Below are 54639 nucleotides of genomic sequence, written 5' to 3' on the forward strand. Positions count from 1 at the left end.
CTCAACAGGGGACCGATGGACCGGGACGGATTCACCATCCGGATGTGCCAGCTACGGCCCGAGAGCCGCGGCCGGGTGACCCTGCGGTCGGACGACCCGGCCGACCGGGTGCGGATCTTCGCCAACTACTATTCGACGGAGAACGACCGCCGCAGCTTCCGCGACGGCCTGCGCATGGCCCGCGAGCTGGTGGCGCAGAGCGCGTTCGACGGATGGCACGGCGAGGAACTCAGCCCCGGTGCCGATGTCCGCTCCGACGCCGACATCGACGCCTATGTCCGGCGCATCGCCGAGACCATCTACCACCCGGTCGGGACCTGCCGGATGGGCAGCGACGACGGCGCGGTGGTCGACCGGGAGCTGCGGGTACGCGGGATCGACGGCCTGCGGGTGGTCGACGCCTCGATCATGCCGCGGCTGATCGGCGGCAACACCAACGCCCCCACCATGATGATCGCCGAGAAGGCGGCCGACATGATCCGCGGCCGGGCGGCGCTCGGTCAGGAGCGGGCGGCGGCGTAGCGGGCTACAGCCACCGCCGCACCCGCTTCTTAAAAGCCAGGTATTCGTCGCCGAACTTGGCCGTCAGGTAGCGCTCCTCGCGGTCGATGACGCCGACGTTCATGATCACCAGGGTCGGGAGCAGCAGGCCGAGCATCCACCAGCTGTTGACCCACAGTGCGATGCCGACCGACAGGGCGGTGAGCGCCACGTAGATCGGGTTGCGGCTGAACCGGTACGGGCCGTCGGTGACCACCGTGGTCGCCGGCCGGTTGGTCGGCACGTTGGTGCCGGCGCGCCGGAACAGGCCGAAGCACCAGAACGCCAGTGCGAGCGCGAGGACGATAAGGGCGATGCCGGGCACCAGGCCGGCCCCGGCGGCCAGCACCGGCAGCGGGATCAGCCAGTCGAGCGCCGCGCCGGCCGCCAGCGCCCCGGCGTACAGGAACGGCGGGTGGGTGATGACACCCGGGTTGTCGGGCCGGCCGTCGTTCGATTCGGTCATGCGTCCCGCCCTTTCGCCCGTTTCGTCAGGCTGCAGATGGGCGGCGCACCGCGGTCCCGCAAGCGTGTTCGCAGCTGCGGAACATCGGTGCATGACAGCCACCGCCCGCATGGTTAAGACTCGCGGCCGAACCTTTCTCGATTCCGCCATCCGGGGGCCTTCCATGCTTCGTATCCTGACCACCGCCGCCGTGCTGTCGCTCGTCGCGGCACCCGCCTTCGCCCACACCGGCGCCGGCGCCGCCGGGGGCCTCGCGGCCGGCTTCGCGCACCCGCTGCTCGGCCTTGACCACCTGCTGGCGATGGTGGCGGTCGGCGCCTGGGGCGCGCTGCTCGGCGGCCGCGCGCTGTGGCTGGTGCCGGCGGCCTTCGTCGCGGCGATGGTGGCGGGCGGCACGCTCGCCGTGTCCGGCGTGGCGCTGCCGATGGTCGAGGCGGCGATCGCCCTGTCGGTGGTGGCCCTGGGGGTCATGGTGGCAGCCAACGTCCGCCTGACGGTTGGCGCCGGCATGGCGGTGGTCGCGGCCTTCGCGGTGTTCCACGGCCACGCGCACGGCAGCGAGATGGCGGCCGGCCTGTCCGCCTTCGGCTACACCGCCGGCTTCGCCCTGGCGACCGCGCTGCTGCACGCCGTCGGTGCCGCCGCCACCCTGGCGGTCGTCGGTTTCGCGTCGACCCGCGCGGTGCGCTGGATGGGTGCCGCCGCGGCGTTCACCGGCGCCGGCATCGCCGCCGGGCTCTGACGAGCGGGAGAGCGCTCTCTCCCCCGTCGTCATCCCGGGGCGGACCGCCGCGAGGCGGAACGCATCCGGGACCCACGGCGCGACGGGAAGCTCGAGCTGCCGGCGTTGCGGCGGCGGGTGGGTCCCGGGTCGAGCTGTGCTCGCCCGGGATGACGACTTGGAGGCGGGGGCGGCGCTATCCCAGCGCCGCGACCACCCGCTTGGCGAAGCCGTCGAGATGCGGCTTGTCGATCCAGCGCACCACCGCCACCAGGTCGAGGGTCGGCTCGATCCAGATCACGTTCGAGCCGACGCCCATGGCGAACACGCTGGTCCTCGGCGCGCTCGGGCAGTGCCGGCCGTCGCCGTTCAGCCACCACAGATAGCCGTAGCTCGGGTTCAGCGCGCATGGCGTCGTGCAGGCGTCGACCCAGGCCTCCGACAGGATGCGCTTGTCGCCCCACTGCCCGCGGCGCTGCATCAGCAGGCCGACCCGGGCGTGGTCGCGGGCCGAGATGAACAGCCCGCCGCCCCAGTGCGCGCCACCGGACACCGAGCACATCGGCTGGCCGCCGACGTCGACCCAGGAATTGATGTAACCGTTCCAGCTCCAGGAATCGGACGCGCCGATCGGGTCCATGACCCGCTGCTTCAGAAGCTGGGGCAGGGGTTTGCCGAAGACCCGGAGGAGCGACAGCGACAGCCGGTTCACCCGGACGTCGTTGTACTCCCAGTACGCGCCCGGGGCCTGCAGGTCGCGGTGGGTGCCCTTCTTCGACGGTACGCCCGGCGGCAGCGACAGCTCGCGGTTGCGGTCGATCAGGTCGGGCTTGCCGAACAGCGTGCCTTCCCACTCGCTGGTGTTGGTCAGGAAGTGCTCCCAGGTGGCCGAGCGGTTCTGCGGCGCGTCGAAGCCGCCGTCGTCGACCAACTCGCCGACCGGCCGGCGGATGTCCGGGATCAGGCGATCGTCCACCGCCAGCCCGGCCATGATCGAAAGATAGGACTTGGTGACCGAGAAGGTCATGTCGGCGCGGCCGGTCGGCCCCCACTCGGCCAGGATCCGGCCACCGCGGACGATCAACCCGCTCGGGTCGGCGCGCGGCGCGGTCGGGCCGATGATGTCGCCGAGCGGCGGCGGCTCGGAGAAGTGCCCGCCGGCCAGGGCCGCCGCGATGTCCCGGTCCATCGGCGACTCGTGGGCGATCGCATAGTCGACTGCGGCCTGGATGCCGGCCGGGTCGGCGCCGGCGGCGGCCGGAGCCACGCGCTCCCAGGCGTCGCCGGGGCCGGGCACGTAGTCGGTCATGGGGAACTCCTCGGATGGGTCTGGCCGGAGACTAGCCGGGTCCGGCCGATCGCGCCAAGCTGCGTGCTTTGCCGCCCGCCCCTGGAGAAGAGCCGATGACCGACCCGATGACCCGCCCGCGCTATGTCGGCCTGCCGACCTTCATGCGTGCGCCCTGGGCCGAGGACGACTGGTCGGCGGTCGACATCGGCCTGGTGGGCGTGCCGTACGACGGCGGCGTCACCAACCGGCCGGGCGCCCGGCATGGCCCGCGCGAGATCCGCAACCAGTCCAGCCTGATGCGCCGGATCAACCAGGCGACCGGGGTCTGCCCCTACGAGCTGGCGCGGGTCGCCGACATCGGCGACGCGGTGGTCGAGCGGCCGTTCGAGCTGACCGGCGCGCACGACCAGATCCAGGCGTTCTTCGAGCGCGTAGTGGCCGCCGGGGTGGTGCCGCTCAGCGTCGGCGGCGACCATTCGGTCAGCCTGCCGATCCTGCGGGTGCTGGGCCGCGACCGGCCGGTCGGCATGGTCCACATCGACGCTCATTGCGACACCGGCGACGACTATCTCGGCTCGCGATTCCACCACGGCGCGCCGTTCCGCCGGGCGGTCGAGGAGGGCGTGCTTGATCCGGGGCGCACCATCCAGATCGGCATCCGCGGCGGCATCAACGAGCGCGATGTCTGGGGCTTCAGCCATTCGTCCGGGATGCGCGTGGTCTACATGCACGAGATTCCCGCCCTTGGCCTGGAGGCGGTCATCGCCGAAGCCCGGCGCGTCGTCGGCGACGGCCCGACATACCTGTCCTTCGATATCGACAGCATCGACCCGGCCTTCGCGCCCGGCACCGGCACTCCGGAGATCGGCGGCCTCACGTCGTTCGAGGCCCAGCGGCTGGTGCGCGGGCTGTCCGGGGTCGACGTGATCGGCGGGGACCTGGTCGAGGTGTCGCCGCCCTTCGACATCGGCGGCGGCACCGCGCTGGTCGGCGCCGGCATCCTGTTCGAGATGCTGTGCGTGACCGCCGAGGCGGCGGCCCGGCGCCGGGCCGCACGACCGTGAGACTCCGCCACGGCGTTCCATAGCCGGCCGGAACCGGTAGTATGGCTGCCGGCTCGGAACTCGACGGCGGGAGAGCGGCATGCGGCTGCTCGCGGCGATCTGGCTGACCACCATTCTGATCGGCGCCTGGGGCGAGGCCCGGGCCCAGTCGGCGGGGACCGGTGCGCCTGCGGCGACCGAGCGGAACCGGGACGCCATCGCCGTCGTGATCGGCAACCGGCGCTACGGCCACGGCATCCCCGAGGTCCGCTACGCCGCCAACGACGCCGCCGAGATGAAGCGCTTCCTGATCGAGGTGCTGGGCTATCGCGACGGCAATGTGATCGAGCTGGTCGATGCCAGCCAGGCCGAGATGTTCACGGCGTTCGGCAACGGCCGGGACCACCGCGGCAAGCTGTGGTCGTGGGTGCGGCCCGGCCGCTCCGACGTGGTGGTGTTCTACTCCGGCCACGGCATGCCCGGCCTGCGCGACGGGCGCGGCTACCTGATGCCGGTCGATGCCGACCCGGCGACCCCGGAGATCAACGGCTATCCGCTCGACCTCCTGCTCGAGAACCTGTCGACCCTCGACGCCCGCTCGACCACGGTGCTGCTGGACGCCTGCTTCTCCGGCAACTCGGCCGCCGGTTGGCTGATCCGCGCGGCCTCGCCGGTCTATGTGAGGACCGCGCCGCCGGAGCCGCCGAGCGGCCTGACCCTGATCACCGCGGCGCAGGGCGACCAGGTGGCCAGCTGGGACGAGCAGGCGCGGCTCGGGCTGTTCACCCGCCATTTGCTGGACGCGTTGCGCGGCGCCGCCGACCGGGGGCGCGACGGCAACGGCGACGGGGCGGTGACCCTGGGCGAGGTCCGGCGCTATCTCGACGACGAGATGAGCTATGCCGCGCGCCGGCAGTACCAGCGCGTGCAGCAGGCCAGCGTGACCGGCGACCCGAAGACCGTGCTGGTGGCGGCGCTGCCGCCGCCGGGCCCGGTGGCCGCCCGGCCGGCCGTGCAGCCTGCCGTGGTCACGCCGCCGCCCCGGAAATCTTCTACCGGGCCGTTCGAACCGCCGGGGCGCGACATCGCCGCGGCCAACGCCTTCCTGGAGCGCTACCAGGGGCCGGTCGAGCGGGCGATCCGCGCCTACTACCGCGAGCAGGGCAGCGCCTGGGACCACAAGCCGATCGCCGCCTCCCTCGACTTCGCCGAGCGCATCATGTGGTTCCGTCGGATAGCCGTCGTGGCGGTGCGCGACGACGGCATGGACCTGCGGGCTTCCTACGCCTGGGAAGGCAATGGCCGCGACGGCGACGCCGAGGCGCTGTTCCGCCTGCAGATCGCGCCGGACGCCCTGTCCGTCGTGAAGATGTGGCGCTGACCATGGCCGGTCCGCGACCGTTTCCGGCGCTGCTTCTGGTCCTGCTGCTGTGTCCGATCGCCGCCTGGGCCGACGACACATCGGCCGACGACACATGGGCCGGGCGGCTGTCCGGCATGGCGACCGCCCTGTGGGACGGCGCCGGTCCGGGGCGCCGCATGGCTGCCCGGCCGGTGGCGGCCGAGGTCACCGGGTTGCCGGCGGAGGTGGCGGCCGAGATCGACCGGGCCCTGGTCGGGGCGCTGCTGCGGACCGCCCCGGCGGCCGGCCGGCTCGTCGACCGCTCCGGCCTGCCGGCCACCTGGGAGGAGGCGATGAGCTTCCGCGGCGCCTCGTCCGAGGCGCTGCTGCGCGAGGCCGCGGTCGACGTGCTGGTGATCCCGTCGGCGCATGCCACGGTCGGCGGGATCGCGGTGTCGGCGACCCTGGTGTCGGTCGGCGGCGGCGATACCGGCCGGGTGCTGGCGGCGGTGCCGGCGGTGACCTTGCCGGGGGCGGTCGACCGGCTGGCCGCCCGGCCGCCGGCGGTCGCGGCCAAGGCCGCCGGGGTGGCGCTGGCCGACGCACTGCGCTCGGGCCTCGATCCCGGCGCACGGTTCCGGGCCTCGGTCCGGCTGAGCGGCGAGCGCAGCCCGTTCGGCGACTGGTTCCTCGGCCAGGTCGCCGAGCACCTGGCCGGCCGGATGGCCGAGCGGCCGCTCTATGTCAGCCGGCCGCTGCGTCGCGCCGATGCCGGGGGGCGGTCGCTGGACCTGCGCCTGGAGGCCGAGGTCTGGGACCACGGCCGCCATGTCGAGGTGCATGTCCGCGGGGTCGCCGGCGCCGACGAGGCCAGGACGACCGCGCGGCTGGACGCCGCCGCGCTGCCGGCGCACTTTCTGCCGCTTACGCCGGATGGCGGGCGGCTCGGCACCGGCTACCGGATCGCCGACGGCGCCGCCGCGGTCGGCCCCGAGCTGCGGCGCGACGAACTGGGGGTCGCGGCCGAGGCGGTGGCCAGGGCCCTGCTGGTCGACGAGGCGCTCGACCGGCGCGACGAGACCCCGGCGGTGGCCCGCAGCCGCGACGCGATCGCCGAGGCCTGGCGCCGGCTGGCCGACGCCGTTCCCCATGACGAGACCTGGTCGGGCGTGGCCTCCGGGCCCGACGCCTCGGCCCGCCGGCTGCAGGCCCGAGTGGCCCGGCTCGGCGGCCGCGACGCGCCCGCTCTGTCGGCCACGCTGGATCGCGCGGTCTACCGTCCCGGCGATCCCCTGCGGGTGCAGGCGGCGGTGACCGGCGGGCGCGCGTTCCTGGCCCTGTACGCCTGGCAGGCGGACGGCAGCGTGGTGCGGGTGGCGCCATCGAGCGGCGGGGCGGCGATCGCCGCCGAGGCCGGGCAGACGATCGAACTGCCGGGACCGCGGGACGCCGAGGTGACGGCAGCGCCGATGGCCGGGGTGGCCGAGAGCCTCGAGGCGCTGGTGGTGGTGGCGAGCGCCGTCCCGTTCGTCCCGGAGCGCCTGGCGCCGGCGCTCGGAGACACGCCCGATGCCAGCCGCGCCGCGGCGGTATCGGCCGGCGGCTTCCTCGACGGGCTGGCGGCGCTCGACCGCAGCCGGCTGCGGCTGGCGATCCTGCCGTACCGCGCCCGGCAGGCCGACTGAGCGACTCCCGGTCATCTGCCATCATCGGTTGCGACCGCCGCACCTCCACCGCAGAATGCCTCTGCCCGTTCCATATCCCGCGCAGGGGCACCGCCCCCGCCACCGTGGGAGATGGACGATGCCGTTGGGACGCGTGACCGCAATGGCCAGCCGCAGCCTGCTCTCGGCGCTCGCCGCCGCCCTGCTGATCTCCTGCGCCTCCGCCGCGACCGTCGGGCGGGCTGCCGACCGCAGCGGCGACCGGGGCCATGGCAGCCGGGAGGGGCCGATCCCGGTCCTGGTGCTCGGCGAGGACCGCGACCCCGACACCGTGCCGCGCCACGACCCGGCGTTCCGGCGGGTGGTCGCCGAACTGCAGTCGGCGATGGACCGGCAGGGCTTCCGGGTGGTCGACGAGGATGCGGTCGCCGCCGGCCTGGGGTGGAGCCGGCCGGGCGGGCGTGGCCGCATCGACCTGCTGGAGGTGGCCAAGCTTGCGAACGCCTCGGAGCGCGGCACCGACCGGGTGCGGGCGGTGGTGCTGTTCCGGATCGAGGGCAGCGTCACCGACCTGTCCTACACAACGCGGGTCGACCTGCACCTGTCGGGCGAGATCGTCGACGCGGTCGGCAACCGCTATCTCGGCGGATTCGACCTGCCGGCCGAGACCGTGTCCACCGCGGGCCGCTGCCCGGCCTATGCCTGCGCGTCGCAGGCGGTGGCGGCCCGCGCGCAGGACCTGGCGACCGAACTCGGGGCCGTGCTGGCCGCCAGGCTGGCCTATCTGGCGTCGCCGGCCGGCGGCCGGGACGTGGCGCAGCTCGACGGCGTCTACACCGTCACGGTGCGCCATCTGAGCCCGGAGGACGCCATGGCGATCTTCGACGTCATGACCGGCGAGTTCCCGGGCTATCGCAGCCACGCCCTGATCCGGCGCGGGCGCGCCCTGCGCCGCTACGAATACGTCACCACCGCCGATCCGGCGACGCTGGAGCGCTGGCTGACCCTGCTGCTGGTCGACATGGGGCTGGACCCGGGCGGGCCGGTGGCGCTGTCGGTCCGGCCGGGCGAGATCCGTATCGAGCGGGTGCTGCCGGCGGACCCCGAGAGGGCCGCCGGCGGCGGCTGAGGAAAACCGCGCCTCGGCCTGCCATAGCCGTCCCGGACGGATCGGCGCGGGAGGCGGCGATGGACGACGGACCGGCGGGCCATGCGATGACCGAGATCGCGCTGGCCCTGGCGATGGGCTTCTTCTGCCTAATGGTGCTGGCGCTGGTGTCGACCGGGACTCCGGAAGGGGACGGTCAGGCTCCGGGCTCCCGGACGGGGACGGCGGCCCGGGCGGTCGAGGCGTTGGCGACGGCGCCGGCCGGAACCGCCGCCGAGGCGATGCGGCCCTCGGACCGGCTGGTGGTGTTCCACGGCGGTCGATTCCTGGGGGCCGACCGGCGGCCCCTGGAGCCGGCGATCCTCGACGCTCCCGCGCCGGACGGCGGCCGGCTGGTGCTGGCGGTCGACCCGGCGCAGCCGATGGCGGAGGTCCTGGCGGCTCGCCGTCGGCTCGCCGCCGACGAACTGGTGGTGACGCCGCTCGACGCGGCCTGGCTGGCGGTCCTCGAGGGCGGGGGCTTGCCGTGATCCGGCCGTCGCGCATCCTTCTCCTCGCGCTGGCCTCGCTGGTCGCACTGGCGGCCGGGTCGGCACCGGCGCCGGCGGGGACCGACCGCGAGGCGATCCGCCGGATCGTGGTGCAGGAGGCGCTGCGCAGCGAGCGGGTGCCGCCGTCGCTCGCCCTGGCGGTCGCCGAGGCGGAGTCGGATTTCGATCCGGCGGCCGAGAGCCCGGCCGGCGCCCGCGGCGTGATGCAGATCATGCCGGCGACCGGGCGCGGCGAGTTCGGGGTCGAGCCCGATGCGCTGTGGCGGCCGCGCCTGAACGTGCGACTGGGGATCGCCTTCCTGGACCGGCTGATCGCGACCTATGGCGAGCGCTGGGATCTGGCGCTGTCGCACTACAACGGCGGCTCCAGGGTCGGGCGGGGGGCCGCTGCCCGGGTGATCCCGGCGACCCGCGGCTACGTCGACAAGGTGCTGCGGCTGCAGCGTCGCTACGCACGCGACGAGACGGTCCGCCTGATGGTGGCTGCCGCCGAGCGGACGTCGCCGGTTGCGGAGGAGTGGCCGGCATCCGTCCCGGCACCCGTCCCGGCCGCCGACCGGTCGCCCGACCGGGCGATTGCGGCCGCAGAACTGGCGGCGGTCGACCGTCGGACCGCGGACCCGCGCCCGGCCGAGCGGCGACGCCGGTTGCTGGCGCTGGCCGAGCGGGCCCTGGCCATGCGGGCTCCGGCCGAGCAGGCTCCGGCCGAGCGGCCTCCGGATGGATGGGCCCCGGCCGGGTCGGGCGGGCTGTTGGCCGGAATCGAGGCCCAGCGCCGGCGCTTCAGGGCGCTGCTGGAGGCGCTGCGCGACGGCTGACGGCCCGGGGTGGACGTGTTCGCAACCATCTGTAGTATTCGCGGGGGGGATATCGGCGTCATGCGGACAGTCGGTGCGGCTTCGGCCGAGCAGATGGCAATTCACGGCGGGCGCAGCGCCGCGCTCGAACAGGCGCTCCGGACGGTCGCCGAGATCGACCTGGGTGCCGGGCCGAAATACCCTGCACCGGTGGTCCGGGACCTGACGCGCACGATCTCGGCGCGGGCCTACGGCCGGCCGCTGCTGGAACTGATGCACCTGGTCCGCATCGCCGAGGTCGCCGGCGCCCGGCACGGCTGGCCGGCAGTTCTTTTCGCGGTTCCGGTCGCGCGCGCGGCCGCGTTCCGGGGGGTGATCCAGGAGGCCGCCCATTCCTGCCGGGCGTTCGGCTCGGACTTCGAGCTGGTCGAGGACGGGGTCGAGATCGTCTACCCCGACGGCCGGTTCCGGGTCACCTACGGGCGGATGGGGTTTCTGGCGGCGCTCGTCGAGTTCGCGATCACGGCGCTCGGCTGGCGCGCGGTCGACGGCGTGCTGCGGGGCTGGTTGGATGACCGGTTCGCACTGCGGGCGGCCGGACCGCATGCCAACGCCCTGTCGCGGCTGCTGTACGACCATCTGCGGGACCACCTGCCGACGGTCCAGACGCTGCGCAGCTATCGCCGGCTGACCCGTTTCCTGACGGCGACCCGCGGCGCGGGCTTCGGCCTCGACGACATGGACGACACCGCGGTCCTGGCGTTCTGGTGCGGCGAGGGCCTCGAAGAGGGGAGCGGCCGGGGACCGGCCGAGGAGACCGGGGACGCCCGCACCTTCCGGGGCGCGCTCGAGCAGATGGCCCGGCTGCGCAGCGCCTTTCAGGCCGGGGCCGAGCGCCGGGCGGTCGACCGCTCGGTCCCGATCGGCGGCGACCGTGGCGCCGGCGAGATCGATCCCGAATTCCTGCTCGACGTGCTGGAGGCCCACGACCGGCCCGGCGACCCGCTGCGCCTGCTGGCGTCGCCGCCGGCCGCCGCGATCAAATTCCTGAACGGCCGCGAGACCGAGGCCCTCGACCTGATAGCCGCCCTCGGCCCGCAGGCGTCGGCCCTGCCGCTCTCGATCCTGCGGGCCGAGACCTTCGGGGCCGGGCAGGCGCGGCTGACCCAGGCGATCCGGCGGCGTGCCGGCGAGGCCGAGAGGGCGGCGATGGCGGCGCTGCTGGACTGCGAGGACTACGACCAGCGGCTGCTGTACTGGCTCCGGCTGGACGGCCAGTTGCGCCGCCTGTCGCTGGCGACCATGGCGGTGCTGCTGGAGGCCGGCCGGGCCGAGACCGTCGAGGAACTGCTGGCGCACGCGCCGGATGCCGATCTGTCCGGGCTGCGCGACCTGGCGGCGGCGCGCTCCGGGAGCGTCGACGGAGCCGCACGGTTCCCGGGCCGGCGCCGGCCCGCGGAAGCCGGCGTGGACCGGTTGGTGGCGGCACTTGCCGACCCGGCGCTGGCCGGGGTGCGCGCCGCCGGGGTGGTCGCCGAGGCACGCGCCGCGCTGCGGGCGATCAGCCGGCGCGGCTTCCGGCCGGAGGAGCGCCGGGGGCCGGCCGTCGCCGACGGCTTCGTGGCGGGCGCGCCGGCGCTGCGGGCGGTCCGCGGGCTGCTGCTGCGGGTCCGGGCCGCCGCCGAGTCCGCGGTCCCGCCGGACGGCCGGGGCGTGCGGTTCGAGGCCGACCGCCTGGTGTTCGCCGGCCGTCTGCGGCAGCTCTACGGGGTACCGGCATGACCGTGCGCTGGGACGAGCTCGGGCCGGACGGGCAGGCGACGGTCGAGGCCGCCTTCGTGGCGCTGGAGACGGCGGCGCGTCTCGACCGGACAACCGGGGCGGATCCGGTCCGGTTGTCGCCGTCGGCGGCCTGGGCCCATGTCACCGGTTCCGTCCCGCTGCCCCGGGCCGTGCTGGCGGCGGCGTGGCTGGCCGAGCCGGCGGGGCGCGAACTCCTGGCCGGGATGCTGCAACGGGCGGCGCTCGCCACCGGCCCGCGGGTGGCGGCGGCGGCAAGCGGCGGAGCCCTGGCCGAGCGGACCGGCGACGGCTTCCGGCTCCGGCTCTTGCCGGCACGCGGCGCGCTGGACCAGACTTGGATCATGATCGCGCTCGACCGGCCGGATCCGGCCCCGACCCGACTGACCGTCCTGCCCGCCGCCGGCCCGCCGGAGTCGACGGCGCTGACCGCGCCGGTCGAGGGCACCGTGCAGCTGCTGGCGGAGACCGGGTCAGGCCTGGTGCGGGCGCTCGGCGATCCGGCCGCCACCGTCTTCCTGCATTGACCGGCATCCTGCATTGACCGGCCGGGTCAAGGTCGTCGTCCCCACCACCGAAGGCCCGTCCACGGTCCTGCGCGTGACCTCGGAGGATCGGTCGCTGCGCTCGGTCGTCTGCCTGGGCCGCAGCACCACGGTGCTGCCGGTCAGCCCTGCCTACGACGCCTTCGTGCGCAAGCCATCCGGGGTGGTCGAGCGCGCCGTCGGACACCCGGCGTTCCGGGTCGACGTCTCGGCACCGATCGACGACGGCCAGAGCTGGCAGCTCGGCCTGTACGTCGCCCACCGCCTGCAGGCCGTCGGTCGGCTGGTCGAGGACGACGGCCCGGCCGACCTGGTGCTGTGGGCGACCGGCGCGGTCGACGGCGACCTGGCGGTCCGGCCGGTCGAGGCGATCGCCGAGAAGCTGCGCCGGTCCGCTGCCCTGATCGACGGCGCCGGGGACCGCCTGCTGGTGGTGGTGCCGGCCGGGCAGGCCGACGCCCTGGGCGGGCTGCCGGAGCAGGTATCGACCATGGCGGTCGACACGGTGGCGGCCCTGCTTCGGCATCTCGGGGTCGAGCGGCCGGCGGCGCAGCGGCGCTGGCTGCCGTGGTCCGGCGCCGCGCTGGGGCTTGCGGCCGCAGCCCTGGCGGCCGCCCTGGTGCTGCGGCCGGAGCCGGCCGGGATCGCGCCCGGCGTCGCATCGAAGCCGCCACCCGAGGTATCGGCGTCCGCCCCTGCCGCCGGCCCCGCCGCCGGCTTCGATCCTGCCGCCCTGACGCTGTCCGTGCTCGAGCTGCGCCCGGCCGAGGGAGAGCCCTGCGGTGGCCACGAACGGCCGGTCGCCGTCGACCCGGGGCAGGAGACGCCGCCGGGGGTATGCGCCGTGGTAGCCCGCGTCTCGAACGACGGCCCGGCGGCGGGCTTCATCTGGCTGGTCGTGCTGGCCGAGGGTACGTTTCGCGAATATGCCGGCAACACCCGCATGGTCGAGGCGGCGGTCGGGGCGCTGGCGCCTGGTGATGCCGCCGAGGCACGGGTGACGGCGCCGGGCTGGATGCGGCGCCCGGTGGTGTTCCGCATCCTGCTGGTGGCGGGGCCGCGCGAGGCCGAACAGGCCTCGCGGGCGCTGGCGGCGATCGACACCCTCTCGACCGGGGATCTCGACCGGCTTGCCGGCCAGTTCCTCGAACTCGGCCTCGAGGTCCGCAGCCTGCGCCACCGGGTTCAACCGCGGCCGTGAGCCGCCGCCCGATTTTCCGCCTCGCCCGTCCATAGCCCCTGCGAGGGCAACCGGACGGGAGGCATTCCATGATTCGACGACGGATGATCCGCTCCGCCTTCGCGGTCGCCCTGCTGCCGTGCGGCCTCGGCGGATGCCTGGCGCCGCCGCCCGATCTGGAGGGCATCGGCTTTCGCGACGCCCGCTACCGCGAGGCGCAGGCGATGCGGGACTGGCGTGACTGCCGGGACGAGGGGCTGGCGCTCGAGCGCGAGGCCGGCCGGGCCGCCGCGCCGGCGCGGCATCTGGTGGCCGCCCGGGTGCTGGAGGGCTGCGAGAGCGGGCTCGGGCCGGAAGCCTCGGCGCTGGCCGCCGAGGAGCGCATGCGGGCCTATGCGGTGGCCATCCAGGCCCGGCTGAAGGGGGGCGACCCGGCCGGTGCCCGTGCCGGGCTTCAGCGTTTCCGGACGGCGTTCCCGGACCGCGACCTGTATTTCGACGACGGCACCTCGTTCCTGGACACCCTGGAGAGCGTGCTGGATGCCGGCGCCGGCGCCGGCGCCCGCGGGCCGGATGGCGGCGCCAATGTCGGCGGCGGGCTGACCGGCGAGCTCCGGCGCCTGGTGCGCTGGCGGCGCGGCTGACGGAGGCGGCGATGCGGGTGCTCCGGCTTGCGGTCCGGGTCGCGCTGCTGACGGCCCTGGCGGGCACGCCGCCGGTCGCCGCCCAGGAGGCCGGGCTCGCCGACCCGGTCTGGCGCCCGGTCGCCGGCGAGCGGTTGATGCGGTTGCCGGCCGGCTATCTGGACCGGGCGATCGATCGGGACTTTCGGGATTCGCCGCTGGCCGCGGCACTGGAGGAAGCCGGCCGGGCGCTGACCGACCGCAGCGCCGGGCTCGCCGAGCTGCAGGCGGCGGTCGAGGCCGCCTCCGGCGACGAGCGCGACGCCCTGCGCCAACGGTTCCTGGAGGAGAAGCAGGCCTACCTGCAGCTCATGGGCCGCCGCCACGACCTGGAGCGCCGCCGCCTGGAGACCCGGCGGGCGCTCTACGGGAAGCTGCTGTCCAGGCTGCAGCGCGAGGATGCCGGCGCCGAGGACCCGGCGATGGTCCGGCTGGCCGAGGACCGGCAGGCGGCGCAGCACCGCTTCCAGGCGTCGGTCGACAAGGTCGATGCGGCACTGTTCGCGCGCGGGGCGGCGGCCGAGAGCCGGTACGGCGCCGAATACCGCCGGCATGCGCAGGCGGTCGACCGCCTGGTCGCGGCGATCGCCGGGCATCCGATGAACCGGGCACCGGAGGTCGACGGACGCGCGCTCGACAGGCACGGCCTGCTGCGTCACCTGGCCGCCGAGGCGGAGGCCGAGACGGCGCTGCTCGACCAGCAGGACCTGGTGCTCGCCTACATGGCGAAGCTGGTGGCGCTGGACGCCATGGCGATGGCCGACGAGTTGGCGGCGCGCGAGCCGGAGGGCGGTGAGCGGCCCGAGGTCCGGGACGCCAGCGCCGCCGTCGGCTTCTTCGTCGACCCGAACTGACGGGCCGAACCGGACCGAGAGGAGGATCGTCATGCACATGCCGGCCGGTATCTTCCCGATGCCCGCGCTTGTCGCGGCGCTGCTTCTGGCGCTCGCGGCCGGCCCGGCGGCGGCCGGCCCGCTGGAGACCCTGGAGCGCGAGCGCGCCGCCCTGCTGTCGACCCTGCTCGACCCGGCGCTGGACCCGGGCGACCGCCAGGCCCGGGCGGACGCTTCGGTGCGCAGGCTGGTCGACCTCGAGCGCATGGTGCTGCGCGATCCGCCGGCCGCCGGCTCCGGGGCCGTCGCCAACCGCGCCTTCGCCGACTACGACCTGACCTTCCTCGCCCACGCCTCCGTCGAACGCGCGATGGCCCCGCTCGACCTCTGGCTCGACCGGCTCGGAGTCTCGGCCGACCGCCTGCTGGCGGCCCGGGTCGGGCGGCGGTGACCGTCGTGACCGGTGCCGGACCCTCCGCGACCGCCGGGCTGGTGGCCGACCTCGCCCAGGCGCTGGGGCTGCTGCTGGGAGCGACGGTCCTGGTGCTGGCCGGCTGCCGGGGGCTGTCCGATCTGTCGCCTGTCGAGGCGGCAGGGCGGGCGCTGGCGCTGTTCGGCGGCATATTTCCGGTGCCGTTCGCGGCCCTGGTCGTGCTGGCGGGTACCGCCGCGATCCGCCTGGGGCGGGACCCGGGCGACCGGCGATGGCGGCAGCTCGGCCTGCAGGCGGCGTCCGGCATCGCCACGCTGGCGCTGACCTTCACCCTGCTGGGGATCAGCCTGGGCATCGGCGGTCTCGCCGGCCGGCCGCTGACGCCGGACAACGTGCAGGCGGTGATCGGCGAGCTGACCGGCCGGTTCGCCCTGGCCTTCGCGACCACGGTGGTCGGCCTGCCGGTCGCCGCCGGGTTCCGGGCCCTGGTGCTGGTGCTGTCGGCCGAAGCGGTGCCGGCCCAAGCGGTGCCGGCCCAAGCGGTGCCGGCCCAAGCGGTGCCGGCCCAAGCGGTGCCGGACCGGGCGGTGGTGCCGTGACGGTGGCGGCGAAGCGATGGCTGCTGTTCGACCTGGTCGTCGGTGCGGCCCTGGTCTGGCTGGTGTGGGCGCCGGGACCGCCGGATCGGCCGCCGGTCGCGCGACCCGCCGCAGTCCCGCCGGTCGCGGAGACGCCGGACCCAGCGGATCGCCTGTCGCCGCCGTTCCCGAGGGTGCAGCCGGACGATGCCGCGACGCCCATGCCAGGCGAACCGGCAGACCCGAACGACGCCCGAGTCGACTCTGCGCCCACCGCGCCGGCAACGGACCGCGGTCGCCGCCTGCGGGCACTGGCGCGCGACGCCGAGGCGCTGTTCCTGCGCGGCCGGGAGTAGGCGATGCGCCGCGGCCTGCACGCGCTGCTGTCGCCGCTGGGGCTGCTCGTCGCCGTGACCGTTGCGGCGGTGCTGCCCGTCCCCGATCCGTCGCCGGCGCCGCCGGTCGCCGAACCGGCGACCGGGCCCGGCCGGCCGGCGGCGCTCCGGCCGGTCGCCCTGCCGCCGCCGACCGTCCGTGCGACGGCGGTTCCCTCGGCGGCACGGCCGCCGGTCGGAGTCCGGAACCCGCCGGATGCCGACCCGGCCGGCCCGGCGCTGCGGCCGTCGGCGGCGGATGCCGGCCGCGGGCTGCTGCTGCTCGACCGGGTCCGGCAGGGCGACGGGCCTTCGGTCGAGATCGCGTGGCCGGACGACCGGGCGGCCCGCGAAACCTTGCGTCGGCACCTGCGGCATTGCGCGGGCTGGCAGGCCCTGCTGCTGGCGGACGGCCGGCTGTGGCGGGCCGCGGATCCGCCCGGGACTCCCTGGCGGTCGCCGGTCGGTTCGGTGTCGGGCCTGCTGCGGCGCCTCGACGGCCCGGCCGCCGACCCGGCGGCGGCGGCGGCGATCCGGGCCCGGCACGGCCTGGCCGGCGGGCGCCCGGTGGCGGCCGTCGCGCGCCGCTGGGACGCGCGGCTGCTGGGCGGGCTCGCCCGGCTGCTCGGTCCGGGCGCGACGGGCGCCCGGGTGCAGGCCCGCTATGCGCTCGACGGCGGCCGGCTGACGGTGGTCGAGATCCGGGCGGCGGGCCGGCCGGTGCCGGGGACGGTCGATCTCGGTCCGGTGTCGGAATGCCGGGGCTGAACCCCGCGGCGGCGACAGGCCTGCTGGTGCTGGCCGGCTGCGTCCCGGTTGCCGGGCCGGCCGTGCGGCCGGCGACCGGGTGGGCCGACCCCGACGGCTGGGACGATCCGCCCGGCTGCGTCGTGGTCCTGCCGGCCGTCGTACCGCCTGAGATCGGGCTGACTGCGGCCCGGCTCGAGGAGGCCGTCGCGGGCCGGCTGTCCGGACGGATCGACCTGGTGCTCGGCCCCGGCCGCCGCGACGCCCTGAGCCGGCGGCTCGGCCTGGACCTCGGGCACCCGGTCGACCGCCGCCGGTTCGCCGCGCTCAGCGGCTGCCGGCATGCGGCCGCGACCCGCGCCTGGGGTGGCCGGGCCTGGGCGGTGGTGTGGTCGGAGACCCGGGTCGGACTGGATCTCGCGATCCTGCGGCTGACCGACGGCCGGCGGCTGTGGCAGGCGCGCGGAGAGGGGCGGCGCGGCGACGGCGGGGTGCCGGTGACGCCGTTGTCGGCGGCGGTCGCGGCCGGCCTGGCCGCCCGCGCCGCGCTCGACGACACGGCGATGGCGTCGGCTCTCGACGATGCGCTCCGGTCGGCGCTGCGGGGCCTGCCGGACTTCCGCGATCCTCAGGCCTTCGCCTCCAGGAACTCCAGGGTCAGGCCGTTGTCGTCGCGGAAATAGGCGACCCGTCGGCCGGCGTTCGGGCCCTGGTCGATGACGTAGACCTGGCCGAGCAGGCCGAGCCGGTGCTCGGCGGCGACCGCCAGGGCGGCGTCCATGTCGGCGACGTCCAGGGCCAGATGCGCGAAGCCGGCGTCGCACGGCCGGGGCGCGCTGGCGCCGCGGTCGGCCGGGGCCTGGTACTCGATGAGCTCGACCCGGTGCGCAGGCCCCTGCAGGAAGGCGATGGTGACGTCGCCGCCGGCCACCCCGGTGATCGCCGCGATCGCCGCCGGGTCGCGCGGCGCCTTCGACAGCAGTTCGAAGCCGAGACCGTCGCGGAACAGGGCGATGGCCCGGTCGAGGTCGCGCACCGTGAAGCTGGTGTGGTTGGTGCCGGTCACCTGCACGCTCGCCATGGCCTTCTCCTGCCGCTCTTGCACCCGGGAAACGAAGCCCGGATCATATCGACCGGTCGCTCCGGGAGCGAGCCGCCTTGGCCCGGACCGGCCGGCGGGACCGGGGGCGCAGGTGAGTCGGGGTCGCAGGTGAACTGGGACGATCTTCGGTATTTCCTGGCGGTGGCGGGCGAGGGCAGCCTGTCCGGGGCGGCGCGCGCGCTGCGGGTCAACCCGGCGACCGTCAGCCGGCATGTCGACGCGCTCGAGGAACGGTTCGCGGTCCGGCTGTTCGACCGCCGCCAGGACGGCTACGGCCTGACCCCGGCCGGCGAGAAGCTGCTGGGGCGGGCCCGCGGCATCGAGTCCGAGATGTTCGCGCTCGGCCGGTCGTTCGACGCCGAGGACCGCGGTCTCGCCGGCACCGTGACGGTCACCTCCACCGAGTCGCTGACCGTGCCGTTCCTGATCCGCAACCTGCCGCTGCTGGAGCAGCGGCATCCGGGGATCCGCCTGCACCTGGTCAACGAGTACCGAATGCTGAACCTGTCGCGCCGCGAGGCCGACGTCGCGATCCGGCTGGCGCGGCCCGACCAGGGCGACCTGTCGATCCGCAAGATCGGGGTCATGGGCTTCGGCCTGTACGCCTCGCCGGCCTATCTGGCGGCCCATGGGGCGCCGCAGTCGGTCGCCGACCTGCGGAACCATCGGGTGGTCGACTGGCTCGACGGCTTTCCCGAGAACGCCACCGTGCTGTGGCTGCGCAAGCAGCTCGGCGATGTCGCGCCGATCTTCTCGACCAACCCGGCCAGCGCGCGGCTGGCGGCGGCCCGGGTCGGCATGGGCATCGCGCTGGTACCCTGCATGATCGCCGAGGGTATCGACGACGTCGTGCGCCTGCTGCCGGACGAGCCGATCCCGGGCGTCGACCTCTGGCTGCTGGTGCACCGTGACCTTGCACGCCTGGCCAAGGTGCGGGCGGTGCTGGACTTCATCTACGACCGCGCCCAGGCCGAGGCCGACCGTATCGCCGGTCTGTGCGGCTGACCGTGCCGTCCGGGCCTCGGCACCGGGTCGAATTGATCGTCGGATGTCACGATTCCAACAGAAATTCGACCGGCGCCGGCCGCATCGGAAACAGTGGCGGCGAGTCCGGATTCCGGGTGCCGCGGTTGCGGCCGGCGGCGGCCGCTTGCTAGATTGATGGCCCGGGTGGATGCCATGCCGAGCGGGATACCTATCGAGGGTTGTGCATATTGTGTGGACAAGCCGCTACCTTTCGAGCAGGAACCATTTCGTTCCTATCCGGCGCTGGTTAAGCCAATTCCTGGATCTCACTTTCCGATCTGTAATCGTGAGTGACGGTTGGGTTGTCGGCGCCCGGCACGCCGGATTCCGGTTTTCCACAGGCCTCCTCGGGATCCTGGCCGTCTGGAGCCTCGGTGTTTCAGGCGTTCGAGCCGAGACCGTCGACCTCGAACTGGTGTTTGCGGCCGACGGCTCGGGCTCGATCGACGACGACGAACTGCGGCTGCAGCGCGACGGCTACGCTGCCGCGCTTTCGGATCCGAAAGTCCTGAACGCGATCGCGAGCGGAAGCCATGGCCGGATCGCCGTCGCCTACGTCGAATGGGGCAGCCCGGCGAGCCAGCACACCATCGTCGACTGGCGGGTGATTGCCGGCGCCGACGACGCCCGGGCGTTCGGCGAGGCCCTGCGGGCGGCACCGCGTGCGGCCTGGGGCTACAACTCGATCAGCGAGGCGATCGCCTACTCGGCCGACCTGATCCGCGGCAACGCTTTCGACAGCGACCGCAAGGTGATCGACGTCTCGGGCGACGGCCCGCAGATCGGCGGCCGCCCCCTGGACCTGATCCGCGACATGGTGGTCGCCGAGGGTGTGACCATCAACGCGCTGGTGGTCGCCAATCGCGGAGTCCGCAGCGGCCCGCGCGGCGAGCCCCTGGACGAGCACTACCGTAACGACGTGATCGGCGGGATCGGCGCCTTCGTGGTGGTGGCGGACGACGAGCGCGGCTTCACCCAGACCTTGCTCGGCAAGATGATCCGCGAGATCGTCGACGCCAATCCGACCGGCGCCCCTGCCCGCCGGCTTGCCGAACGGACCGGACGATGACCGACGCTTCCGCCCCTGCGCCCACCCCGGCGAAGACCCTGGACGTGCGTGGCCTGAAATGCCCGCTGCCGGTGCTGAAGGCCCGCAAGGCGATCGGCGGCATCCCGGTCGGCGGGCTGCTGGAGGTGCTGGCCACCGATCCGGCCGCAATGCTCGACTTCCGGCACTACGCCCGGCAGTCCGGCCACACCCTGGTCGAGGCCGAGGACGGCGAGGTGCTGCGCTTCGTTCTGCGGCGGGAAAGCTAGCCGCCGTTTCCGGACTCGGCCAGCGCCAGGAACCCCCGCACCGGCGGATGGTCCCGGCGCTCCGTGAGGCAGGCCACCACCAGCCTTACGTCGCTTCGGCAGGCGAGCGGTCGGTCGGTCAGGCGCGGGTCGTTGCCGGCCTCGCCGTCGAGCACCGCCGCGACGCCGAGCCCGGCCGCCACCGCTTCGCGCACCGCCTCGCGGCTGCCCAGCGACAGCCGCACTACCGGGCGGACCGCGGCGGCGGCGCAGGCCCGGTCGAGGGCGCGCCGGGTCGCCGAGCCTTCCTCGCGACCGACCATCAGGGCGCCGTCCAGGTCGGCCGGCGACAGCGACCGTCGCCTGGCCCAGGGATGGCCGCGCGGCATCAGGATTCGGAGCCCCTGGTCCCGCAGCCGGTGGACGTGCAGGCCCGGCCGGGGAGTGGCGGAAAGCGACAGCACCGCGACGTCGACCCGGGAATCCTCGAGCGCCGCCATGGTCTCCGGCGCGTTGCCCATGCGCGCCTCGATCCGCACCCCCGGATAGCGGTCGGCGAACCCGGCCAGGATCGGGATCGCGGCGAACGGGCCGTCGGCGCCGATCCGCAGCGTGCCGAAGGTCAGGTCGGCCGCCCCCTGCAGGGTATCGGCGGCGTCCTGGTACAGCCGCTGCAGCCGGCTGGTGATCCGATGCAGGGCGCTGCCGGCCTCGGTCGGCGTCAGCCCGTCGGGCCCGCGCTCGAACAGCCGGACCCCGCGGTCGCGTTCCAGGGCGCGGACCTGCACGGTCACCGCGGGCTGGGTGAGGCCCAGGCGGCGGGCCGCCTCGGTCACGCTGCCGGTCTCGGCGACGGCGTGAAAGGCGCGCAACTGCTTGTCGGTGGGGGGCGGGATCATGCGGCCGGGACCGGCCCGGTCCGTCCCATGGAGGACCAGTCGCCGGTTTCTCCGGTTCTCCACACGATCGCCTGTTGGGGACCGAGGTCGCTGGTCCGCCCGACCTCGCCGGTATCCAAGCACCGCGAGTTTAACAAAGTCTCTGCATACACGGTTAACTCGCCACAAGAAAATTTATGATACGAGAAAAAATATCAATTCGATTTATGAAATGGAAGCGGCTATCCCAGTGCTGTCCTCGACAACGCCCAGGCGGAGGCCCGACATGACGGCGCGCGACCCCTATCTGCTGACCCCCGGCCCGGCCACCACCGCGGCCGCCACCAAGACCGCGATGCTGCGCGACTGGGGGTCCTGGGACGGCGACTTCAAGGCGATCACCGCCCGGGTTCGGGACCGGCTGCTGGCGGTCGCCGAGGCCGACGACGACTACACCTGCGTGCCGATCCAGGGCAGCGGCACCTTCGCGGTCGAGGCGGCACTGGGGACCCTGGTGCCGGCCGGCGGCAAGGCCCTGGTGCTGGCCAACGGCGCCTACGGCAAGCGGGCCGCCGAGACCATGGCGCGGATCGGCCGAGACTTCGAGCTGTACGCCACCGCCGAGGACACGCCGCCGGATCCGGCCGAGGTCGACCGCATCCTGGCCGCCGATCCGGCGATCGGCCATGTGTTGCTGATCCACTGCGAGACCACGTCGGGCATCCTCAATCCGCTGGAGGCGATCGCCCGGGTGGTGTCGGCGCGCGGCCGGGCGCTGATCCTGGACGCCATGAGCACCTTCGGGGCGCTGCCGATCGCGACCGCCGCGCTCGGCATTGCCGCGGTGATCTCGTCGGCCAACAAATGCCTGGAGGGCGTGCCCGGCATGGGCTTCGTGATCGCCCGCAAGGCCGACCTGAAGGCGGCCGCCGGCAACGCGCACTCGCTGTCGCTCGACCTCGCCGACCAGTGGAGCTACATGGAGAAGAGCGGGCAGTGGCGGTTCACGCCGCCGACCCATGTGGTGGCGGCGCTCGACGTCGCCCTCGACCTGCACGCCGCCGAGGGCGGGACCGCGGCGCGCGGCGCCCGCTATGCCGCCAACCATCGCGCGGTGGTCGACGGGCTGCGCGCGCTCGGCATCGAGCCGCATATCCCGGACGCCCTGCAGTCGCCGATCATCGTGACGTTCCGCTGTCCGGAGGATCCGGCCTTCGCCTTCCAGCCGTTCTACGACCGCCTGAAGGCCGAGGGCTTCATCATCTATCCGGGTAAGATGACCGCCGCCGAGACCTTCCGGATCGGCTGCATCGGCACCCTGACCCCGGCGGTCATGGACGAGGTGGTGGCGGCAGTGGGCCGGGTGCTGGACGCGCTCGGCGTCGCCCGCCGCAACGCCGCCTGAGAGGGGACACGACGATGGGCACGAACGGGCAGGCCGTGGACGCGGTGATCTTCGACTGGGCCGGCACGGTGGTCGACTTCGGCAGCCGGGCCCCGGCCGGCGCCTTCGTCGAGGTGTTCCGGCGGCACGGCGTCGACATCTCGGTCGCCGAGGCGCGCGGCCCGATGGGCGCCGAGAAGCGCACCCATGTCGCCGAGCTGCTGGCGGTCCCGGCGATCGCCGCGCGCTTCGAGAAGGCCCACGGCCACGCTCCCGGCGAGGCCGACATCGACGCCATCTACAAGGACTTCATCCCGCTGCAGATCGGCGTGCTGGAGGACTTCGCGGCGCTGATCCCGGGCACCGCCGAGACCGCGGCCTGGCTGCGCGGGCGCGGCGTCAGGATCGCCGGCAACACCGGCTACAACGCCGAGATGAGCGCGGTGAACGAGAAGCTGGCGGCCGGCCAGGGCTATGCCCCCGACGTCTGCGTCGCCGCCAGCGACGTGCCGCGCGGCCGCCCGGCGCCGGACATGGCGCTGAAATGCGCCCTCGACCTCGGGGTCTCCTCGGTCCGGCGCTGCGTCAAGGTCGACGATACCGTGCCGGGCATCCTGGAAGGCCTGAACGCCGGCATGTGGACGGTCGGGGTGACTGTCAGCGGCAACGAGGTCGGCCTGTCGCAGGCCGAGTGGGAAGCCCTTCCGGCGGCCGAGCAGGACCGGATGCGCCGGGCCGCGACCAGGCGGCTGGCCGCGGCCGGCGCCCACTACGTCATCGACTCGGTGGCCGATCTGCCGGGCGTGATCGAGACCATCGAGCGGCGCCTGGCGGCCGGCGACCGGCCCTGAGGCGCCGCACCGAGGCTCACTTCACGACGATCCAGTAGCTCTCGTCGCCGGTCGCCGTCAGCGAATTGCTGCAGTACGACCAGACGTCGGTCCGGGACTTCGCCCCGGCCGGCGAGACCGCCGAGCCGCAGTAGCGCACGAACGACCGGGCACCGGCCGGCCGGGTCTTCGCCGTGGGATCCAGAACCAGCGCCACCTCGGTGAAGCCCGGGCAGCCGGTGTACACCGTCATCGGGACCGCCGGGCCGGAGCGGGCGCCCTCGGCCGGCTTCAGGAAGCTGGTCTCGGCCTTGCCGCAGGTCAGCGAGGTGGTGCCGGCGGTCGCCGGCAGCGCGGCGAGCGTGGCGGAGGCGAGCAGGCCGCCGGCTGCGGCGATCAGGATGCGTCGGATCATGGTGCGTTACCCCCGGGATGTCGATCCGCGCACCATGCCGGAGGACGATGACAGGGGCGTGACGGATCGGTTACGCACCGGCTCAGGCGGCGCTCGATCCGTCGGCGGTGGCTTCGACCGGCGCAAACACGACCAGCCGCAGGTCGGGCTCGTCGTCCACGGTGTAGGTGGTGTGCTCGAAGGTCACCGGCGGCGCGCCGTCGATCTGCACCGTCTTGACGCCCTCCGAACAGCCGTTCACATCGTGCCGCTGCCACAAGTCCTTGAATTCCGGCGACACCGGTTGCAGCGAGGTCACCAGGTCGACCATCACCGGGTCTTCGGGAGCCTTGGCGTAGTCGCGCCGGAACTTCGCAAGCATCAGCGCGCGCGCTCCTCCCATTGCACGAGTTTCCGCCGGAAGCCCGGGTCGGCGAAGGTCAGCCAAAGGACGTTGCGGCGATCCTCAGGCAGGACGCCGATCTCGCGCCCGATCGGGCGTTGCGCTCGCTCAACCACCCCTGAAGCGGCGGGCGACTTGCAGGGCATGGGCCACGTGCGGGCCTGCGCGCTCGAACTCGTGCAAGAGAGAGTCCGGTTCGGAAATGACCTCGTCGATCCACGGCCGGTGTTGCGGATCCACCAGGATACCGGCCGCGATCTCGGGGAGTTGGCCGCCGTAGTGGGCGTCGAGCGTCTCGCCGATCTGAAGCCCGAGGCGGCGGACCTTCGCCGCCAACGCCACGCCGCGGTCACCGAGGCCGGCCAGGACCAGGTCCAATTCTCCGACATAACTGCCGCGGTGGGTGACCGTGGCCAAATCACCAGCTTCCGACACCCGGGCGTAACTGCGTACCGGAGTCCAACGGTCCCTACTGTCCTTGGCAGCGTGGACGAAGATGTCGAACGCCCGGCCGTCGCCGGCGCGGGAGACGATCATCTTCTGAACGGTCCAGGGCCGCGTCCCGACAAGCCCGGCGAGTTCCTCCAGCCCCTTCTTCCGGGGCAGGCGCCAGCGATGGTCGCCGTGACGCACGACGATGTCCTCGCCGTCGCAGGCGACAAAAGCGACTGTCTGCTCTGAAGATGCGCTCGCGGGCTTGAGGACGACGCGCCGGTGCTCGTCGAGGAAGGACTCGATCACCACCGCCGCATCGGGCGCGACCACCCGGCGGTACGGGATGACGTGGGGGGCCAATGCCGTCGATTGCAGGGCTGCGGATACCGACGGCGTGTCGGGCAGAGCCCAACTCACGAAAGGAACCAGGGCTCGGAGGCGGGCGGCAGTCGGGCAATCGGATTCGCTCCGTACCCCGTCCCCGCGCAGGACCACGTCCGGCATCGGCCCGCGCGAGGCAACCCAGCCCTGCGGTGTCATCCGCATGTATCGGACGGTTGCCGACTCGAAATCAATGTCGGTGGTCCCGAACAGCCCGAGGCTCGCGCCTTGCAGAGCCGCCTCCGCCGCGAGCGCCCGGGCTCGTCTGCTCTCCATGGCCCACAGGCGACAGGCCGAGGCGTGAAACAGGCCGAGGACCGGGGGGGACGTCGTCGGGACGTCCTTGGATGTGGTGCGAGCCCGCAAGCGGCCCGGTGTGTCCCGCCGTGCCTCGGCCCTGAAGCGGCCGGCCAGGTGCAGGGCATAGGAGATGTGCCAGCGGGCGCGGTCGAACTCATGGAAACGTGTCCCCGGTCCGAAGTTCACCTCGGCGATCCACGGCCGGTGTTGCGGATCGACCAGGATGTCGACCCCGACCTCCTTGAGCCCGCCGTGGAACCGGTCGTCGAGCGTTTCGCCGATCCGGAGGGCGAGGCGCCTGATCCTCGTCGCCAGCGCCACGCCGCGATCGCCTAGGCCGGCGAGGACCATCTCCGGGCTTCCCTGAAATCCTCCCCCGCTCGAGTTCGACACCAACGTACCGGCTCCGGAGAACCTGACGTAGCTGCGGACCAGCGCCCATCGGCCATTGCCGTCCTTGTGCGCATCGACCCGGACGTCGAACACCCGGCCGTCACGAACGCGGGAGATGATCATCGCCTGAACGAGCCAGCGCCGGCTTCCGACCAGGCTGACGAGTTGGGCCAGTGCCTTCTCACGGGGCAAGCGCCAGCGCAGATCGTTCTGACGCACGACGATATCGTCGCCGTCGGAGGCGACGAAGGTGACGCCGCGGCCCCGGTGTTCGGATGCGGGTTTCAGGACGACGCGCCGGTGCTCGTCGAGAAAGGACGAAATCACCTCTCCCGCGTCGAGCGCGACGACCTCGCGGTACGGAATGACGTGCGGCGCCAATGCGGTCGACTGCAGGATCTCCGATATTTCCGACTTGTCCGGCAGTGGCAGGCTCAGGAAGGGGGCCAGGGCTCTGAGGCGCGCGACGGCCGGACAGTCGGCGTCGCTCGGGAACGGCGCGCCGCGCAGGACCATGTCCGGCATCGGCCCGCGCCATGGGGCCCACCCGTCCGGGGTCATCCGTACGTAGCGAATGGTCCCGGACTCGAAATCGATGTCGGTCGTCCCGAACACCCCGAAGCTCGCGCCTTGGAGAGCGGCCTCCCCCGCGAGCGCCCGGACCCGTCCCCTCTCCATAGACCGGACGCGACACGCCGCGGCATGAAAGAGGCCGAGGAGCAGGGGCGGTGTCATCGGGACGTCATGGAGAACACGCCGGCGTCACCTGAGGCCGCTCGATCGCCGGTGACGCTCTCCGTATTCGGATCGCCTTGCGGTGCAAGAACCGCTCGACATTTACACCCCTCGCAACGCCGGCGGTCGACTTGCACCGCGGCGGTCCAGATTTTCTTATACTGCCGCGCCGGGCTCGACGATAGCGTGCCGGGCTTCCGCGCCGGCCTCCGAAACCCAGGCCGTCTTCACGGCCTCGAAACCGACGTCGACGGGATCGAGCCCGCGGATGGTTCGACTGCGAACTCGGATCGGATTCTGTCAAGTATTGTCATACTTGTTCCGTTGACAGAACGAATAACCTACAGGAATAATCCTGTAGGTGGGTTTGCATGCGGTCGTAGTTCAAGTGCCCGCGCAAGCATCGGATGGGGGCGATCCAGATCATGGTCGTCGCTTTGGATGGTTGCTCTGCCAGATCGGGATTCGTGTGTATCGGGCGAGCGCGCGGCGCTCGGTTCCTGGCGCGAGCGTTGGGGGACGTCGATGGCTAGAGTTGCGCTCGACCACGACCGGCCTTCGCCGCCGTCCGGTTGCTTGGGCGGTGCGCGCAAAGCTATGACAACCGAAGAAGTTCCGGAGTTTGACGAAATCGCTCATCGGCCGCGACTGTCGAGTTCACGTTGCATTTATTGATGATCAAGGAAGATTTTGTTCAGCGTCAATGGTCTGTAATTGCTTGAAGACGTGATGGGAAGGGAGGTGTCAGTTGTCAGATACTGAAGAGGAAGACGACGTCCTCCCGCCCCCAATACCTGAGGAAGACGATTCCGTCACGCTCGATTCCAACAGTAACTCATTCACCGGAACCGCCGGCGCCGACACAGTCTACGGCGGAGACGGCGACGACACCCTGTTCGGGGGGCTCAGCGGCGACCACCTGTTCGGGCAGGCCGGCAACGACCAGTTGTTCGGGCAGGGGGGAGACGATTCGCTGTTCGGTGGCGCGGGCGCCGATACGCTGAGCGGCGGCGCAGGCAACGACTTGCTCAGTGGCGGTAGTGATAACGACGTCCTTTTCGGCGGCGACGGAGACGACCGCCTATACGGTGCCGACGGCAATGACACGCTCAGTGGCGGTGCCGGCAATGATTCGCACACGGGTGGTGCTGGCAACGATCTCCTGGTCGGGGGAAACGGCAACGACATACTGACCGGCGGAGACGGCAACGACCAGTTGCTTGGCGGCAACGGCAACGACGGCCTCACCGGCGGGAATGGCAGCGACACCCTGTCAGGCGGAAGCGGCGATGATGATTTTCGCGGCGGGGGCGGCGGTGACCTGATCGTCGGCGGCGCGGGGAACGACAGCCTGACGGGTGGCCAAGGCAATGACACGCTTTCCGGCGGCGCCGGCAACGACCTTGTCACCGCCGGATTCGGAGACGACACGGCCTACGGCGGTGACGGTGATGACACCGTCGTTGCCTGGGCCGGCCAGGATCTGTTGTACGGCGGCGCCGGCAACGACCTCTTCACCATCACGACCGCCACGAACGAGACGGACACCATCGCCGATTTCGCAGTCGGCGACACCCTCGTCATCACCGGCCAGGACGCCAGCTCGCTCGACGGCCAGGCGGCGTCCGCCACGATCAGCTTCGGAACCAATCACGGGATCGCGTTCACCGGCATAAGCGCGGCCAGTGGAACTTGGACCGCCACTTTTGCAGGCGGCAACACCACGATCACGCTGACGGCGCCGCCCAGCGGCGGGGGCGGCAGCGGCGGCGGCGACCCCGGCCCGTTGATCGTCGCCGACGCCGCGCCGGGCAACGACACCGGCGGCGCGCGCACCATCACCAACAACAGCGGCGGCTCCGGCAGTGCCGCGATCGTCCAGAACACCGGCAACAACAGCAACATCGTCACCGCAATCCTGCCGCCGTCTGTCAGCATCTCGTCGGCGGGGCCTGCCGCTGCGCAGTCCGGCCAGGGCGCGGTCACAACCCTCATCACCGCGATCCAGTCCCGCGGCTCGACCGGCGAGACCGACCTCGTCGGCGGCGCCCAGACCTTTCTGAACAACCTCGCCTCGACCACCAGTCTAGACATCCGTACGATCGTGCCGACGGTGGGTACGGGGATCACCACGGACGACCCGATCGTCATCACCGGCACCAGCGGCGGCGGCCAGTCCGAGGCCTTCGTGATCGACATGCGGTCGATCAGCGGCAAGGTCCTGCAACTCGACAACATCGAGTTCACCTCGATCATCGGCAACGCCACGGTCACGGGCGGGTCGGGCGACAACTACGCGACCGGAGACGACAACGCGCAGTTCATCTCGCTGGGCGAGGGCGACGACACGCTCTACGGCGGCGATGGCGCCGACACCATCGGCTCCGGCGGCGGCAACGACAGCCTGTTCGGCGACGGCGGCACCGACATCGTGTTCGGCGGCACCGGCCTGGACTCGCTGTGGGGCGGCACCGAGAGCGACGTCGTCTACGGCAACCAGCAGGACGACGTGCTGTACGGCAACCAGCAGGACGACACCCTGTACGGCGGCCAGGACGCCGACACGGTGTACGGCGGACAGGATTCCGACATGCTGTACGGCAACCTCGCCGACGACGTGCTGTATGGCAACATGGGGTCGGACACCTTGTACGGCGGCCAGGGCAACGACGTGCTCTCCGGCGGCCAGGGCGACGATCTCCTGGTCGGCGGGATGGGCGACGATCTGATCGCGTCCGGCAGCGGTTCGGACACGATCGCCATCGGCGCCGACAGCGGGATCGACACGCTGGCGGATTTTTCCGGGACCGCGGGCGATCGAATCCAGCTCGTCTCGAACATCAACGGCACCGGGATCGGCTCGTTCGCGGAAGTCGCGGCTGCCGCGACCGACACCGCCGACGGCGTCCGGATCGACCTCGGCAACGGCAACAGCATGACGCTCGCCGGCGCGAAGACGACCGACCTGCAGTCGGACTGGTTCGTGTTCACGTAGCCGGCGATCACACCGATCCCGGCCGATGTCAGCTCTGCCGCCCCCGCGACGGGAGCGCGCTGGCATTTCGCTCCCGGAAGGTCTGAAATGCCCGGAAGGACGGCCGTGCACGGCCGTCGCCCGGAACCGAGCAAGAGGGAGGACCATCATGAGCAGCGCGCCTTCGCCCCGCGCCCTGACCCCCGAGCAGATCGCCGCCTTCGAGCGCGACGGCTACCTGATCCTGCGCGGCCTGTTCGACCCCGAGGAGGTCGGGCTGCTGCGGACCGCCATGGAGCAGGACCCATCGGTGCGCGACCACATGCTGGTGCGCGCCGACGGCGAGGGCGGCGGCACCCGGATCGCGCTGTGGAACCGGGCCGGCGACAGCGTCTACGGCCTGGCTGCCCGCTCGGCCCGCATGGTCGACGCCGCCGAGGCCCTGCTGGGCGGGCCGGTCTATCACTTCCAGTCCAAGCTGACCGCCAAGGACGCCGGCGGCGGCGGCGCCTGGGAATGGCACCAGGACTACGGCTACTGGTACCACAACGGCTGCCTCTGGCCGCGGCTGCTGAGCTGCATGATCGCGCTCGACCGCACCGACCGCGAGAACGGCTGCCTGCAGTTCATCATGGGCTCGCACCATCTGGGCCGGGTCGAGCACGTGCAGATCTCCAAGGAACAGAACGGCATCGACCCCGCCCGGGTGGCGGCCGCCGAGGCACGCCTCGAGAGGGTCTACGCCGAGCTCGACCCCGGCGACACCGTGATCTTCCACTGCAACATGTTCCACCGCTCCGACCAGAACCGCTCGGACCGCCGGCGCTGGACCCTGATCGTCTGCTACAACCGGGTCGACAACGATACCATCACCCGCGACGACGACCGCTACTACGTGCCGCTGGAGCGGGTGCCGGACGACGCCATCAGGGCGGCCGGCCTGAAGTTCGCCGCCCCCGGCAACGACGAGCACTTCACCAGCACGCCCTACGTCCCGCAAGTCGGGGCGGCGGAGTAAGGGCGCGGGCCGCTACCGATAGGCTACTGCGCGATCTCGGGCTCGACCAGCCTCGCCAGGTTTCGCAGCGACTCCTGCCATCCCAGGTAGCAGGCCTCGGCCGGAATGGCGTCGGGCACACCGGCCTGCTCGATCTGCAGGTCGGTGCCGACCGATACCTTCGTCAGGGTCACGGTCACCTGCATCTCGCCCGGCAGCCCGGGATCGTCGAACACGTCGGTGTAGCGCAGGCGCTCACCCGGAACGAGCTCGACATACTCGCCGCCGAAGGCGTGGCTGTGGCCGGTCGTGAAGTTCCGGAAGGACATCCTGAAGGTGCCGCCGACCGTCGCCTCCAGATGATGCACGGTGCAGGCGAAACCGTCGGGCGGCAGCCACTTCGCGAGCGCGTCCGCCTCGATGAAGGCGCGATAGACCTTCTCCGGGCTGGTCGCGAGGACGCGGTGCAGGCGAATGGTGCTGGGCATGTCGGTTATCCTCCTGATCTGACGGAGAGGACGTCGGCGCCGGTCGGGCGCGAGGCACCCCGGGAACCGGACGCGGCGGTCCATGCCCCGAGGACGAACGGGGCCGGGCCGGTCCTACACGGGGTCGCGGAATTCTTCCGAGCACCCCGCGCCGCTATTCCAGCCCGTCGGTCCCCGCGCCGCAGACCAGCGCGCAGACCGTCGAGCCCGGCCGTACGGTCACCGAGCCGGTCATCAGGGCGGCGACCGCGGCGGCGCCGCTCAACTCGGCCGCGAGTCCGCACTCGAACCAAAGCCAGCGCGCCGCCTCGACCATCGCCTGGTCGGACACCAGCACCAGGTCGTCGACGTTGGCCGAAACCAGCTCGAAGTTCAGCGCCTCGGTGCGGCGCGGCGCCAGGGTGCCGGCGGCGGTGGTGATGGCGTCCAGGGTGACCATCCTCCCCGCGGCCCGGCTGGCGTGGTGGGTCGGCGCGCCCTCGGGCTCGATGCCGACGATGCGCACGCCCGGGCGAAGCGCCTTGATGGCGGTCGCCACGCCGGCGATCAGGCCGCCGCCGCCGATCGCCACCAGCACGGTGTCGACCTCGGGGATCTGCTCGACGATCTCCAGCCCCATGGTGCCCTGGCCGGCGACCACCGCCGGCGCCGAGAACGGGTGCAGGAACGTCATGCCCTCGGCCTCGGCGCGCGCCGTCGCGGCTACTGCCGCCTCGTCGAACACCGCGCCCTCGACCACCACCTCGGCACCCCAGGCCTTCAGCTTCTCGGCCTTGGCGGCGGGGGCGCTGGTCGGCAGGTAGACCACGGCGCGGGTGCCGGCGGTGTGGGCAGCGTAGGCGACCGCCAGGCCGTGGTTGCCGCCGGACGCGGTGATCAGGCCGCGCGCCACCTGCTCCTCGGGCAGAGACAGCAGGGCGTTCGTCGCGCCGCGCACCTTGAAGCTGCCGGTCGGCTGCAGGCAGTCGAGCTTCAGCACCAGCCGCGAGTCCGGGATCACCGGGCTGCGGGCCGGGCCGACCTCCAGCACCGGCGACAGCCGGACCTTGCCGGCGATCCGGCGGCGAGCGGCCTGGATGTCGGCGAGCGTGACGGTGTCGGTCGCCATCAGCCGGCGATCCCGCCGTCGACGATGAAGTGCTGGCCGGTGGTGTAGGCGCTCTCGTCGCCGGCCAGGTACAGCGCCATCGCCGCGATCTCCTCGGCGGTGCCGAGCCGGCCGAGCGGCTGGCGGGCGATGAAGTCCTTGCGGGCCTGGACCGGGTCGTCGAAGGCGGCGATGCGGTCGTCCAGCGACGGCGACTGCACGGTGCCCGGGCAGATGCAGTTGCAGCGGATGCCCTGGCGCAGGAAGTCGGCCGACACCGACTTGGTCAGGCCGATCACGGCGGCCTTGCTGGTGCCGTAGACGAAGCGCAGCGGGATGCCCTTCACGCTGCCCGACACCGACGACATGTTGATGATCGAGCCGCCGCCGTTCGCCAGCATCGCCGGCAGGAATGCCCGGATCATCCGGTACATCGCACGCACGTTCAGGTTCATCGAGAACTCGAAGGCGTCCTCGTCGCAGTCCAGGATGCTGCCGTGGTGCACGTAGCCGGCGCAGTTGAACAGCACGTCGACGGCGCCGATCTCATGAGCGGCCGCCTTGATGGCGTCCGGGTTCAGCACGTCGAGCACCCGGGTGGTGATGCCGGGGATGCCCTCCATCTCCGCGAGCCTGGCGGGATTGATATCGGTCGCGATCACCGACGCGCCCTCGCGGGCGTACGCCTCGACGGTGGCCCGCCCGATGCCCTGCGCCGCCGCGGTGACGAGCGCCTTCTTCCCCTGCAGCCGACCGGCCATGGGTGTCCTCCCGGATTTTTCGTCGGATCCGGCGCGTCGCCGGCCATTCAACGCGGGAGACTAGCCGATCCGCCGTCGCTGTCCACGGCTGCGAATGGGGCCGGCGCGGAGGACGCCGGTGCCGGGCCGTGATGGTCGTGACAGCTAACGCAGCGCCACGCCCAGCCCCGTCACCACCAGCACCAGCCCGGCGACCGCGCCGGCGGTCAGCGGTTCGCCCAGGACCAGCGTGCCGAGCAGGGCGGCGGTGACCGGGCTGAGACCCAGGAACATGGTCACCCGGGTCGGCGGCGCGTGGCGGAGCGCGAACAGCCACCACAGATAGCCGACGGCGCTCGACAGGCCGATGAACAGGATCGCCGCCCAGCCGGCAAGGTCGACCTGCGGCCAGCCGTCGAACAGGCCCTCGCCTGCCGCGACCAGGGCCAGGAAGCCGACCGACGCCGCCATCGCCGCGAAGCCTACCGACAGGGTCGGATAGCGCTCCAGATACGGCCGGTACAGCACCGAGCACACCGCGCCGGTCAGTGCCGCGCCGAGCGCGGCGGCGGCTCCCAGCCACTCGCCGGGCCCGCCGACCCCGGCGACCGCGCCCTCGCCGAGGGTCAGGCCGACGCCCAGGACCGAGACCGCGACCCCGAGCGCCACCCGGGCCGACGGCGGCTCGCGCCGGGTGGCGGCGCCGAGCACCAGGGTCAGCAGCGGGAAGGTCGCGAACAGCAGGCCGGCGCGGGCTGCCGGGATGTACTGCAGGGACAGGTTCAGCAGCGCCACCAGCACCCCGAACTGCAGGATGCCGAGGATCGCGACCGGTGCCACGTCGCGCGCCCGGAACCGCGGCAGGCCCGACGCCAGCACCAGCGGCGCCAGGCACAGGCAGCCGACCGCATAGCGCAGCAGCGCCAGCGAGCCCGGCCCGACCTGGCCGACCGCGAAGCGGGTGGCGACGATGGCGCCGCCGACCTGGATCCCGGTGCCGACGGCCGCGAGGATCGCCAGCCGGTAGGGCGTCACGGATGGCTACTCACAGATCCAGGGTCCAGGTCTCGCCGACCATGTCCTGGCCGAAGCTGTGGTGCGGCTCGCTCTCGACCAGGGTGAAGCCGCCGGTCTCGTAGATCCTGCGGGCGGCGATCAGGATGTCGTTGGTCCACAGCACCATGCGCTGGTAGCCGGTGGCGCGGGCATAGGCGACCGCCTCGTCGACCAGCCGGCGGCCGATGCCGAGGCCGCGGGCCGACGGCTCGACATACAGCAGCCGCAGCTTCGCCGTCGTGTCGTCCTGGCGGACGACGAACACCGAGCCGACCGGTTCGCCGTCGCGCTCGGCCACCCAGCAGCGCTCGCGCGCCGGGTCGAAGTTGCGGATGAAGCCGGCGGCGACCTCGGCCACCAGCGCCTCGAAGTCGGTGTCGAATCCGTACTCCTGGGCGTACAGCGCGGCGTGGCGGTGGATGATCCAGCCCATGTCGCCCGGCCGGTGCGGCCGCAGCACCACGGTCGGGGCGGGTTTGCGGCGATCGCCAATCAGGGTCTCGATGGTCCGCATGGCGTCGACCAGCCGCGCCTGGTCGGCCTCGGACAGCGGCGCCAGCACCGTGGCGACCTCGGCGCGCGAGCGCTCGTTCAGCGGTGCGAAGGCGGCGGCCCCGGTTTCGGTCAGCGAGAGTTGCTGGCGGCGGGCGTCGCCTTCGGCGGTGCTCGTGGTCAGCAGCCCGCGCTCCCGGAAGCCGCGCAGGGTGCGGCTCAGATAGCCGGGATCCAGGCCGAGGTCGCGGCCGAGCTCGCTGGCGGTCACGCCGGGGCGGTGCGCCAGCTCGTAGAGGATTCGGCACTCGGTCAGCGAGAACGAGCTTTCCAGCAGGCCTTCGTTCAGCGCGCCGATCTGGCGGGTGATGAAGCGGTTGAAGGCGCGGACCGCTTCGATGCGGGAGTCGTTGTCGGTCATGACGGTCGCCCGATTGTCTCTTGTCAATGTCAATGATAAAGTTGCCAAAGTCAAATAAATATCAGATGTCAGCGGTGCGATTCCGGATCCGGACTCATTGCGGCCGATGCGCCGCGCGCTATGATCCGGCCGCAATGATTCCGACATCGAATCCATCCCAGGAGTGACCGCCATGGCCGACGCCGATCCCGTGCGGCTGACCATCCGCCTGAACGCCGCCGACAACGTGATCACGGCCCGCGCCGAGCTGCTGCCCGGCACCGAGATCCCGGGCGAGGGCCTCACGGTCGCCCAGCCGATCCCGTCCGGCCACAAGGTCGCGACCCGGGCGATCGCGGCCGGCGAGCCGATCCGCAAATACGACCAGATCATCGGCTTCGCGACCGACGCGATCGCGGTCGGCGAGCACGTCCATGTGCACAACGTCGAGATGCACGACTTCGAGCGCGACTACGCCTTCGGGGTCGACGCCAGGCCGACCGCCTATTTCAACGACTCGGAACTGGCGACCTTCCAGGGCTTCCGGCGCGACAGCGGCCGCATCGGCACCCGCAACTACATCGGCGTGCTGACCAGCGTGAACTGCTCGGCGACTGCCGCGAAGTACATCGCCGAGGCGATCACCCCGGAGGTCCTGGCCAAGTACCCGAACGTCGACGGCGTGGTCGCCCTGACCCACTCGACCGGCTGCGGCATGGCCGGCGACGGCGAGGGCTACGCCAACCTGCAGCGGGTGCTGTGGGGCATGGCGCGGCACCCGAACTTCGCCGGCGTTCTGATGGTCGGCCTCGGCTGCGAGGTCAACCAGATCGACTTCCTGCTGGAGGCCTACGGCGTCAAGCGGGGCGCGGGCTTCCAGACCATGAACATCCAGGACGCCGGCGGCCTCCGGAAGACCGTCGAATGGGGGTCCGGGGTCATCAAGGAAATGCTGCCCGAGGCGAACAAGGCCGAACGCGGGACGTGCCCGGCGAGCGAGCTGACCCTGGCCCTGCAGTGCGGCGGCTCGGACGCCTATTCCGGCATCACCGCCAATCCGGCGCTCGGCGAGGCCGCCAACCTGCTGGTCCGGCACGGCGGCACCGCGGTGCTGGCCGAGACCCCGGAGATCTACGGGGCCGAGCACCTGCTGACCCGCCGCGCGGTCAGCCGCGAGGTCGGCGAGAAGCTGATCGAGCGCATCAAGTGGTGGGAGGACTACACCGCCCGCAACGGCGGCGAGATGAACAACAACCCGTCGCCGGGCAACAAGCGCGGCGGCCTGACCACCATCCTGGAGAAGTCGCTGGGCGCGGCCGCCAAGGGCGGCACCACCAACCTGACCGGCGTCTACAAATACGGCGAGCCGGTCACCGCCAAGGGCTTCACCTTCATGGACAGCCCCGGCTACGACCCGGCCTCGATCACCGGGCAGGTGGCGAGCGGCTCGAACATCGTGACCTTCACCACCGGCCGCGGCTCGGTCTACGGCTGCAAGCCGGCGCCGTCGCTGAAGCTCGCCACCAACAGCACGATGTACAGGAAGATGTCCGACGACATGGACATCAACTGCGGCGCCGTGATCGACGAGGGCATCTCGGTCGAGGAGATGGGAAAGCGCATCTTCGACCGCCTGCTCGAGGTCGCGTCCGGCTCCAAGACCAAGTCCGAGGAGCAGGGCATGGGCGACAACGAGTTCATCCCCTGGCAGATCGGCGCGGTGATGTGAGGAGTCGGATAGGAGGGACCGCATGAGCGGGTCCTTCGCCGACAGCTATCTCGGCAGGCTCCGGGCGGTGATCGGCAGCCGCCCGGTGCTGATGCCCGGCGCCCGGGTGATCGTCGAGGACTCCGCCGGGCGGATCCTGCTGATCCTGCGCGGCGACATGAAGCTGTGGGGCTGGCCCGCCGGCTCCGGCGAGATCGGCCAGAGCATCGAGGACACCGCCCGCCAGGAACTGCTGGAGGAGGCCGGGCTGACCGCCCACCGCCTCGTGCCGGTCGGGTTCTCCAGTCACCCGGCCGACGACCGCATCCAGTATCCGAACGGCGACGTGCTGCACGCCTTCGCGATGATCTTCCACTGCACCGAGTGGACCGGAACGCCGCGGGCCGACGGCCACGAGAGCCTGGACGTGCGCTGGTTCGCCCAGGACGCCCTGCCCGCCGACCGCACGCTCGCGGTCTCCCGCACCCTCGGCGCCCTGCAGCGCTACAAGGCGACCGGCAGCGCGTTCCAGCTGATCTGAGGGGGTGGCGGCGGGCGGGTCCCGGGTCGCGCTTCGCTTGCCCGGGATGACGTCAGATATAGAGGGGCCTGCTGCAACTCCCCCTCCTGTCGTCATCCCGGACCGACACGCGCAGGCGTGGCGGAGCCGGGACCCACGAGGCGACAGGTGTGTCAGTACAGCCCGCGCTCCGCCATGATCTTCGCTTGGCGCTCGGATTCCTCCAGCGTGATGCCGGCCACGTGGTCGGTCAGCATCTCGGTGTAGCTCGGCAGCGACGACCGGTCGATGCGCCTGTCCGGGTTCCACAGGTCGGAGCGCACCAGCGCCTTCGAGCAGTGCAGGAACGCTTCCCGGACCTCGACCAGCACCCCGACCTTCGGGGCCCGGCGCTGCATGGTCAGCGGTTCCAGCAGGCGCGGGTCGTCGGTGATCCGGCCGGTGCCGTTGATCCGCAGGGTCTCGCCCATGCCCGGCACCAGGAACAGCATGCCGATCGCCGGATTGGCCAGCAGGTTGACCAGGTTGTCGAGCCGGTTGTTGCCGACCCGGTCGGGCAGCAGCAAGTGGGTGTCGTCGAGCACCGCGACGAAGCCCGGCGGATCGCCGCGCGGCGAGACGTCGGCGCCGTCCGGCCCCTGGGTCGAGATCACGCAGAACGGCGACAGCGCCAGGATCGAGCGGCAATGCCTGTCGAGACGGGTCAGCACCTTGTCGGCGGCCCTGCTCATCGGCGCCAGGTGCATGGCGCGCAACGCCGTCGCGTCGGTCACGAAGCTGATGTCGTCGGGCAGCATGCATCCCTCCCGCTGGCTCGGTCAGTCGGCAGTCTAGAAGGCCGGGCCTTACTGGAACAGTCCGAGCAGGACCTGCGGGCCCTGGTTGGCGATGCCGAGGGTCTGGGTGGCGAGCTGCTGGCGCACCTGGATGGCGCTCTGCTCGGCGGAGGCGCGCGCGATGTCGGCGTCGACGATGTTGCCGAGGCCCTCCTCGGTGGCGTCCAGCACGCCCTGCAGCTGCTCGGTCTGCAACTCGAGCTGACGCAGGTCGCTGCCGAGCTCGCCGAGGGCGTCGTTCACCAGCTGCTGGTCCTGCTCGAACTGGGTGAGCGCGGCCAGGGCGTTCGCCGGGGTCGAGATATCCTCGTTCGACAGCCTGGCATAGGCCAGGTCGAGCCGCTGGCCGCGCAGCCGGATGGTGTCGCCCTCCAGGTTGGCCAGCACGTCGACGTCGCGCACCGTGCCGACCGCCAGGTTGAAGGGGATCGCGACCTCGATCAGGATGTTGATGCCGTTGTATTCGCTGTTCTCGAGGATCTGGCGCATCTGGGCGAGCAGTTCCCCGTAGTCGTCCTGCAGGATCGCCTGCTGCTGGGTGGTGTTGCCCTCGTTGGCGCCCTCGGTGATCTTCTTGCGGATGTCGGCCATCAGGTCGGAGACCGCGGTGGCGCCGGCCAGCGCCACCTTGGCGATCCCCTTGGCGTTGTTCAGCCCCTGGATGACCGCGCCGCCGGCCTTGATGTCGCCGCGCAAACCCTGGGCGATCGCGAAGTTCGAGGCGTCGTCGGCGGCGCCGCGGACCTTCTGGCCGGTCGAGACCGTGTCGCCGATGGTGGCGGCGCGCCGGTTCGCGCTTTCCAGGTTGCGGAGCGCGGTCAGGGCCTCGGGGTTGGTGTTGATCGACATCACCATGCCGATTGGTTAAGCAAGGACGGTGCCAGACACAGGGGCTGCCCGTGGCCAAGTTCCCGCTGATCCTGCCGAGCGACCCGTTGTTCTACGAGCTGCCGCCGCCGCCGGGGCCCGGTTCGGGGCGCAGCTTCGAGTCCATGCTGCAGGAGACGGTCGAAGACGGCGACGGGGAGGTCCGGACGGATGGCGACGAGGAGGGCGACCCGGGACCTGCGGATCGCCCGGTGTTGCCGGGAGCGTGCGACTCCCACATTCATGTCTTCGCGGATGAGGCGAAATTTGCCTACCGGGACGGGAGCGACTATCGGCCGGATCCCGCGCCGGCCGAGAGCTATGCGCGGCTGCGTCGCCGGCTCGGCCTCGACCGGGTGGTGGTGGTGCAGTCGAGCGCCTACGGCTTCGACCATGCCTGCCTGCTCGACGCCCTGCAACGCCTCGACGGCGGCCCGGACGGGCAGACCGGCCGGGCCCGTGGCATTGCGGCGGTCGGGCCGGCGGTGTCGGAGGGAGAACTGCGCGACCTGGCCGCCGCCGGCTGCGTGGCGACCCGGTTCCAGATGCGCGACCCCTGGCGGCTGATCGACTGGACCGAGACCGACCGGCTGGCCGGCCGGGTGCACGATACCGTCGGCTGGGACGTCGAGCTGCAGATGGACGGAAAGTTCCTGCACGAGGTCGAGCAGCGCCTGCTCAGCTGGCCGGGCCGGGTGATCCTGGACCACGTCGGCTGCTTCCTCGGACGGGTCGGCGACCGCGAACCGGGGCTGCGCGCCCTGCTCCGTCTGATCGATGCCGACAAGGTCTGGGTCAAGCTCTCCGGCCCGGAGGAAAGCTCGAACGAGCGCCAGTCCCGGGCGCCGGGCGCGGAGCCGCCGCGCTACCGCGACGTCGAGCGGATCGCCCGGCAGCTGATACGGTTCGCGCCGGAACGCCTGGTCTGGGGCTCGAACTGGCCGCATCCGGCGGCCGGCGCCAACGCCCCCGACGACCGCTGGCTGTTCGATCTGCTGGGCGAGTGGACCGAGGACGAGGGTCTGCGCCGCCGGATCCTGGTCGACAACGCCGCCGCGCTGTTCGGCTTCAAGAGCCTGGCCGTCCCGGTAACCGGCGCCGGCCCCGGGTCGGGTTGAACCGGTGACCGCCGGCATCGTCTTCGAGGCCGTCGGCGGCCTGGCGCTGTTCCTGCTGGCGATGGCGATGATGACCGACGGCCTCCGCCTGTTCGGAGGCGCCGGCCTGAAGACGCTGCTCGAGAGATCGACCGCCACGCGGCTGCGCGGTGCGGCCGTCGGCGCCCTGGTGACGGCCCTGGTGCAGTCGTCCTCGGCGGTGACCGTGGCCACCATCGGCTTCGTCAACGCCGGCGTGCTGGGCCTGCCGCATGCGATCGGTGTCGTGTTCGGCGCCAATCTCGGGACCACGATGACCGGCTGGCTGGTCAGCCTGACCGGCTTCGGGTTCGCGATCGACACGCTGGCCCTGCCGATCCTGGCGGTCGGCGTGGCCCTGAAGCTGACCGCTCCCGGCCGGCGCGCCCAGGGCCTGGGCGAGGCGCTGGCGGGCTTCGGGCTGTTCTTCCTCGGGCTGGCGTTCCTGCAGGGCGCGTTTGCCGGCCTGTCGCAGGAACTCGCGGTCCGCCTGCCGGTCGCCCAGGGCGTTGCAGGCGTTCTCGCCTATCTCGGCATCGGGATGGCGGCGACCCTGCTCACCCAGTCGTCCAGCGCCGCCATCGCGCTGATCCTGACCGCGGCGGGGCAGCAGATCGTCGGGATGGACGCGGCGGCTGCGGCGATCATCGGCGCCAACGTCGGGACCACGTCGACCGCCGCCTTCGCCGTCATCAAGGCGACCCCGAATGCGCGGCGGGTGGCGGCGGCCCACATACTGTTCAATCTCGCGACCGGGCTGGTCGCGCTGGCGCTGCTGCCGGTCCTGCTGTGGACCCTGGGCGTGGCCGGGGGCTGGCTCGGGGTCGCCGGCCGGCCGGAGCCGGTGCTGGCGCTGTTCCATACGCTGTTCAACCTGCTCGGCGTCGTTCTGATGCTGCCGCTGGCGGACCGGATCTCGGGCGGGTTGGCGCGGCTGTTCCGGACCGCCGAGGAGGACCTGGGGCGGCCGCGCCACCTCGACCGCACGGTGGCGGCGACGCCGGCGCTGGCCGTCGCCGCCCTGCGGGCCGAGCTGAGCCGCATGCGCCGGCTGGTGCTCACGAACGTCGCCGAGGCGCTCGCGCCGACCGAGGCGCGGGCGGCCCGGGTCGAGCGGCGGGCGCAGGCCGTGGCCGGACTGGGTGCGGCGATCACCGAGTTCGCCACCACGGCCCGGATGTCGGCCCTGCCGCGGGCCGATGCCGAATCGTTGCCGGTGCTGATCCGGGTCGCCCGTTATCTCGGCGAGGCGTCGCGGCTCACGCCCGAGGCGAAGGCGCTGCGCGACGCGCTCGGCGAACCTCAGAACGCGGCGGCCAGCGCCGTCCTGGGTGCGTTCCTGGGGGGCTTGCGGCACACCTTCGCGGCCCTCTCGGAGACCGAGACGGACCCGGAGGCCGGCGGGCGGGCGCTGCGGGCGCTGGAGGCGGAGTACCAGTCGGCGAAGGCGGCGCTGCTGCGCCTCGGGGCCGACCGCCGGCTCTCGGTCGACCGCCTCGACCGGCTCCTCGACCGGCTCAGCGGCTGTCACCGCCTGATCGACCAGTTCGCCAAGGCCGAGCGGCGTCTTCGGCTGCCCCCGGCGGATGATCCGGCGGCGCCCGATGGCGACCCGGCAGGCGTCCCGTCGCCGGATGGCGGGGCGGGCGCCGAGGCGACGGCCCGGGAGCCGGTCAGCCGCGCCTGAATACCACCGTCAGGTTGTTCGACGGCATCGGCTGCACGGCGTCGAGCCGCAGGCCGGCCGCCGCGGCTGCCGGGACCAGTTCGCCCTCCAGGTCGCGGATGCCCCAGGCCGGATCCTCGGCGCGCAGGCTGGCGTCGAACCGGGCGTTGCCGTCGCCGGTGTGGTCGCCGTGGCGCCGGAACGGACCGTACAGCACCAGCGGGCCGCCCGGCGGCAGCAGCGCCGCGGCGCCGGCCAGCAGGCCCGCCACGACCGCCCAGGGTGCGATATGGATCACGTTGGTGGCGACCAGCGCCCGGATCCCGTCGTCCGGACCGACCGGCCAGCCGGCCGCCGGCGCCGCCGCGTCCAGAATCCGCGGCGGCAGCGGCCGGGCCGCCGTCTCCGGCAGGAGCGACGCCCAGGCGGCGAGGCTGCCCGCCAGGGTCGGCCGCGGGTCGCTCGGCAACCAGCGGCGTGGCGCCAGCGCGGCGGCCAAGGCGACCGCGTGCTGACCGGTGCCGGAACCGACCTCGAGCACCGTGCCGGCGTCCGGCAGCACCCGCCGCAGGACCGCCAGCAGCGGGCCCGCGTTTCGCCGGGCTGCCGGGGCGTCGCCGGCACCCGGCGGCGCCGGCTGGTCGAGCGGTGTCGGCACGGGTTCGGTGGCCAGCGCGTCGGGCGAGCCGGCGGGCCAGGGCGAATGGGACAGGGGCATGGGGGCTGACGGTCGATCCATGACCGCCTATGTAATCGGCAGGCACCTGTTTCCGCAACGCGTCCGGAGTTTCCGATGCTCGCTCGACTGCAACGCTTTCTCGACCGGATCGAGTCGGGTGGCGGATCCGCGACGGCGCCGCGCGACGAACTGGCGACCGCGGCGGCGGCCCTGCTGGCCAAGGCTGCGGCCCTCGACGGCGGGGTCGACCATCGCGAACGCGCGATCGTGGCGGAACGGCTGGTCGAGCGTTTCGGTGTACCGCGCGACGAGATCGACCAGGTGATGGCCGAGGCGGCGCAGACCGCCGAGCACGCGGTCGACCTGTACGGGTTCACCCGGATCCTGAAGGACCGGCTGGACCACGAGGGCCGGCTGATGCTGATGGAGACGCTGTGGGAGGTGGTGTACGCCGACGGCACGCTGCACGACTACGAGGCGCAGCTGATGCGCCGGCTTGCCGGGCTGCTGTTCGTCGGCGACAAGGACAGCGGCGTGGCGCGCAAGCGCGCGCTTGCGAAACTCGGTCTTGATGATGCGGGTTCGAGCGATTAAAGACCGGCGGGACGAGCCCCTGAGGAGACGTCGATGACCTACGTCGTCACGGAAGCCTGCATCAAGTGCAAGTACACCGATTGCGTGGAAGTGTGTCCGGTGGACTGCTTCTACGAAGGCGCGAACATGCTGGTCATTCACCCCGACGAGTGCATCGACTGCGGTGTCTGCGAGCCGGAATGCCCGCCCGAGGCGATTCTGCCGGACACCGAGTCGGAGGCCGAGAAGTGGCTGGAGATGAACCGCGAGTACTCCGAGCAGTGGCCGAACATCACCCGGAAGATCGACGCCCTGCCGGAGGCCGACGCGATGCAGGCCGAGAAGGGCAAGTTCGATCGGTTCTTCAGCCCGAAGCCGGGGGAGGGCACATGACCGCACGGGCCGTCCGACCCGGGTTCCGGGGCGGCATTGTCACCCGACGTTAAGAGTCAGGTAACAACTCTCTGATTTAATGAAGACGCGGTGATTTTCCCTGGGTCCGCAGCGCCAGCTCGCGGCCGCGCCCTACCATTCTGTCCCGATTTATGGTACCGTTCCTTCGTTCGGAGTCGGGACGGAGAGTCATTCCCGGCCCCGTCCCCGCAAACCGTGGGACCAGTGACGAAACCAAAGTGTTTCGGACTGCCGTTCGGTGTCGATCATGGCACCGCGGCGGCGCGCCGGGTGGGGTGGCGCGTGTCTGGCCTGCGCGGGATCCTCGGAAGGACGTGAGACAGAGAGCCCGATGACAAAGAAGAGCAGCGACTTCAAGACCGGCGATTTCGTGGTGTACCCGACGCACGGCGTCGGTGAGATCAAGGGGACGGAGACTCAGATCGTGGCCGGCACCGAACTCGATCTGCTGGTGATCGACTTCGAGCAGGATCGGATGACCCTGCGGATTCCGGTCGGCAAGGCCCGGACCAGCGGTCTGCGCCGGCTGAGCAGCCGCAAGCAGATGGACGCCGCCCTGCAGAAGCTGAAGGGGCGGGCGAAGGTGCGCCGGACCATGTGGTCGCGCCGGGCGCAGGAGTACGAGGCGAAGATCAACTCCGGCGATCCGGTGTCGATCGCCGAGGTGGTGCGCGATCTGCGGCGCTCCAGCAACCAGGCCGACCAGTCCTACAGCGAGCGCCAGATGTATCAGGCGGCGCTCGACCGGCTGGCCCGTGAGTTCGCGAAGATCGAGCAGATCGACGAGACCGCGGCGGTGGATCGTCTGGAAAAGCTGATGGACGCCGCCTGACCGACGCCGCGTCGGTCGATCGGGGTCACGAACAGGGGGCGGCGCTTCGGCGCCGCCCCGTTTCGTTGGTCCGTCCGGCCGCCGGAGCCCGACCGGGGCGGCGGGATTGATGCCCGCCACGGATTTGTGTCGTGCCGCGCCTGACGCCCGGAGCCGCCCCCCCCTTTCGCGCCCTTGGTCTGCCTGCTATCACCAGGGACCGAGACAACCGCGCCGGATCGCCACGAAACCGGATGCCGACCAGCAATCAGCCCGAGCCCGTCTCCGAGCGCTTCATCGATCTGTCGCGCGCCCGGCGGATATGGGCGGTCGCCGCCGTGCACGGTGACGCCGAGCGCCTGTCCGCCCTGCACGACGCCATCGGCGCCCGGTTCGAGGGCGGCGATCGGCTGATCTACCTGGGCGACCTGCTGGGTGGCGGCGATGTTCGGGCGACCCTGTCGGAGGCCCTGCGGTTCCGTCGCTCGGTGCTGGCCCTGCCGCCGCTCTATCTGCCGGAAGACATCGTCTACCTGCGGGGACGCCAGGAGGAGATGTGGCACAAGCTGCTGCAGATCCATTTCGCGCCGAAGCCGAAGGACCTGCTGCACTGGATGCTGGAGCGCGGCGTAGACGCCACCCTGCGGAGCTATGGCGGCGACCCGGACCAGGGCTTCGCCGCCGCCAACGAGGGCATGGTCGCCCTGACCCGCTGGACCGGCCGGCTGAAGGCGGCGATGCAGGCGGTCCCGGGCCACCATGCCTGGTTCTCGGCGCTGCGCCGCTATGCCCATTCCGGCCCCGGCGGCGTGTTGTTCGTGCATGCCGGGCTCGACCCGGCGCGCGCCCTGGCCGACCAGCGCGATGCGTTCTGGTGGGAAAGCGGGGCCTTTGCGCGGGCCGCCTCGGGCTTCGAGGGCTTCGCCCGGATCGTCCGCGGCTTCGACCCGGCCGGCGGCGGCTGGTCCGAGGACGGCGCCATCCTCACGATCGATGCCGGCTGCGGCAAGGGCGGGCCGCTGGTCGCGGTCTGCCTGGCGCCCGACGGAAGCCTGCTGGACCGCCTCGAAGCCTGACGACGGTGCCGGAGTGATCCGCCCGGCGTTCCGGTCCGTATGAGTAGCTAAGGCCGAAAGGCAAAAGCTTGGACAGGGGCCGGAATATGGGGCAGTACGGCGGGTACCATGGACAGGCGGCGGACGCCGCCTATGTGCGTGCCGCCATGCGCGAGCCGCTCCTGGAACGCGATCTCGAACTCGAGCTGGCCCGGCGATGGCGCGACCATGGCGACGAGCGGGCCCTGCATCAGCTCGTGCGCTCCTACACCCGGCTGGTCGTCAGCACGGCCGGCCGCTTCCGGCACTACGGACTGCCGGTCGGCGACCTGGTGCAGGAGGGCAATGTCGGCCTCATGCAGGCCGCGGCGCGGTTCGAGCCGGAGCGCGAGATCCGGTTCTCCACATACGCGACCTGGTGGATCCGGTCGGCGATTCAGGACTACATCCTGCGCAACTGGTCGATCGTGCGAATCGGCACCACGACATCCCAGAAGTCCCTGTTCTTCAACCTGCGGCGCCTGCGCGCGCGCCTCCAGGGCGCGGTTTCCGGCCCGATGTCCGACGATGCCCGCCGGTCGATCGCCACCAGCCTCGGCGTGCCGCTGCGCGACGTGGAGACGATGGAGCAGCGGCTCGGCGGCAACGACCAGTCGCTGAACGCCCCGGTATCGGAGGCCGGCGAGGACGACTGGCAGGGCCTGCTGGCGGACGATCGCCCCAGCCCGGAGCAGGTGGTCACCGGCATGCGCGACGCCCGGACCATCTCGGCCTGGCTGGCGGAAGCGCTGGCCGACCTCAACACCCGCGAGCGGATCATCATCGACCAGCGCCGGCTGCGCGAGCAGGGCGCGACGCTGGAGGAGCTGGGCCGCGAGCTGGGGATCTCGAAGGAGCGGGTCCGCCAGCTGGAGAGCCGGGCCCTGCTGAAGCTCCGCGAACGGCTGGAGGGCCGCATGGAGCGGCCGGCCGAGATGTTCGGGGACGCCTGACCGCCGCCCCCTCAGTAGGCTGGCGGCATCAATAGGAGGCGTATTTCACCAGGCTCCCCGGGGCCGGCTCCTCGTCCGGGGCGAGGCCGTTGAGCACTCGGAACCGCGCTTCGGCCTGCGGGCCCTCGGGCATCCACCGGGCCAGCCGGGCGACGGTGTCGCCCGGTCGCACGGTATGGATTCTGAGCCGCAGCGGGTGTTCCCGGGCGGCTTCGGCCTCGCTGATCCGACGGAAGCTGAAAGTCGTTCGCTGCAGCGCCTCGGTCTGCCGGGCGGTGCTGTCCGACGGCGTCGCGAAGACGAATCGGTAGATCGCGGCGCCGCCGTCGATCGCCACGAGCCTGAGATCGACCGGGCCGCTGTCGGTCCGGATCCGGGTGACGCCGGTGGCGCCCGGCATGCCGTTGACCTCGATGTCCGTCAGGTCGGCCAGCGCGAGGCGGGCGCCCCAGCGCCGCTGGACGTAGGCACGCATCGCCGCGCGCGATTCCGGCTTGGCCGAGTCGAAGATGATCACCGACCCGTCGGGTGCGCGGGCCTTCACCGCGCTGGTGCCGTTCACCAGGACATAGCCGGGCGGCACCGCGAACTCGAAGCGCAGCGTCGGATGCACGAACCGCCGGCCGCGCACATAGCCCTGTTCCGGCGAGTCGCCGTAGATCATGCCGTCGAGTCGCCGCAGATAGCCCTCGCGCTCCACGCGCCCGCCGCCCGGGCCAGTGCCGGTCGCGGCGGCCGCAGCCTCCTTCACCCGGTCGATCGTCCGCGGGTGGGTCGAGAGCAGGCTGAACTCGTCGGGATCGGCGGCGCTCCCGAGGATCTCCGCGTCGAGCTTGGACTTGTCGCGCAGCTTGCTCAGGAACGAGGCCATGGCGCCGGGGTCGTAGCCGTCCCGGGTGAGATAGCGCAGGCCCAGGGAATCCGCCTCGAACTCCTGCTCCCGGCTGTAGCTGCGCAGGTACAGGCCACCGATCGCGCTGCCGGCCTGGGCGACGCCGCTGTTCCCCGAGAGGACGCCGAGAAGCCCGGCGATCAGTTCGACACCGACCGCCCGGCCCTGCTGCTGGGCGCCGTGGCGGGCGGTGACGTGGCCGATCTCGTGACCGATGACGCCGGCCAGCTCGGCCTCGCTTTCGGCAAGCGCCATCAGCCCGCGGGTGACGTAGACATAGCCGCCGGGCAGGGCGAAGGCGTTCACCATCGGCGAGTCGAGCACCGTGAACCTGAACGGCAGTCCGGCCTGCTCCGAGTTGGCGACCAGGCCCGCGCCGAGTTGCGAGACGTAGGCCTGGATGGCCTGGTCGTCGTAGGCGCCGCCGAACTCCGCCAGGATCTTCGGATGCTCCGCGGCGCCGACCTTCCGCTCCTCCTCCGGGGACATCAGGGTAAAGACCTGCTGCCCGGTGGCCGGGTTGGTCGAGCAGCCGGTCAGGCCGGTGGCACCGAACGCGATGGCGCCGGCCAGCAGGACGACGGCGAACGGGCGGGGCAATCGGGACGGTGTCTTCATCGGTGCCTGTCGGTCCTCGGGTCACACGACATTCGAACGGACGATCTGGGAATTTCCGTCATTCCTCCAGCACTTCCAAGGCTTCCGGGTGGGTCAGCTCGATCATCGGGCCGTTCAGCGGGAAAACCCAGCCCCGGCCGCGCACCCGCAGGCCGGCCAGGTCGCCGAGGTCGATGCCGGCGCGGTCGAACAGGCGGCGGACGCCGGGCTGGGCCCGGAACGTGAAGTCGCGGCGCCAGTCGGGGCCGAAATTCAGATAGGCGGTCCCGCGGACCACCGCGGCGTCCACCACCCGGCCCTCGACGACCTGGACGCTGTCGAGGTCGCCCCAGGTCTCCGCCGGGTTGCGGATCCGGTAGAACCGGTTGCCCCATATGCCGCGGCGGGCGGCGCGCGCGGTTCGCTCGAGATCCAGCATTGCCACGGTGCCGGTGGCGGTGCGCGGCTGGGTGTAGACCCGCGCCAGTCCGTCCATCAGCAGGGCTGCCTGCAGCCACAGGCCGTCGTCGCGGACCGCATGGGCCAGGCTTCGGCCCCAGCGGTCGAAGCGGTCGGCCGGATGCCAGAGCGTCACCTCCCGGCCGAGCAGGGCACGCTCTGACGCGGTCGTCGCCTCGGCGGCCAGCGGCCATGCCGGGTGCTCGCCGCGCGCCGGTTCCGGGGCCTGGACTCCGGCGAGCCGCACCTCGGTCCCGCCCTGCAGGGCGAAGGCGTCGCCGGCGAGTACGGCGGACACCACCCCCGTCGCGCCGCGAGCCAGTCCGGCCGGAAGCGCCGGTCCGGGACGGCTGGCGGCAACGGCGGGCCCGGCCTGTGCTACCCCGGCCAGCACGAGGCCGACCAGGCCGGCCCCGACTCGACGCCGGGTCGGGCGGTATCGGACGGATCCGGGACCGGCGGTTTCGACGATCATGCTTCAGGATACCAGCATCCGGCGAGCGAGCGAGCGCCGGACACAGTCGCCTCCCGGGGACCGTCGCGGGCCGGACGGCGGGGAGGCATCGCCGTCCGGCCCGGCACCCGGTATGCCTCAGCCGCGAAGGCTGCGCAGCATCCAGGTGGCCTTGTCGTGCACGGTGACGCGGGCCGTCAGCATGTCGGCGGTCGACGGGTCACCGTTCTCCTCGGCGGTCTCGACGCCGGCCTTCAGCGACTTCGAGATCGTCTCGTTGCTGTCGATCAGGTCGTCGATCATCCCCTTGGCGTCGATCCCGTTCTTCGGATCGGCGATCTGGGCGATCTCCTTGAACGCCGCCAGTCCGCCCGGCGCCGGGGCGTCGAGGGCGCGGATCCGCTCCGCCAGCTCGTCGACTGCCGCGAACCCGTCCGTGTACTGCTCCTCGAACAGATTGTGCAGGCCGTAGAAGTTCGGCCCCACCACGTTCCAGTGGTAGGTCTGGGTCTTCAGCGCCAGGGCGAAGGTGTCGGCCAGGGCCTGTTCCAGCGCCTTGACGACGGGGTCGGTGTTGCGGGTCATCATGCCTCTCCTTTCGGGTCGTGCCGTCGGGACCGCCGGGGCGGGATCAACGGCTTCGGGACAATACGTAGGTGTTGGGATACCGTTATCCAATCGATTGGTCCGACTGGTTCGATAGGTTTGATCTATGACATTCCGGGGACTCTCCCTGCGTGACCTCGAGTATCTGGTGGCGGTCGCCGACCACGGTCACTTCGGCCGTGCCGCCGACGCCTGTCGGGTGAGTCAACCCTCGTTGTCGGCCGGGGTTCGCAAAGTCGAGGACTCGATCGGCGTCAAGGTGTTCGAGCGCACCAGCCGCAAGGTCATGCCGACCCGCGTCGGCGAGGAGGTGGTGCGCCGGGCCCGCGCCGTTCTCGCCGCCGCCGCCCGCATGATGGATGCCGGCGTCGAGTCGTCGGCACCGCTGGTCGGGACTTTCGCGCTCGGGGCGATCGCCACGGTCGGCCCCTACCTGTTCCCGCACGCCCTGGCGCCGCTGCGCGACGCCTATCCCGACCTCGCGCTCAGCATCGAGGAGGGGCTGACCGAACATCTGCTGATCCGACTGCGCGAGGGCGCGCTGGATGCCGTGGTGCTGTCGCCGCCGGTCGACGATCACGGCCTCGTCCTGATCCCGCTGTACCGTGAGCCCTTCCGGCTGGCGGTCGAGGCGCGATCGCCGCTGGCGACCGCCCCGACGGTGGCACTCGGCGAACTCGACCCGGCCGGTGCGGTTCTGCTGGAAGAGGGGCATTGCCTGCGCGATCAGGCGCTGACGCTGTGCAGGGCGAGCGGCGGCCGGCCACGCCACACCGCGATGAGCCTGGAGACCCTGAAGGCGATGGTGGCGGCCGGCGTCGGCTATAGCCTGGTTCCGGCCGGCGCGGTGACCGGGGACACCGACCATGGCGGCCTGGTCCGCTACCGGACGTTGCCGGACGACCGGATCGGCCGGACCGTCTCGCTCGCGTATCGCCGCTCGCGGGACCGGGTCGACGATGTCCGGCAGCTGGCGGCGGTTCTGCGCCAAAATCGCCCGCCGGCAACCGTCGCAATCGCCGGTTTTGACAATCCCTGACCGCCGCCCGATAACCACTGGCGGAGCGAATGACGAGGGTGCCGTGGCGCGCGACGACCTGTTTCCGGAGATCCCGTTCCGCCGCAGCGGCTTCCTCGACGTCGGCGATGGCCACCGGCTGTACTGGGAGGAGAGCGGCAACCCGGCGGGCACCCCGGTGGTGTTCCTGCACGGCGGCCCGGGTTCGGGCACCTCGCCGGCCCAGCGCCGGTTCTTCGACCCGCACGCCTGGCGGATCGTGCTGTTCGACCAGCGCGGCGCCGGCCGCTCGACGCCGCACGCTTCGCTGCGGGCCAACACCACGCCGCACCTGGTCGACGACATCGAGCGCCTGCGCGAGCATCTCGGGGTCGAGCGCTGGATGGTGTTCGGCGGCTCCTGGGGCTCGACCCTGGCGCTCGCCTACGGGCAGGCGCATCCGGGGCGCTGCCTCGGCTTCATGCTGCGCGGCATCTTCCTCGGCCGGCCCAGCGAGGTCGACTGGTTCCTGTCCGGCGTGCGCGCGCTCTACCCGGACGCCTGGCGCCGGTTCGCCGAGCTGGTGCCCGAGGCCGAGCGCGGCGACCTGCTGAGCGCCTACTGCGCCCGCCTGTTCGATCCCCGGCCCGAGGTGCACATGCCGGCGGCCCGGGCCTGGGCGCGCTACGAGGCGGCGTGCTCGGCGCTGGTACCGGATCCGCGGCAGCTCGCGGAGATGGAGAACGACCACCACTCGCTGGCGCTGTCCCGCATCGAGGCGCACTACTTCGCGAACCGGCTGTTCCTGCCGCCGGCCGGGCTGCTGGCCGGCATGCACCGGCTGGCCGGCCTGCCGGCGATCATCGTGCAGGGTCGCTACGACGTGATCTGCCCGATGACGTCGGCCGACGCCCTGGCGCGCGCCTGGAGCGGCGCGGAGTTCGTGGTGGTGCCGGACGCCGGCCACGCCGCCATGGAGCCCGGCATCCGCCGCGCCCTGGTGCGCGCGACCGAGCGCATGAAGACCCAGCTGGCGGCGTAGCGCCGGCTGTCGGCATCGAGGCGGCGGGTGGGTCCCGGAGCCGGGCGCTCACGCGCCCCCTCCGGAATGACGGATCAAATGGATCGTCATCCCGGAGAGTCCGCGTCAGCGGACGATCCGGAACCCACGAAGCGACGTCCGCCTGCCGCTAAAGGACCTGGAACACCCGGTAGATCGGCCCGCTCGGCTCGCGCCGGCCGGTGGCGATGAAGCAGGCCTTGTTCAGCCAGGCGTACTTGCCGTCGGCGGCGGTCTCGAAGAACGGCGCGGTCCGGAAGTACACCTGGCTCGGGTCGACCGGCTCGCCGGCCGCCAGCTTGGCCATGACGTCGGCCGGGCCGTGGCGCAGGCCCTTGTAGGTCATGTAGATCAGGGCGCCGTCGTCGGTCTCCATGGTCAGCCTGACGTCGAGCTGGGTGACCGCGTCGCTGCGGTTCAGGATCCAGTCGCCGCCGCCGTCCTGCACCGTGCCCTTCAGCCGCGGTCCCTCGAAGGTGCCGGCCGTCACCCGGGCGATCCGCCGGTCGCCGTACTGGGTGTTGCCGACCGCCGCCAGCGGCATGGCGACGCTGAGCCGCATCTCCATCAGGAATTCGGTCCGGATCTCGGACATAGTCTGGATCTCCCCTGTTATTCCACCGCCCGCAGGAAGTCGAAGTCGACGCCGCCGTCGGCCTGCAGCACGTGGTCCATGTAGATCTTGCGGTAGCCGCGCTTGAACTCGGGCTGGACGGCGGCCGGGTCCATGGCGGCGCGGCGCCGTTCCAGCTCGGCCTCGTCGACCAGCAGATCCAGCTTGCGGCCCTGGACCGACAGCCGGATGCGGTCGCCGGTGCGCACCAGGCCGAGCGGCCCGCCGTCGGCGGCCTCCGGGGTGACGTGCAGGATGATGGTGCCGAAGGCGGTCCCGCTCATCCGGGCGTCGGAGATCCGCACCATGTCCTTCAGGCCCTGGCGCGCCAGCTTCTTCGGGATCGGCAGGTAGCCGGCCTCGGGCATGGCGGCCGGGCTCTTCGGGCCGGCGTTCTGCAGCACCATGATGTCGTCGGCCTGGATGTCCAGGTCCGGGTCGTCGACCCGTGCCGCCATGTCGGCGAGCGACGAGAACACCACGGCCCGGCCCTCCTTCTCGAACAGGGTCGGGTCGGCGGCCGAGCGTTTCAGGATGGCGCCGCGCGGCGCCAGCGTCCCGAACAGCGCGACCAGCCCGCCCATGGCCTGGAACGGCTTGTCGAACGGCCGCACGATGTCGTGGTCGATCCAGCCGACATGGCTGTCGATCCGTTCGCCCAGGGTCTCGCCGGTGATGGTCATGGCGTCCAGGTGCAGCAGATGCTTCAGTTCCTTCAGCACGCCGATCAGCCCGCCGGCGGCGAACAGGTCCTCCATGTAGTGGGCGCCGGTCGGCTTCAGGTCGACCAGCACCGGGGTCTCGTCGGACATGGCGTTCAGCCGGTCCATCGACACCGGGATGCCGAGCCGGCCGGCGATCGCCGTCAGGTGGACGATGGCGTTGGTCGAGCCGCCGATCGCCAGCAGGATGCGCAGCGCGTTCTCCACCGACTTCGGGGTGATGATGTCGCGCGGCAGCAGCCGGTCCTTGCCGGTCGCGGTCGCCAGCTCCATCGCCCGCACCCCGGACGCCTCGGCGGCGCGTAGCCGGTCGGCATGGACGGCGGGGATCGCGGCGGTGCCGGGCAGCATGATGCCGAGCGCCTCGCCGATGCAGGCCATGGTGCTGGCCGTGCCCATCACCGCGCAGGTGCCGGCGGTGGTGGCAAGGCTGCCCTCGACCCGGCGGATGCCCGGCTCGTCGACCTCGCCGGCCCGGAACTTCGCCCAGAACCGCCGGCAGTCGGTGCAGGCGCCCAGCCGCTCGCCGTCATAGGGCGAGGTCAGCATCGGGCCGACGGCGAGGTAGACCATCGGCACGTCGGCGTTGGCCGCCCCCATGAGCTGGGCCGGCAATGTCTTGTCGCAGCCGCCGATCACCACCACCGCGTCCATCGGCTGGGCGCGGATCATCTCCTCCACGTCCATGCTCATCAGGTTGCGGTACATCAGCGAGGTCGGGTTCAGGAAGGTCTCGCCGAGCGAGATGGTCGGGAAGTCGATCGGCAGGCCGCCGGCCGCCAGCACCCCGCGCTTGGTCGCCTCGACCAGTTCCGGCATCAGCCGGTGGCAGTTGTTGTAGCCACTGCCGGAGCTGCAGATGCCGACCACCGGCTTGGCCAGCATGTCGCGGCTGTAGCCCATGGACGACGCCATCGAGCGGCGCAGGTAAAGGCTGAACTCGTTGTCGCCATAGTTGGTGAGCCCGCGGCCCAGCCCCTTCGGCGCCGGTGTGTCGTCGGTCATGAGCGTTCCTCCTGGCGCGATCCTAGGCGGTGCCGGATGCGCGGGGGAAGCCCCGAAGCCCGGTCATTGATGCCGGGTCGTCATATCAATTGTGGCCGCGCTCGGAGGACGGCACAATCAGCTGCAACTTATGCGGAAGCTGCCGGGCGCGCGGATCGGGAACATGGGGGATCAGGGATGACCGGACTACGCACCGCACTGGCCGTCGCCGTGCTGGGCCTCGCGGTCGCAGGCTGCACCAGCTGGGCGACCTCCAACGTGAGGCCGGTGGGCGCCGCTTCGGCGACGCCGGCCGCAGCCGGCCACCGACCGCCGGCCGCGTCGGAGATCGTGGTGACCGCCGGGGACTTCCCGAACCGGCCCTACGATGTGCTCGGTGATCTCGAGGTGACCGTCAACAAGACCATGGTGTTCTTCCCGGACCCGACGCCGGCGGACATCGACGCCAAGCTGCGCGAGCAGGCGGCGGCGATGGGGGCGGACGCCGTGATCCTGGTGAAGTACGGCAAGGTCGGCCTGTCCTGGGTCAGCTACGGCTCGCTCGACGGTTCCGGGCGGGCGGTCCGGTTCAGGCGGTGAGTGCCGGCCCTCAGGCGGCCCGGGCCATCTCGCGCGGGTCGTGCATGCCTTCCTTCACGCCCCAGCGGATCAGCAGCACGTTGACCGGATAGGCGGCGGCCAGCCCGGCCGTCAGCGAGACGATCAGGGACGCCCAGAACAGCGGCTCGGCCATGGTGGCGGACCCGGCGAGCACCAGGTCGACGCTCAGGGCGACGATTTCCATGACGGTGATCGAGGCCGTCTCGGAATAGAACGCGTCGCGCAGCGCCTCGCCGAGGCCGACACCCTCCTGCATCAACGGGCCGACGGTCAGCGCGAAGCCGGCCACATAGGCCAGGGCGAAGGTGGTGCTCACCACCCACCAGTTGCCGAGCGACAGCAGGCCGACGGTGATCACGATGCCGGTGATCTCGCCCAGCCCGCATCCGGAATAGCAGTGTGCGACCGAGCGGGCGCCGCGCCGCCAGACGCTGTCACGCCGGATCTGCTTGCGACCGGTCTTCCAGTAGAGCCACAGGCCGAGCGGCCCGGAATAGGCGACGGTGAAGACCCAGACATACTTCATCATCCCGGCGATTTCCGGGTTCCGGTGCGCCAGGTCGCGCAGCAGCACGGCCACGCACGCCGCCGCGAGTGTCGCCCAGGCGCCGACGAGCACCCAGCTGTCCAGGAGTCCTCGAACGGTTTCCATGCACGGTTGCCTCCTGCCCGTCCAACACGCCGACCGGCAGGAGGTTCCGCCGGGCGTCGCCGGCGGGCATCACCGGGGCGCATGCGCGCCGTACACCCGCTCCCGCTCCATCCCGTGGAACAGCGCCGCCTGAGGGCCCTGGTCGGGGCCGAAATACAGCCCGAGCTCCGCTGCCAGGCGGAAGAAGCCCGGGGCCGGCAGGCCGGCGCGCTTGGCCGACACCGCGACCGCCGCGAGC

The 54639-nt window shown here is 72.1% G+C and carries 59 protein-coding genes (2 of these 59 cut by a window edge); 37 read left to right on the forward strand and 22 right to left on the reverse strand.

What is annotated here, in order from left to right; all coding sequences use genetic code 11:
* Positions 1–522: the final stretch of a GMC family oxidoreductase gene (locus RIC31_RS02455; protein WP_350102553.1), read on the forward strand. The gene continues 1125 nt to the left of window position 1, outside the view; the window shows 522 of its 1647 coding nt (coding positions 1126–1647); its start codon lies off the left edge, out of view; the stop codon is at positions 520–522.
* Positions 523–526: 4 nt separating this feature from the next.
* Here the strand turns inward: RIC31_RS02455 and RIC31_RS02460 are convergent, their stop codons facing one another.
* Positions 527–1006, reverse strand: a complete 480-nt coding sequence (locus RIC31_RS02460; RefSeq protein ID WP_350102556.1) for a methyltransferase family protein — start codon at positions 1004–1006, stop codon at positions 527–529.
* Between the two features lie 163 nt (positions 1007–1169).
* Between RIC31_RS02460 and RIC31_RS02465 the strand changes: the two genes are divergently transcribed.
* Positions 1170–1748 (forward strand): HupE/UreJ family protein, encoded by a 579-nt coding sequence (locus RIC31_RS02465; protein ID WP_350102559.1) that lies wholly within the window; start codon positions 1170–1172, stop codon positions 1746–1748.
* A gap of 175 nt (positions 1749–1923) precedes the next feature.
* Here RIC31_RS02465 and RIC31_RS02470 read toward each other — a convergent pair whose 3' ends face one another.
* A complete protein-coding gene (locus RIC31_RS02470) occupies positions 1924–3036 on the reverse strand; it encodes a serine hydrolase domain-containing protein (RefSeq protein ID WP_350102563.1) in 1113 nt (370 codons plus the stop codon).
* Positions 3037–3131: 95 nt separating this feature from the next.
* Between RIC31_RS02470 and speB the strand changes: the two genes are divergently transcribed.
* The 16 genes from speB (at position 3132) to RIC31_RS02550 (ending at position 17379) form a co-directional block, all read left to right on the forward strand.
* Positions 3132–4082: an agmatinase gene (speB, locus tag RIC31_RS02475; protein WP_350102569.1), complete on the forward strand. Its 951-nt coding sequence runs from the start codon at positions 3132–3134 to the stop codon at positions 4080–4082.
* A gap of 79 nt (positions 4083–4161) precedes the next feature.
* Entirely contained in the window at positions 4162–5442 is a 1281-nt protein-coding gene (locus tag RIC31_RS02480) for a caspase family protein (RefSeq protein ID WP_350102575.1), read from the forward strand.
* Positions 5443–5444: 2 nt separating this feature from the next.
* Positions 5445–7088, forward strand: a complete 1644-nt coding sequence (locus RIC31_RS02485) for a hypothetical protein (protein ID WP_350102577.1) — start codon at positions 5445–5447, stop codon at positions 7086–7088.
* A gap of 118 nt (positions 7089–7206) precedes the next feature.
* The gene (locus RIC31_RS02490; RefSeq protein ID WP_350102580.1) at positions 7207–8196 is read left to right on the forward strand and encodes a hypothetical protein; all 990 of its coding nucleotides are present in this window, start codon (positions 7207–7209) and stop codon (positions 8194–8196) included.
* A 59-nt stretch (positions 8197–8255) separates the two neighbouring features.
* Positions 8256–8705, forward strand: a complete 450-nt coding sequence (locus tag RIC31_RS02495; protein ID WP_350102582.1) for a hypothetical protein — start codon at positions 8256–8258, stop codon at positions 8703–8705.
* The gene (locus tag RIC31_RS02500; protein ID WP_350102585.1) at positions 8702–9544 is read left to right on the forward strand and encodes a lytic transglycosylase domain-containing protein; all 843 of its coding nucleotides are present in this window, start codon (positions 8702–8704) and stop codon (positions 9542–9544) included. The genes RIC31_RS02495 and RIC31_RS02500 overlap by 4 nt, the downstream gene beginning before the upstream one ends.
* Positions 9545–9604: 60 nt before the next feature.
* Positions 9605–11305 carry a hypothetical protein gene (locus RIC31_RS02505; protein WP_350102588.1) on the forward strand — a complete coding sequence of 567 codons (1701 nt, stop codon included), beginning with the start codon at positions 9605–9607 and terminating at the stop codon, positions 11303–11305.
* Positions 11302–11850 carry a hypothetical protein gene (locus RIC31_RS02510; RefSeq protein WP_350102593.1) on the forward strand — a complete coding sequence of 183 codons (549 nt, stop codon included), beginning with the start codon at positions 11302–11304 and terminating at the stop codon, positions 11848–11850. The genes RIC31_RS02505 and RIC31_RS02510 overlap by 4 nt, the downstream gene beginning before the upstream one ends.
* A gap of 13 nt (positions 11851–11863) precedes the next feature.
* A complete protein-coding gene (locus RIC31_RS02515; protein ID WP_350102595.1) occupies positions 11864–13069 on the forward strand; it encodes a hypothetical protein in 1206 nt (401 codons plus the stop codon).
* A 68-nt stretch (positions 13070–13137) separates the two neighbouring features.
* Positions 13138–13692 (forward strand): hypothetical protein, encoded by a 555-nt coding sequence (locus RIC31_RS02520; RefSeq protein WP_350102598.1) that lies wholly within the window; start codon positions 13138–13140, stop codon positions 13690–13692.
* Between the two features lie 11 nt (positions 13693–13703).
* Positions 13704–14585: a hypothetical protein gene (locus tag RIC31_RS02525; protein WP_350102601.1), complete on the forward strand. Its 882-nt coding sequence runs from the start codon at positions 13704–13706 to the stop codon at positions 14583–14585.
* 31 nt (positions 14586–14616) lie between these two features.
* Complete coding sequence (locus RIC31_RS02530; protein WP_350102603.1) at positions 14617–15015, forward strand: hypothetical protein; 399 nt, start codon at positions 14617–14619, stop codon at positions 15013–15015.
* Between the two features lie 5 nt (positions 15016–15020).
* Positions 15021–15596, forward strand: coding sequence for a hypothetical protein (locus tag RIC31_RS02535; RefSeq protein ID WP_350102607.1), 576 nt, complete (start codon positions 15021–15023; stop codon positions 15594–15596).
* Entirely contained in the window at positions 15593–15931 is a 339-nt protein-coding gene (locus tag RIC31_RS02540) for a hypothetical protein (protein ID WP_350102610.1), read from the forward strand. The genes RIC31_RS02535 and RIC31_RS02540 overlap by 4 nt, the downstream gene beginning before the upstream one ends.
* A 3-nt stretch (positions 15932–15934) precedes the next feature.
* Positions 15935–16717 (forward strand): hypothetical protein, encoded by a 783-nt coding sequence (locus RIC31_RS02545; RefSeq protein WP_350102614.1) that lies wholly within the window; start codon positions 15935–15937, stop codon positions 16715–16717.
* Entirely contained in the window at positions 16705–17379 is a 675-nt protein-coding gene (locus RIC31_RS02550; protein ID WP_350102618.1) for a hypothetical protein, read from the forward strand. Before RIC31_RS02545 ends, RIC31_RS02550 begins: the two co-directional genes overlap by 13 nt.
* On the opposite strand, the gene RIC31_RS02555 is transcribed toward RIC31_RS02550, so the two are convergent.
* A complete protein-coding gene (locus RIC31_RS02555; protein ID WP_350102622.1) occupies positions 17325–17777 on the reverse strand; it encodes a VOC family protein in 453 nt (150 codons plus the stop codon). The two genes, RIC31_RS02550 and RIC31_RS02555, sit on opposite strands and share 55 nt — an antisense overlap.
* 129 nt (positions 17778–17906) lie before the next feature.
* Here RIC31_RS02555 and RIC31_RS02560 point away from each other — a divergent pair, with 129 nt between their 5' ends.
* The 3 genes from RIC31_RS02560 to RIC31_RS02570 all read left to right on the forward strand — a co-directional run bounded on the left by RIC31_RS02560 (position 17907) and on the right by RIC31_RS02570 (position 20141).
* Entirely contained in the window at positions 17907–18803 is an 897-nt protein-coding gene (locus tag RIC31_RS02560; protein WP_350102626.1) for a LysR family transcriptional regulator, read from the forward strand.
* A 307-nt stretch (positions 18804–19110) separates the two neighbouring features.
* On the forward strand, positions 19111–19893 hold the full coding sequence (locus RIC31_RS02565; protein WP_350102630.1) for a DUF1194 domain-containing protein: 783 nt from the start codon (positions 19111–19113) through the stop codon (positions 19891–19893).
* Entirely contained in the window at positions 19890–20141 is a 252-nt protein-coding gene (locus tag RIC31_RS02570; RefSeq protein ID WP_350102634.1) for a sulfurtransferase TusA family protein, read from the forward strand. The genes RIC31_RS02565 and RIC31_RS02570 overlap by 4 nt, the downstream gene beginning before the upstream one ends.
* On the opposite strand, the gene RIC31_RS02575 is transcribed toward RIC31_RS02570, so the two are convergent.
* Positions 20138–21019: a LysR substrate-binding domain-containing protein gene (locus RIC31_RS02575; RefSeq protein WP_350102637.1), complete on the reverse strand. Its 882-nt coding sequence runs from the start codon at positions 21017–21019 to the stop codon at positions 20138–20140. The genes RIC31_RS02570 and RIC31_RS02575 overlap by 4 nt on opposite strands.
* A gap of 265 nt (positions 21020–21284) precedes the next feature.
* Here RIC31_RS02575 and RIC31_RS02580 point away from each other — a divergent pair, with 265 nt between their 5' ends.
* Together RIC31_RS02580 and phnX are read left to right on the forward strand one after the other, a co-directional pair.
* Positions 21285–22403 (forward strand): 2-aminoethylphosphonate--pyruvate transaminase, encoded by a 1119-nt coding sequence (locus RIC31_RS02580; RefSeq protein WP_350102641.1) that lies wholly within the window; start codon positions 21285–21287, stop codon positions 22401–22403.
* 14 nt (positions 22404–22417) lie between these two features.
* Positions 22418–23233 carry a phosphonoacetaldehyde hydrolase gene (gene phnX, locus RIC31_RS02585; protein WP_350102644.1) on the forward strand — a complete coding sequence of 272 codons (816 nt, stop codon included), beginning with the start codon at positions 22418–22420 and terminating at the stop codon, positions 23231–23233.
* 16 nt (positions 23234–23249) lie between these two features.
* Here the strand turns inward: phnX and RIC31_RS02590 are convergent, their stop codons facing one another.
* From RIC31_RS02590 to RIC31_RS02600, 3 genes are all read right to left on the reverse strand, one after another.
* Entirely contained in the window at positions 23250–23627 is a 378-nt protein-coding gene (locus RIC31_RS02590) for a hypothetical protein (protein WP_350102647.1), read from the reverse strand.
* Positions 23628–23709: 82 nt separating this feature from the next.
* Complete coding sequence (locus RIC31_RS02595; protein ID WP_350102650.1) at positions 23710–23988, reverse strand: MmyB family transcriptional regulator; 279 nt, start codon at positions 23986–23988, stop codon at positions 23710–23712.
* A 129-nt stretch (positions 23989–24117) separates the two neighbouring features.
* Positions 24118–26133: a YheC/YheD family protein gene (locus tag RIC31_RS02600; protein ID WP_350102653.1), complete on the reverse strand. Its 2016-nt coding sequence runs from the start codon at positions 26131–26133 to the stop codon at positions 24118–24120.
* An 868-nt stretch (positions 26134–27001) separates the two neighbouring features.
* Between RIC31_RS02600 and RIC31_RS02605 the strand changes: the two genes are divergently transcribed.
* On the forward strand, positions 27002–29248 hold the full coding sequence (locus RIC31_RS02605) for a calcium-binding protein (protein WP_350102659.1): 2247 nt from the start codon (positions 27002–27004) through the stop codon (positions 29246–29248).
* Between the two features lie 148 nt (positions 29249–29396).
* Entirely contained in the window at positions 29397–30245 is an 849-nt protein-coding gene (locus tag RIC31_RS02610) for a phytanoyl-CoA dioxygenase family protein (RefSeq protein WP_350102661.1), read from the forward strand.
* 23 nt (positions 30246–30268) lie between these two features.
* On the opposite strand, the gene RIC31_RS02615 is transcribed toward RIC31_RS02610, so the two are convergent.
* From RIC31_RS02615 to RIC31_RS02635, 5 genes are all read right to left on the reverse strand, one after another.
* Entirely contained in the window at positions 30269–30712 is a 444-nt protein-coding gene (locus RIC31_RS02615) for an SRPBCC family protein (RefSeq protein ID WP_350102664.1), read from the reverse strand.
* A gap of 154 nt (positions 30713–30866) precedes the next feature.
* Entirely contained in the window at positions 30867–31820 is a 954-nt protein-coding gene (locus RIC31_RS02620; RefSeq protein ID WP_350102667.1) for a threonine ammonia-lyase, read from the reverse strand.
* Entirely contained in the window at positions 31820–32560 is a 741-nt protein-coding gene (locus RIC31_RS02625; protein ID WP_350102670.1) for an SDR family oxidoreductase, read from the reverse strand. The genes RIC31_RS02620 and RIC31_RS02625 overlap by 1 nt, the downstream gene beginning before the upstream one ends.
* A 144-nt stretch (positions 32561–32704) precedes the next feature.
* Positions 32705–33574, reverse strand: coding sequence for a DMT family transporter (locus tag RIC31_RS02630; protein ID WP_350102673.1), 870 nt, complete (start codon positions 33572–33574; stop codon positions 32705–32707).
* Between the two features lie 10 nt (positions 33575–33584).
* Positions 33585–34508 (reverse strand): bifunctional helix-turn-helix transcriptional regulator/GNAT family N-acetyltransferase, encoded by a 924-nt coding sequence (locus RIC31_RS02635; protein WP_350102676.1) that lies wholly within the window; start codon positions 34506–34508, stop codon positions 33585–33587.
* Between the two features lie 172 nt (positions 34509–34680).
* Here RIC31_RS02635 and RIC31_RS02640 point away from each other — a divergent pair, with 172 nt between their 5' ends.
* Positions 34681–36216: a UxaA family hydrolase gene (locus tag RIC31_RS02640; RefSeq protein WP_350102679.1), complete on the forward strand. Its 1536-nt coding sequence runs from the start codon at positions 34681–34683 to the stop codon at positions 36214–36216.
* A gap of 22 nt (positions 36217–36238) precedes the next feature.
* On the forward strand, positions 36239–36736 hold the full coding sequence (locus RIC31_RS02645; RefSeq protein ID WP_350102681.1) for an NUDIX domain-containing protein: 498 nt from the start codon (positions 36239–36241) through the stop codon (positions 36734–36736).
* Between the two features lie 152 nt (positions 36737–36888).
* On the opposite strand, the gene RIC31_RS02650 is transcribed toward RIC31_RS02645, so the two are convergent.
* Positions 36889–37512 carry a pyridoxamine 5'-phosphate oxidase family protein gene (locus RIC31_RS02650; RefSeq protein WP_350102684.1) on the reverse strand — a complete coding sequence of 208 codons (624 nt, stop codon included), beginning with the start codon at positions 37510–37512 and terminating at the stop codon, positions 36889–36891.
* 48 nt (positions 37513–37560) lie between these two features.
* Positions 37561–38400 carry a flagellin gene (locus RIC31_RS02655; RefSeq protein ID WP_350102686.1) on the reverse strand — a complete coding sequence of 280 codons (840 nt, stop codon included), beginning with the start codon at positions 38398–38400 and terminating at the stop codon, positions 37561–37563.
* A gap of 50 nt (positions 38401–38450) precedes the next feature.
* On the opposite strand from RIC31_RS02655, the gene RIC31_RS02660 reads away from it, so the two are divergent.
* Complete coding sequence (locus RIC31_RS02660) at positions 38451–39536, forward strand: amidohydrolase family protein (protein WP_350102689.1); 1086 nt, start codon at positions 38451–38453, stop codon at positions 39534–39536.
* Between the two features lie 4 nt (positions 39537–39540).
* On the forward strand, positions 39541–41241 hold the full coding sequence (locus RIC31_RS02665; protein WP_350102691.1) for a Na/Pi cotransporter family protein: 1701 nt from the start codon (positions 39541–39543) through the stop codon (positions 41239–41241).
* Here RIC31_RS02665 and RIC31_RS02670 read toward each other — a convergent pair.
* Positions 41228–41938, reverse strand: coding sequence for a DUF938 domain-containing protein (locus tag RIC31_RS02670; RefSeq protein WP_350102694.1), 711 nt, complete (start codon positions 41936–41938; stop codon positions 41228–41230). The genes RIC31_RS02665 and RIC31_RS02670 overlap by 14 nt on opposite strands.
* A 75-nt stretch (positions 41939–42013) precedes the next feature.
* On the opposite strand from RIC31_RS02670, the gene RIC31_RS02675 reads away from it, so the two are divergent.
* The 5 genes from RIC31_RS02675 to RIC31_RS02695 all read left to right on the forward strand — a co-directional run bounded on the left by RIC31_RS02675 (position 42014) and on the right by RIC31_RS02695 (position 45744).
* On the forward strand, positions 42014–42493 hold the full coding sequence (locus RIC31_RS02675; RefSeq protein WP_350102698.1) for a tellurite resistance TerB family protein: 480 nt from the start codon (positions 42014–42016) through the stop codon (positions 42491–42493).
* A 33-nt stretch (positions 42494–42526) separates the two neighbouring features.
* Complete coding sequence (gene fdxA, locus RIC31_RS02680; RefSeq protein ID WP_350102702.1) at positions 42527–42865, forward strand: ferredoxin FdxA; 339 nt, start codon at positions 42527–42529, stop codon at positions 42863–42865.
* A 352-nt stretch (positions 42866–43217) separates the two neighbouring features.
* A complete protein-coding gene (locus RIC31_RS02685; protein WP_350102707.1) occupies positions 43218–43718 on the forward strand; it encodes a CarD family transcriptional regulator in 501 nt (166 codons plus the stop codon).
* Between the two features lie 233 nt (positions 43719–43951).
* Positions 43952–44773 (forward strand): hypothetical protein, encoded by an 822-nt coding sequence (locus RIC31_RS02690; protein WP_350102711.1) that lies wholly within the window; start codon positions 43952–43954, stop codon positions 44771–44773.
* An 86-nt stretch (positions 44774–44859) separates the two neighbouring features.
* Positions 44860–45744: an RNA polymerase factor sigma-32 gene (locus RIC31_RS02695; protein WP_350102715.1), complete on the forward strand. Its 885-nt coding sequence runs from the start codon at positions 44860–44862 to the stop codon at positions 45742–45744.
* Positions 45745–45772: 28 nt separating this feature from the next.
* Here the strand turns inward: RIC31_RS02695 and RIC31_RS02700 are convergent, their stop codons facing one another.
* The 3 genes from RIC31_RS02700 to RIC31_RS02710 form a co-directional block, all read right to left on the reverse strand.
* On the reverse strand, positions 45773–47254 hold the full coding sequence (locus RIC31_RS02700) for a M48 family metalloprotease (protein ID WP_350102719.1): 1482 nt from the start codon (positions 47252–47254) through the stop codon (positions 45773–45775).
* A gap of 58 nt (positions 47255–47312) precedes the next feature.
* Positions 47313–47990 (reverse strand): thermonuclease family protein, encoded by a 678-nt coding sequence (locus tag RIC31_RS02705; protein WP_350102724.1) that lies wholly within the window; start codon positions 47988–47990, stop codon positions 47313–47315.
* Positions 47991–48284: 294 nt separating this feature from the next.
* Positions 48285–48731 carry a Dps family protein gene (locus tag RIC31_RS02710; protein WP_350102726.1) on the reverse strand — a complete coding sequence of 149 codons (447 nt, stop codon included), beginning with the start codon at positions 48729–48731 and terminating at the stop codon, positions 48285–48287.
* Between the two features lie 127 nt (positions 48732–48858).
* On the opposite strand from RIC31_RS02710, the gene RIC31_RS02715 reads away from it, so the two are divergent.
* Positions 48859–49791 (forward strand): LysR substrate-binding domain-containing protein, encoded by a 933-nt coding sequence (locus RIC31_RS02715; protein ID WP_350102729.1) that lies wholly within the window; start codon positions 48859–48861, stop codon positions 49789–49791.
* Between the two features lie 43 nt (positions 49792–49834).
* Positions 49835–50791, forward strand: a complete 957-nt coding sequence (pip, locus tag RIC31_RS02720; RefSeq protein ID WP_350102732.1) for a prolyl aminopeptidase — start codon at positions 49835–49837, stop codon at positions 50789–50791.
* Positions 50792–50939: 148 nt separating this feature from the next.
* On the opposite strand, the gene RIC31_RS02725 is transcribed toward pip, so the two are convergent.
* Entirely contained in the window at positions 50940–51404 is a 465-nt protein-coding gene (locus tag RIC31_RS02725; RefSeq protein ID WP_350102735.1) for a DUF3237 domain-containing protein, read from the reverse strand.
* Between the two features lie 17 nt (positions 51405–51421).
* Positions 51422–53149 (reverse strand): dihydroxy-acid dehydratase, encoded by a 1728-nt coding sequence (locus RIC31_RS02730; RefSeq protein WP_350102738.1) that lies wholly within the window; start codon positions 53147–53149, stop codon positions 51422–51424.
* Positions 53150–53326: 177 nt separating this feature from the next.
* On the opposite strand from RIC31_RS02730, the gene RIC31_RS02735 reads away from it, so the two are divergent.
* Entirely contained in the window at positions 53327–53728 is a 402-nt protein-coding gene (locus tag RIC31_RS02735; protein WP_350102740.1) for a hypothetical protein, read from the forward strand.
* Between the two features lie 10 nt (positions 53729–53738).
* Here the strand turns inward: RIC31_RS02735 and RIC31_RS02740 are convergent, their stop codons facing one another.
* A complete protein-coding gene (locus RIC31_RS02740; RefSeq protein ID WP_350102742.1) occupies positions 53739–54401 on the reverse strand; it encodes a DUF4396 domain-containing protein in 663 nt (220 codons plus the stop codon).
* A gap of 69 nt (positions 54402–54470) precedes the next feature.
* Positions 54471–54639, reverse strand: the 3' portion of a protein-coding gene (locus RIC31_RS02745; protein ID WP_350102745.1) for a hypothetical protein. Its footprint extends 188 nt past the window's final position; 169 of the gene's 357 nt are visible here — the last part of the coding sequence; its start codon lies beyond the right edge, outside the window — the gene reads right to left on this strand; the stop codon is at positions 54471–54473.

Origin of the sequence: Thalassobaculum sp. (assembly GCF_040219615.1) — a bacterium.
Taxonomy (GTDB): domain Bacteria; phylum Pseudomonadota; class Alphaproteobacteria; order Thalassobaculales; family Thalassobaculaceae; genus Thalassobaculum_A.

Excerpts from the sequence above, each read along its gene's own strand:
- RIC31_RS02460 (WP_350102556.1), bottom strand. The coding sequence starts at position 1,006 with ATGACCGAATCGAACGACGGCCGGCCCGACAACCCGGGTGTCATCACC.
- RIC31_RS02465 (WP_350102559.1), top strand. The coding sequence starts at position 1,170 with ATGCTTCGTATCCTGACCACCGCCGCCGTGCTGTCGCTCGTCGCGGCA.
- RIC31_RS02470 (WP_350102563.1), bottom strand. The coding sequence starts at position 3,036 with ATGACCGACTACGTGCCCGGCCCCGGCGACGCCTGGGAGCGCGTGGCT.
- speB (WP_350102569.1), top strand. The coding sequence starts at position 3,132 with ATGACCGACCCGATGACCCGCCCGCGCTATGTCGGCCTGCCGACCTTC.
- RIC31_RS02480 (WP_350102575.1), top strand. The coding sequence starts at position 4,162 with ATGCGGCTGCTCGCGGCGATCTGGCTGACCACCATTCTGATCGGCGCC.
- RIC31_RS02485 (WP_350102577.1), top strand. The coding sequence starts at position 5,445 with ATGGCCGGTCCGCGACCGTTTCCGGCGCTGCTTCTGGTCCTGCTGCTG.
- RIC31_RS02490 (WP_350102580.1), top strand. The coding sequence starts at position 7,207 with ATGCCGTTGGGACGCGTGACCGCAATGGCCAGCCGCAGCCTGCTCTCG.
- RIC31_RS02495 (WP_350102582.1), top strand. The coding sequence starts at position 8,256 with ATGGACGACGGACCGGCGGGCCATGCGATGACCGAGATCGCGCTGGCC.
- RIC31_RS02505 (WP_350102588.1), top strand. The coding sequence starts at position 9,605 with ATGCGGACAGTCGGTGCGGCTTCGGCCGAGCAGATGGCAATTCACGGC.
- RIC31_RS02510 (WP_350102593.1), top strand. The coding sequence starts at position 11,302 with ATGACCGTGCGCTGGGACGAGCTCGGGCCGGACGGGCAGGCGACGGTC.
- RIC31_RS02520 (WP_350102598.1), top strand. The coding sequence starts at position 13,138 with ATGATTCGACGACGGATGATCCGCTCCGCCTTCGCGGTCGCCCTGCTG.
- RIC31_RS02525 (WP_350102601.1), top strand. The coding sequence starts at position 13,704 with ATGCGGGTGCTCCGGCTTGCGGTCCGGGTCGCGCTGCTGACGGCCCTG.
- RIC31_RS02530 (WP_350102603.1), top strand. The coding sequence starts at position 14,617 with ATGCACATGCCGGCCGGTATCTTCCCGATGCCCGCGCTTGTCGCGGCG.
- RIC31_RS02545 (WP_350102614.1), top strand. The coding sequence starts at position 15,935 with ATGCGCCGCGGCCTGCACGCGCTGCTGTCGCCGCTGGGGCTGCTCGTC.
- RIC31_RS02550 (WP_350102618.1), top strand. The coding sequence starts at position 16,705 with ATGCCGGGGCTGAACCCCGCGGCGGCGACAGGCCTGCTGGTGCTGGCC.
- RIC31_RS02555 (WP_350102622.1), bottom strand. The coding sequence starts at position 17,777 with ATGGCGAGCGTGCAGGTGACCGGCACCAACCACACCAGCTTCACGGTG.
- RIC31_RS02570 (WP_350102634.1), top strand. The coding sequence starts at position 19,890 with ATGACCGACGCTTCCGCCCCTGCGCCCACCCCGGCGAAGACCCTGGAC.
- RIC31_RS02575 (WP_350102637.1), bottom strand. The coding sequence starts at position 21,019 with ATGATCCCGCCCCCCACCGACAAGCAGTTGCGCGCCTTTCACGCCGTC.
- RIC31_RS02580 (WP_350102641.1), top strand. The coding sequence starts at position 21,285 with ATGACGGCGCGCGACCCCTATCTGCTGACCCCCGGCCCGGCCACCACC.
- phnX (WP_350102644.1), top strand. The coding sequence starts at position 22,418 with ATGGGCACGAACGGGCAGGCCGTGGACGCGGTGATCTTCGACTGGGCC.
- RIC31_RS02590 (WP_350102647.1), bottom strand. The coding sequence starts at position 23,627 with ATGATCCGACGCATCCTGATCGCCGCAGCCGGCGGCCTGCTCGCCTCC.
- RIC31_RS02595 (WP_350102650.1), bottom strand. The coding sequence starts at position 23,988 with ATGCTTGCGAAGTTCCGGCGCGACTACGCCAAGGCTCCCGAAGACCCG.
- RIC31_RS02610 (WP_350102661.1), top strand. The coding sequence starts at position 29,397 with ATGAGCAGCGCGCCTTCGCCCCGCGCCCTGACCCCCGAGCAGATCGCC.
- RIC31_RS02615 (WP_350102664.1), bottom strand. The coding sequence starts at position 30,712 with ATGCCCAGCACCATTCGCCTGCACCGCGTCCTCGCGACCAGCCCGGAG.
- RIC31_RS02620 (WP_350102667.1), bottom strand. The coding sequence starts at position 31,820 with ATGGCGACCGACACCGTCACGCTCGCCGACATCCAGGCCGCTCGCCGC.
- RIC31_RS02625 (WP_350102670.1), bottom strand. The coding sequence starts at position 32,560 with ATGGCCGGTCGGCTGCAGGGGAAGAAGGCGCTCGTCACCGCGGCGGCG.
- RIC31_RS02635 (WP_350102676.1), bottom strand. The coding sequence starts at position 34,508 with ATGACCGACAACGACTCCCGCATCGAAGCGGTCCGCGCCTTCAACCGC.
- RIC31_RS02640 (WP_350102679.1), top strand. The coding sequence starts at position 34,681 with ATGGCCGACGCCGATCCCGTGCGGCTGACCATCCGCCTGAACGCCGCC.
- RIC31_RS02645 (WP_350102681.1), top strand. The coding sequence starts at position 36,239 with ATGAGCGGGTCCTTCGCCGACAGCTATCTCGGCAGGCTCCGGGCGGTG.
- RIC31_RS02650 (WP_350102684.1), bottom strand. The coding sequence starts at position 37,512 with ATGCTGCCCGACGACATCAGCTTCGTGACCGACGCGACGGCGTTGCGC.
- RIC31_RS02655 (WP_350102686.1), bottom strand. The coding sequence starts at position 38,400 with ATGTCGATCAACACCAACCCCGAGGCCCTGACCGCGCTCCGCAACCTG.
- RIC31_RS02670 (WP_350102694.1), bottom strand. The coding sequence starts at position 41,938 with ATGCCCCTGTCCCATTCGCCCTGGCCCGCCGGCTCGCCCGACGCGCTG.
- RIC31_RS02675 (WP_350102698.1), top strand. The coding sequence starts at position 42,014 with ATGCTCGCTCGACTGCAACGCTTTCTCGACCGGATCGAGTCGGGTGGC.
- fdxA (WP_350102702.1), top strand. The coding sequence starts at position 42,527 with ATGACCTACGTCGTCACGGAAGCCTGCATCAAGTGCAAGTACACCGAT.
- RIC31_RS02685 (WP_350102707.1), top strand. The coding sequence starts at position 43,218 with ATGACAAAGAAGAGCAGCGACTTCAAGACCGGCGATTTCGTGGTGTAC.
- RIC31_RS02690 (WP_350102711.1), top strand. The coding sequence starts at position 43,952 with ATGCCGACCAGCAATCAGCCCGAGCCCGTCTCCGAGCGCTTCATCGAT.
- RIC31_RS02695 (WP_350102715.1), top strand. The coding sequence starts at position 44,860 with ATGGGGCAGTACGGCGGGTACCATGGACAGGCGGCGGACGCCGCCTAT.
- RIC31_RS02700 (WP_350102719.1), bottom strand. The coding sequence starts at position 47,254 with ATGAAGACACCGTCCCGATTGCCCCGCCCGTTCGCCGTCGTCCTGCTG.
- RIC31_RS02710 (WP_350102726.1), bottom strand. The coding sequence starts at position 48,731 with ATGACCCGCAACACCGACCCCGTCGTCAAGGCGCTGGAACAGGCCCTG.
- RIC31_RS02715 (WP_350102729.1), top strand. The coding sequence starts at position 48,859 with ATGACATTCCGGGGACTCTCCCTGCGTGACCTCGAGTATCTGGTGGCG.
- RIC31_RS02725 (WP_350102735.1), bottom strand. The coding sequence starts at position 51,404 with ATGTCCGAGATCCGGACCGAATTCCTGATGGAGATGCGGCTCAGCGTC.
- RIC31_RS02730 (WP_350102738.1), bottom strand. The coding sequence starts at position 53,149 with ATGACCGACGACACACCGGCGCCGAAGGGGCTGGGCCGCGGGCTCACC.
- RIC31_RS02735 (WP_350102740.1), top strand. The coding sequence starts at position 53,327 with ATGACCGGACTACGCACCGCACTGGCCGTCGCCGTGCTGGGCCTCGCG.
- RIC31_RS02740 (WP_350102742.1), bottom strand. The coding sequence starts at position 54,401 with ATGGAAACCGTTCGAGGACTCCTGGACAGCTGGGTGCTCGTCGGCGCC.